54 protein-coding genes, 1 tRNA gene and 3 pseudogenes (2 of these 58 running past the window's edge) are annotated in these 57,671 nt (G+C 47.9%); 24 read left to right on the top strand and 34 right to left on the bottom strand.

Annotated elements, in window-relative coordinates:
• The 5 genes and pseudogenes from ING2E5A_RS03595 to ING2E5A_RS03580 all read right to left on the bottom strand — a co-directional run.
• Window positions 1-301, bottom strand: a pseudogene (locus tag ING2E5A_RS03595) (IS1595 family transposase); it reaches 652 nt to the left of the window's first position.
• Between the two features lie 309 nt (window positions 302-610).
• On the bottom strand, window positions 611-2,224 hold the full coding sequence (locus ING2E5A_RS03590) for a LamG domain-containing protein (protein ID WP_083373170.1): 1,614 nt from the start codon (window positions 2,222-2,224) through the stop codon (window positions 611-613).
• 21 nt (window positions 2,225-2,245) lie between these two features.
• Window positions 2,246-2,386: a hypothetical protein gene (locus ING2E5A_RS15230; RefSeq protein WP_154670019.1), complete on the bottom strand. Its 141-nt coding sequence runs from the start codon at window positions 2,384-2,386 to the stop codon at window positions 2,246-2,248.
• Window positions 2,387-2,842: 456 nt separating this feature from the next.
• Window positions 2,843-2,916: transfer RNA gene (locus tag ING2E5A_RS03585), tRNA-Arg, on the bottom strand.
• 103 nt (window positions 2,917-3,019) lie between these two features.
• Window positions 3,020-3,487, bottom strand: a complete 468-nt coding sequence (locus ING2E5A_RS03580; protein WP_071136226.1) for an IS30 family transposase — start codon at window positions 3,485-3,487, stop codon at window positions 3,020-3,022.
• A gap of 541 nt (window positions 3,488-4,028) precedes the next feature.
• Between ING2E5A_RS03580 and rplM the strand changes: the two genes are divergently transcribed.
• From rplM to tsf, 4 genes are all read left to right on the top strand, one after another.
• Complete coding sequence (gene rplM / locus ING2E5A_RS03575) at window positions 4,029-4,484, top strand: 50S ribosomal protein L13 (protein ID WP_071136225.1); 456 nt, start codon at window positions 4,029-4,031, stop codon at window positions 4,482-4,484.
• A gap of 4 nt (window positions 4,485-4,488) precedes the next feature.
• Window positions 4,489-4,875, top strand: coding sequence for a 30S ribosomal protein S9 (rpsI, locus tag ING2E5A_RS03570; RefSeq protein ID WP_071136224.1), 387 nt, complete (start codon window positions 4,489-4,491; stop codon window positions 4,873-4,875).
• A 185-nt stretch (window positions 4,876-5,060) separates the two neighbouring features.
• Window positions 5,061-5,921 carry a 30S ribosomal protein S2 gene (gene rpsB / locus ING2E5A_RS03565; RefSeq protein ID WP_071136223.1) on the top strand — a complete coding sequence of 287 codons (861 nt, stop codon included), beginning with the start codon at window positions 5,061-5,063 and terminating at the stop codon, window positions 5,919-5,921.
• A gap of 50 nt (window positions 5,922-5,971) precedes the next feature.
• A complete protein-coding gene (gene tsf, locus ING2E5A_RS03560; RefSeq protein ID WP_071136222.1) occupies window positions 5,972-6,793 on the top strand; it encodes a translation elongation factor Ts in 822 nt (273 codons plus the stop codon).
• A 94-nt stretch (window positions 6,794-6,887) separates the two neighbouring features.
• Here tsf and ING2E5A_RS03555 read toward each other — a convergent pair whose 3' ends face one another.
• The 5 genes from ING2E5A_RS03555 to ING2E5A_RS03535 form a co-directional block, all read right to left on the bottom strand.
• Complete coding sequence (locus tag ING2E5A_RS03555) at window positions 6,888-8,012, bottom strand: family 20 glycosylhydrolase (RefSeq protein ID WP_071136221.1); 1,125 nt, start codon at window positions 8,010-8,012, stop codon at window positions 6,888-6,890.
• 81 nt (window positions 8,013-8,093) lie between these two features.
• Window positions 8,094-8,735 carry a DUF5683 domain-containing protein gene (locus ING2E5A_RS03550; RefSeq protein ID WP_071136220.1) on the bottom strand — a complete coding sequence of 214 codons (642 nt, stop codon included), beginning with the start codon at window positions 8,733-8,735 and terminating at the stop codon, window positions 8,094-8,096.
• 5 nt (window positions 8,736-8,740) lie between these two features.
• Entirely contained in the window at window positions 8,741-9,643 is a 903-nt protein-coding gene (locus ING2E5A_RS03545) for a ParB/RepB/Spo0J family partition protein (protein ID WP_071136219.1), read from the bottom strand.
• 38 nt (window positions 9,644-9,681) lie between these two features.
• On the bottom strand, window positions 9,682-10,446 hold the full coding sequence (locus tag ING2E5A_RS03540) for a ParA family protein (RefSeq protein WP_071136218.1): 765 nt from the start codon (window positions 10,444-10,446) through the stop codon (window positions 9,682-9,684).
• Window positions 10,447-10,726: 280 nt separating this feature from the next.
• A complete protein-coding gene (locus ING2E5A_RS03535; RefSeq protein ID WP_071136217.1) occupies window positions 10,727-12,052 on the bottom strand; it encodes a KamA family radical SAM protein in 1,326 nt (441 codons plus the stop codon).
• Between the two features lie 413 nt (window positions 12,053-12,465).
• Between ING2E5A_RS03535 and ING2E5A_RS03530 the strand changes: the two genes are divergently transcribed.
• From ING2E5A_RS03530 to ING2E5A_RS03480, 11 genes and pseudogenes are all read left to right on the top strand, one after another.
• Window positions 12,466-13,080, top strand: coding sequence for a GNAT family N-acetyltransferase (locus tag ING2E5A_RS03530; protein ID WP_071136216.1), 615 nt, complete (start codon window positions 12,466-12,468; stop codon window positions 13,078-13,080).
• A 19-nt stretch (window positions 13,081-13,099) separates the two neighbouring features.
• Window positions 13,100-14,284, top strand: coding sequence for an argininosuccinate synthase (gene argG / locus ING2E5A_RS03525; RefSeq protein ID WP_071136215.1), 1,185 nt, complete (start codon window positions 13,100-13,102; stop codon window positions 14,282-14,284).
• A 20-nt stretch (window positions 14,285-14,304) separates the two neighbouring features.
• The gene (gene argC / locus ING2E5A_RS03520; RefSeq protein WP_071136214.1) at window positions 14,305-15,279 is read left to right on the top strand and encodes an N-acetyl-gamma-glutamyl-phosphate reductase; all 975 of its coding nucleotides are present in this window, start codon (window positions 14,305-14,307) and stop codon (window positions 15,277-15,279) included.
• 35 nt (window positions 15,280-15,314) lie between these two features.
• Window positions 15,315-16,445: an aspartate aminotransferase family protein gene (locus ING2E5A_RS03515; RefSeq protein WP_071136213.1), complete on the top strand. Its 1,131-nt coding sequence runs from the start codon at window positions 15,315-15,317 to the stop codon at window positions 16,443-16,445.
• 16 nt (window positions 16,446-16,461) lie between these two features.
• Complete coding sequence (locus tag ING2E5A_RS03510; protein WP_071136212.1) at window positions 16,462-17,418, top strand: N-acetylornithine carbamoyltransferase; 957 nt, start codon at window positions 16,462-16,464, stop codon at window positions 17,416-17,418.
• 17 nt (window positions 17,419-17,435) lie between these two features.
• Window positions 17,436-18,227, top strand: a complete 792-nt coding sequence (gene argB, locus ING2E5A_RS03505) for an acetylglutamate kinase (protein WP_071136211.1) — start codon at window positions 17,436-17,438, stop codon at window positions 18,225-18,227.
• Window positions 18,228-18,237: 10 nt separating this feature from the next.
• Window positions 18,238-19,311 (top strand): M20/M25/M40 family metallo-hydrolase, encoded by a 1,074-nt coding sequence (locus tag ING2E5A_RS03500; protein WP_071136210.1) that lies wholly within the window; start codon window positions 18,238-18,240, stop codon window positions 19,309-19,311.
• Window positions 19,312-19,314: 3 nt separating this feature from the next.
• Entirely contained in the window at window positions 19,315-20,610 is a 1,296-nt protein-coding gene (gene argH / locus ING2E5A_RS03495; protein ID WP_071136209.1) for an argininosuccinate lyase, read from the top strand.
• A gap of 91 nt (window positions 20,611-20,701) precedes the next feature.
• Window positions 20,702-21,769: pseudogene (gene pta, locus ING2E5A_RS03490) on the top strand (phosphate acetyltransferase); the annotation flags it as partial.
• Window positions 21,770-21,791: 22 nt separating this feature from the next.
• On the top strand, window positions 21,792-22,766 hold the full coding sequence (locus tag ING2E5A_RS03485; RefSeq protein ID WP_071136207.1) for a 3-hydroxyacyl-CoA dehydrogenase family protein: 975 nt from the start codon (window positions 21,792-21,794) through the stop codon (window positions 22,764-22,766).
• Between the two features lie 28 nt (window positions 22,767-22,794).
• Window positions 22,795-23,994, top strand: coding sequence for an acetate kinase (locus tag ING2E5A_RS03480; RefSeq protein ID WP_071136206.1), 1,200 nt, complete (start codon window positions 22,795-22,797; stop codon window positions 23,992-23,994).
• A 182-nt stretch (window positions 23,995-24,176) separates the two neighbouring features.
• On the opposite strand, the gene ING2E5A_RS03475 is transcribed toward ING2E5A_RS03480, so the two are convergent.
• The 3 genes from ING2E5A_RS03475 to ING2E5A_RS03465 form a co-directional block, all read right to left on the bottom strand.
• Window positions 24,177-24,548, bottom strand: coding sequence for a helix-turn-helix domain-containing protein (locus ING2E5A_RS03475; RefSeq protein WP_083373169.1), 372 nt, complete (start codon window positions 24,546-24,548; stop codon window positions 24,177-24,179).
• A gap of 548 nt (window positions 24,549-25,096) precedes the next feature.
• Window positions 25,097-25,300 (bottom strand): hypothetical protein, encoded by a 204-nt coding sequence (locus ING2E5A_RS03470; protein ID WP_071136204.1) that lies wholly within the window; start codon window positions 25,298-25,300, stop codon window positions 25,097-25,099.
• Window position 25,301: 1 nt separating this feature from the next.
• Window positions 25,302-25,742 carry a S8 family peptidase gene (locus ING2E5A_RS03465; protein WP_197678517.1) on the bottom strand — a complete coding sequence of 147 codons (441 nt, stop codon included), beginning with the start codon at window positions 25,740-25,742 and terminating at the stop codon, window positions 25,302-25,304.
• A gap of 104 nt (window positions 25,743-25,846) precedes the next feature.
• Here ING2E5A_RS03465 and istA point away from each other — a divergent pair, with 104 nt between their 5' ends.
• Both istA and istB read left to right on the top strand, forming a co-directional pair.
• Window positions 25,847-27,427, top strand: coding sequence for an IS21 family transposase (istA, locus tag ING2E5A_RS03460; RefSeq protein WP_161941936.1), 1,581 nt, complete (start codon window positions 25,847-25,849; stop codon window positions 27,425-27,427).
• A complete protein-coding gene (istB, locus tag ING2E5A_RS03455; RefSeq protein ID WP_071138159.1) occupies window positions 27,390-28,145 on the top strand; it encodes an IS21-like element helper ATPase IstB in 756 nt (251 codons plus the stop codon). Before istA ends, istB begins: the two co-directional genes overlap by 38 nt.
• Before the next feature lie 77 nt (window positions 28,146-28,222).
• On the opposite strand, the gene ING2E5A_RS03450 is transcribed toward istB, so the two are convergent.
• The 4 genes from ING2E5A_RS03450 to ING2E5A_RS03435 are packed head-to-tail and all read right to left on the bottom strand — an operon-like array spanning window position 28,223 to window position 31,259.
• The gene (locus tag ING2E5A_RS03450) at window positions 28,223-29,107 is read right to left on the bottom strand and encodes a S8 family peptidase (protein WP_071136202.1); all 885 of its coding nucleotides are present in this window, start codon (window positions 29,105-29,107) and stop codon (window positions 28,223-28,225) included.
• A 9-nt stretch (window positions 29,108-29,116) separates the two neighbouring features.
• Window positions 29,117-29,701 (bottom strand): hypothetical protein, encoded by a 585-nt coding sequence (locus ING2E5A_RS03445; RefSeq protein ID WP_071136201.1) that lies wholly within the window; start codon window positions 29,699-29,701, stop codon window positions 29,117-29,119.
• On the bottom strand, window positions 29,702-30,400 hold the full coding sequence (locus ING2E5A_RS03440) for a hypothetical protein (RefSeq protein WP_071136200.1): 699 nt from the start codon (window positions 30,398-30,400) through the stop codon (window positions 29,702-29,704).
• A 4-nt stretch (window positions 30,401-30,404) separates the two neighbouring features.
• The gene (locus ING2E5A_RS03435) at window positions 30,405-31,259 is read right to left on the bottom strand and encodes a DUF2589 domain-containing protein (protein ID WP_197678516.1); all 855 of its coding nucleotides are present in this window, start codon (window positions 31,257-31,259) and stop codon (window positions 30,405-30,407) included.
• A 143-nt stretch (window positions 31,260-31,402) separates the two neighbouring features.
• Here ING2E5A_RS03435 and ING2E5A_RS03430 point away from each other — a divergent pair, with 143 nt between their 5' ends.
• Together ING2E5A_RS03430 and ING2E5A_RS03425 are read left to right on the top strand one after the other, a co-directional pair.
• Window positions 31,403-32,356 carry an IS1595 family transposase gene (locus tag ING2E5A_RS03430; RefSeq protein ID WP_071136199.1) on the top strand — a complete coding sequence of 318 codons (954 nt, stop codon included), beginning with the start codon at window positions 31,403-31,405 and terminating at the stop codon, window positions 32,354-32,356.
• 194 nt (window positions 32,357-32,550) lie between these two features.
• Window positions 32,551-33,900, top strand: a complete 1,350-nt coding sequence (locus ING2E5A_RS03425) for an IS5 family transposase (protein WP_071136198.1) — start codon at window positions 32,551-32,553, stop codon at window positions 33,898-33,900.
• A gap of 167 nt (window positions 33,901-34,067) precedes the next feature.
• Here ING2E5A_RS03425 and ING2E5A_RS03420 read toward each other — a convergent pair whose 3' ends face one another.
• The 5 genes from ING2E5A_RS03420 to rpsF all read right to left on the bottom strand — a co-directional run bounded on the left by ING2E5A_RS03420 (window position 34,068) and on the right by rpsF (window position 40,078).
• Window positions 34,068-36,944: an ATP-binding protein gene (locus ING2E5A_RS03420; protein WP_083373168.1), complete on the bottom strand. Its 2,877-nt coding sequence runs from the start codon at window positions 36,942-36,944 to the stop codon at window positions 34,068-34,070.
• 153 nt (window positions 36,945-37,097) lie between these two features.
• Window positions 37,098-38,492, bottom strand: coding sequence for a group II intron reverse transcriptase/maturase (gene ltrA, locus ING2E5A_RS03415; RefSeq protein ID WP_154669989.1), 1,395 nt, complete (start codon window positions 38,490-38,492; stop codon window positions 37,098-37,100).
• A gap of 455 nt (window positions 38,493-38,947) precedes the next feature.
• Entirely contained in the window at window positions 38,948-39,391 is a 444-nt protein-coding gene (gene rplI / locus ING2E5A_RS03410) for a 50S ribosomal protein L9 (RefSeq protein ID WP_071136197.1), read from the bottom strand.
• Between the two features lie 18 nt (window positions 39,392-39,409).
• Window positions 39,410-39,676 (bottom strand): 30S ribosomal protein S18, encoded by a 267-nt coding sequence (gene rpsR / locus ING2E5A_RS03405; RefSeq protein WP_071136196.1) that lies wholly within the window; start codon window positions 39,674-39,676, stop codon window positions 39,410-39,412.
• 3 nt (window positions 39,677-39,679) lie between these two features.
• Entirely contained in the window at window positions 39,680-40,078 is a 399-nt protein-coding gene (gene rpsF, locus ING2E5A_RS03400) for a 30S ribosomal protein S6 (RefSeq protein ID WP_071136195.1), read from the bottom strand.
• Between the two features lie 156 nt (window positions 40,079-40,234).
• Between rpsF and ING2E5A_RS03395 the strand changes: the two genes are divergently transcribed.
• On the top strand, window positions 40,235-41,545 hold the full coding sequence (locus tag ING2E5A_RS03395; RefSeq protein ID WP_071136194.1) for a peptidase U32 family protein: 1,311 nt from the start codon (window positions 40,235-40,237) through the stop codon (window positions 41,543-41,545).
• Window positions 41,546-41,555: 10 nt separating this feature from the next.
• On the opposite strand, the pseudogene ING2E5A_RS15670 reads toward ING2E5A_RS03395, so the two are convergent.
• The 11 genes and pseudogenes from ING2E5A_RS15670 to ING2E5A_RS03345 all read right to left on the bottom strand — a co-directional run.
• A pseudogene (locus ING2E5A_RS15670) lies at window positions 41,556-41,771 on the bottom strand (hypothetical protein); the annotation flags it as partial.
• A gap of 41 nt (window positions 41,772-41,812) precedes the next feature.
• Entirely contained in the window at window positions 41,813-42,352 is a 540-nt protein-coding gene (locus ING2E5A_RS03390) for an RNA methyltransferase (RefSeq protein ID WP_071138173.1), read from the bottom strand.
• A gap of 31 nt (window positions 42,353-42,383) precedes the next feature.
• A complete protein-coding gene (locus tag ING2E5A_RS03385) occupies window positions 42,384-43,121 on the bottom strand; it encodes a glycosyltransferase family 2 protein (RefSeq protein ID WP_071136193.1) in 738 nt (245 codons plus the stop codon).
• Window positions 43,118-43,843, bottom strand: coding sequence for a class I SAM-dependent methyltransferase (locus ING2E5A_RS03380; protein WP_071136192.1), 726 nt, complete (start codon window positions 43,841-43,843; stop codon window positions 43,118-43,120). The genes ING2E5A_RS03385 and ING2E5A_RS03380 overlap by 4 nt, the downstream gene beginning before the upstream one ends.
• Window positions 43,833-45,056, bottom strand: coding sequence for a glycosyltransferase family 4 protein (locus tag ING2E5A_RS03375; protein ID WP_071136191.1), 1,224 nt, complete (start codon window positions 45,054-45,056; stop codon window positions 43,833-43,835). Before ING2E5A_RS03375 ends, ING2E5A_RS03380 begins: the two co-directional genes overlap by 11 nt.
• Complete coding sequence (wecB, locus tag ING2E5A_RS03370) at window positions 45,053-46,213, bottom strand: non-hydrolyzing UDP-N-acetylglucosamine 2-epimerase (RefSeq protein WP_071136190.1); 1,161 nt, start codon at window positions 46,211-46,213, stop codon at window positions 45,053-45,055. The genes ING2E5A_RS03375 and wecB overlap by 4 nt, the downstream gene beginning before the upstream one ends.
• A 4-nt stretch (window positions 46,214-46,217) precedes the next feature.
• Window positions 46,218-47,423 (bottom strand): UDP-N-acetyl-D-mannosamine dehydrogenase, encoded by a 1,206-nt coding sequence (wecC, locus tag ING2E5A_RS03365; protein WP_071136189.1) that lies wholly within the window; start codon window positions 47,421-47,423, stop codon window positions 46,218-46,220.
• A gap of 43 nt (window positions 47,424-47,466) precedes the next feature.
• Window positions 47,467-48,684, bottom strand: a complete 1,218-nt coding sequence (locus tag ING2E5A_RS03360; RefSeq protein WP_071136188.1) for a glycosyltransferase — start codon at window positions 48,682-48,684, stop codon at window positions 47,467-47,469.
• Between the two features lie 12 nt (window positions 48,685-48,696).
• Window positions 48,697-49,524 (bottom strand): MBL fold metallo-hydrolase, encoded by an 828-nt coding sequence (locus ING2E5A_RS03355; RefSeq protein WP_071136187.1) that lies wholly within the window; start codon window positions 49,522-49,524, stop codon window positions 48,697-48,699.
• Between the two features lie 33 nt (window positions 49,525-49,557).
• Window positions 49,558-51,699 (bottom strand): S9 family peptidase, encoded by a 2,142-nt coding sequence (locus ING2E5A_RS03350; RefSeq protein WP_071136186.1) that lies wholly within the window; start codon window positions 51,697-51,699, stop codon window positions 49,558-49,560.
• Window positions 51,696-52,643, bottom strand: coding sequence for an NAD(P)H-dependent flavin oxidoreductase (locus ING2E5A_RS03345; RefSeq protein ID WP_071136185.1), 948 nt, complete (start codon window positions 52,641-52,643; stop codon window positions 51,696-51,698). Before ING2E5A_RS03345 ends, ING2E5A_RS03350 begins: the two co-directional genes overlap by 4 nt.
• A 132-nt stretch (window positions 52,644-52,775) precedes the next feature.
• On the opposite strand from ING2E5A_RS03345, the gene purD reads away from it, so the two are divergent.
• The 3 genes from purD to ING2E5A_RS03330 are packed head-to-tail and all read left to right on the top strand — an operon-like array spanning window position 52,776 to window position 55,650.
• The gene (purD, locus tag ING2E5A_RS03340; RefSeq protein ID WP_071136184.1) at window positions 52,776-54,044 is read left to right on the top strand and encodes a phosphoribosylamine--glycine ligase; all 1,269 of its coding nucleotides are present in this window, start codon (window positions 52,776-52,778) and stop codon (window positions 54,042-54,044) included.
• A complete protein-coding gene (locus tag ING2E5A_RS03335; RefSeq protein WP_071136183.1) occupies window positions 54,041-55,075 on the top strand; it encodes a hypothetical protein in 1,035 nt (344 codons plus the stop codon). Before purD ends, ING2E5A_RS03335 begins: the two co-directional genes overlap by 4 nt.
• Window positions 55,076-55,113: 38 nt before the next feature.
• On the top strand, window positions 55,114-55,650 hold the full coding sequence (locus ING2E5A_RS03330; RefSeq protein ID WP_143102521.1) for a DUF4251 domain-containing protein: 537 nt from the start codon (window positions 55,114-55,116) through the stop codon (window positions 55,648-55,650).
• On the opposite strand, the gene ING2E5A_RS03325 is transcribed toward ING2E5A_RS03330, so the two are convergent.
• Complete coding sequence (locus tag ING2E5A_RS03325; protein ID WP_071136182.1) at window positions 55,625-57,262, bottom strand: alkaline phosphatase; 1,638 nt, start codon at window positions 57,260-57,262, stop codon at window positions 55,625-55,627. The genes ING2E5A_RS03330 and ING2E5A_RS03325 overlap by 26 nt on opposite strands.
• A 145-nt stretch (window positions 57,263-57,407) precedes the next feature.
• Here ING2E5A_RS03325 and surE point away from each other — a divergent pair, with 145 nt between their 5' ends.
• On the top strand, window positions 57,408-57,671 hold the 5' end (the start) of the coding sequence (surE, locus tag ING2E5A_RS03320; RefSeq protein WP_394332592.1) for a 5'/3'-nucleotidase SurE. It continues 513 nt past the right edge of the window; 264 of the gene's 777 nt are visible here — the first part of the coding sequence; it begins with the start codon at window positions 57,408-57,410; its stop codon lies off the right edge, out of view.

The following is a 57,671-nucleotide window of genomic DNA, read 5'->3' as shown; positions in this document are numbered from 1 at the left end:
TGTGCCCCAGCTGTCGCTGTATCTCGGCGGCGGAAAAGGAGCCCTTGGTAGCCGTGAGCAGGTGCATGGCCACGAACCAGTAACGGTATGGCAGGTTGGAATGCTGCATGACCGTGCCCGAACGCAGCGTCTGGCGCGCTTGGCAACGCTTGCATTCGTAAGCCTGCTTGTTTTCCAGCCAATAATGCTCCTTACAATTACAACGACGGCAGGTAACTCCCATTTGGTCTCTTTGTTGTTTGAATTTTTCCCGACAGGTTTCCTCATCGGGGTAATTTATAGCAAAATCCAGGATATTCATAGCTTGAAATATTACATGTGTTCAGAATGTAAATATAATGAATATCTGTGATTTGTGTAAGCATTTGCGAACTTATTTATAACTATTTTTCCGCTAAATTCTTTAGGAATAACTGCGGATATACATTTTATATTTTAATGATTCTTGTTGTCTAAGATTCGGGGGTAATTATAGCCTTGCTCTTGCGTTTCGTTCTGATTGTTTCAAAACGAAAAATAAAGCTTTTCTCTGAGTATTAAAACTTAAAAATGTATCGTTTCTATTGATATGTTACAAATGATCTTTATCCTGGATTTGGTTATGACTTTATCAGTTTGACCAATCCTTGTAGTAGAGTCCTTTCGCCTCGGAAGGAGACAATGCACGGTCATACATCCTCACCTCGTCGATTGCCCCTTTAAAGTAACGCTGTTTATCATAGAGTGATCCGAAATAAATTGGATGCTGGGGAGTGGTGTTCACGAGTTGCGTTGAACTGGTATAGAGTGGTGAGAGGTAGGTTCCGTTTACATAAAAGTAGAGGGTGTCAACTGTCTCTCCGGCTTCTCTGCCCTTGTAAACGATCGTATAGTGGTTCCACCGGTTGTTGATCACGAAGGAAGAGGGTTTGCTGATTTGTGTACCTCCTTTGTCAAAAACCAGATTCCCCGTTTTCAGGCTTATCTCAAATCGCCTGCCATAAAAGAAACTGCCATCATCTTCCCCATATGCAACGAGAGCCTGCACACTGGTCGAAAGCGCATCGGCCTTTGCCCACAGTGATATGGTACGTGCTGCGGATCCGGTGATGCCCGGCGTCACACAACGGATGTAATCACCCTTGCTTCCGTCCAGATGATAGGCACCGTCCACATCTCCTTTACGACCGGTTGTCAATGTAACATTCCCATACAGGGTGCCATGATTCGACCCTACAGCATCTTCGACATTACCGTCGAAGGGCCAGTAGGCGACAAGGTTGTTCTCCGTGGGTGTTTTTATATTGGAGAAAATGCTTCCGTCCCAGACCATCTTGAGCCGGTAATACTTACCTGCCAGGAGTGTTCTGGCGGAAACAGTATTAACAAAATAGGAACCTGTATAGCAGCTAAAGTCTATTTTTTTCGATGTATCGGAGGAATCAATTGCGTCACCCGGTACCACCCAGCGATAGAGCCTTCTAGTCGTGTAGGGAGCAATGGAGAGGCTGGAAGAGGAAAAGAGCAAATCACTACCCACATTGGGAGCAATAAATTGATTGTCTGCCAGATTAAACAAGGCCTGGCCGGAACTGTTTTTCAACCATTGGAAACCATGATTCTCACTTGAAACTTTGATCTGATTCACATTTAGAGGCGATGTGGTATTGTTATAAATCCAGACGGAAAAGATAGAGCCTATGTGACTGAAGGAGACCTGTGGACTGGAGGTCTCCGTGAGGTTCTCTGCTGCAAACCGCATCACACTGACAGCTTCGGTATCATTCAGTGCAGTTCCTGAAGAGGATCCAGCTGGAGCGGGCAAAACAACAATGCTGCTGTTTGCCTCCGAGAAGGGAGCACCATAGATGCCATAGAGATGAAAGGTACCAGTGATTGCCTCCGGGATGATTATTTCAAAGTCTGCATATTTCCCGTTTTCCGAGATATTGGCCACGGGTACATCCGGAACCGTTCGCACAACAGTGCCATCTTCGCTGACAAAGCAGAGGTTGATCTTGTCTCCCGTTTTCCATTGAACCGTGATGGTTCCCTCTTCGGTCTCCGTGAAAGTGAGACGGGTGGATAACGTACCACTTTTTGTCCCCTCACCCGGCATGGAAGCTTTCAATTTGAGGAGACGAGCCGGTGTCGCTTCCGGTTCCTTGTCAACAACCTCCTGATTGCTGCAGGCAGTTAACCACAGCATCAGCAATAGAGTCATAGTGAAACTGATTATTCTCATGGCCGATCTGTTTTGTATAAATTAAAAGTCTCCTCCATCTCCAAAATCATCAGTGTTTGAACCTGTACTCAGTAAGTTCTGTTCGAATATAATTTCCACCACCTCAAAATCGGGAGTGGCATAATATTCTTCGTTGGTCCGGGTTGTCTCTTTTTCATCCATCTTTATTTTACAGTTGAAGGTTACACATTCGCTTCAAAGGTAGGATTAACTTCATAAAAGAGACTGTTAAAATGTAAAGAATAATTCCCAAATCGTAAAAAACACATCATTTTTTAGACATTTTTTCATTAGGGGGCACTTTAAATTAAAAAACGATCTTTGAAATTATTGTATATCGCATAGTTAGGCATCCTTTTGGGGCGTGACGATTTGAATTGAAAACTTGTTTTTAGCTTCGCCCAAAAGCAAGAAACAATGAATCAAGGGAATTATATCTTCGCTCAACTTACAGATTGATTAATTTGCTGATGGTGATTATTACTTTTCCGCTTCAGGAAAGGATTACGAAAAGTAGGATGGATACTTCTGTCGTGCAAATGCCGTGTAAACAAGAAAAAATAAAAAACTATCTTTCTGTATCACAGTCCAATAGCTTTAATGATGTGTCTTAATAAGTGACCCCGACAGGATTCAAACCTGTAACCTTCTGATCCGTAGTCAGATGCTCTATTCAGTTAAGCTACGGGGCCGTTCTCTCTTTCTAATTTCGGCTGCAAAGTTAAATCAATTTTTAAAACTACACAAATGTTTTTTATCTTTTATCTTTGGGCAGAGTCAAGCAGCAAGTGCAATTTACATTAATTGTTTGTAAAACTCAACTTTGGGTGTGTTAAAGTCCAATTTTTTCCTCGGTCTTTCATTCAGCCTGTGCTGTATCCGCTTCAATCTGTCGGGTGGATAGTCCTTGAAGGACGCCCCCTTGGGGATGTATTGCCGGATGAGCTTGTTCGCGTTTTCGATCGATCCTTTTTGCCATGCCGAATAGGGGTCGGTGAAGTACACCGGGGCTTCCAGCATCTCCGTGATCCGTTCCGGGGTGGACCGGTTGCCGGGCAGGCGTTCCCTTCTCTCCATCGCCATCTCGTGGGCCAGTCGCCACGAGTAGCCCCCGCGCTTGTCCTTGTTGCGCTGCAACTCCCTGGACACCGCTGAAGGACTGACACCTATCAAGCTCGCGATCGTCCGCTGGGTGTCACCGTTTTCTAAACCTAAATAAATCGCGTACCTTTGTTCTGAAGTTAACTGTTTGTATTTTTTCATAAGCAACATAATAGTTAATTTTAGGGAGACTTCGGTCTCCTTTTTCTTTTATGTTGCTGTCCGACTCTCTTCGGGGGCTTGCGCGCCCCCGGCCGTTAGGCAAACCCCCGCGGTGTTTTTCACGATTGTTGTGAAGAATCATTTCAAAAAACAACACGTGGATGTTGCACTTCTAAGTTGAACTTAGGTTGCAGTAAATTCGATTTTTGCAAAAAACCTCTTCAACCGCTCTTTTATGGCAGGGAGTATCGGCATAAGCAACTGCGGCAACCGTGGGAAAGGGTTCTGGCCATATGAGCAATAAACAGGATGGCGAGATCGGAATTAAACCGAAAAATTTTTAACATGGCGAAGCTGATTTTCACCCGAAAACACTTTGTTAATTACCTGAATTATTGTAACTTTGCAGTCCGATTATTAAAATTTATTACTTAAAAGTTTGATTTATAGCTTTTTATTTGCCATTTAGTCCCTTAGCCAGACAAAACGGGAGCGAAAATCAAAACTTGATTTTATTAAACGATTTAAAAAACAAAAAGAGGTGAATACGTTAAGTTATAAAACCATTTCCGTTAACAAAGAAACGGCTCAGAAAGAATGGGTTGTGGTCGATGCGAGCGGCCAGTCGTTAGGACGAATCAGTTCTAAGGTGGCAAAATTGCTGAGAGGCAAGTACAAACCGAGCTTCACACCGCATGTAGATTGTGGAGACAATGTGATCATCGTGAATGCGGACAAAGTTGAACTCACAGGTAATAAATGGACAGACCGGATCTACCTGCGTTATTCAGGCTACCCCGGCGGTCAGAAGGAATCTACTCCTGCCGACCTGATGAAGAAAAGTCCCGACAAGCTTTTCCGTAAAGTGATTAAAGGAATGTTGCCAAAGAATAAACTTGGCGCTGCAATCCTGAACAACCTGTACGTGTATGCCGGAAGCGAACATCCGCATCAAGCTCAGAAACCGAAACAAATAGATATTAATACACTCAAATAATAAGATGGACGTAATAAATTCAATTGGAAGACGCAAAGCCGCTGTAGCTCGTGTATTCATGAGTGAAGGTTCGGGTAAGATCACGATCAACAAACGCGAACTTGAGAACTATTTCCCCTCATCCATTCTGCAGTTCATCGTTAAACAACCGTTGAACAAACTCAACGTGACTGAGAAATACGATATCAAGATCAACCTGAAAGGTGGTGGATACAAAGGGCAATCGGAAGCAGCCAGACTGGCTATTGCACGCGCACTGGTGAAGCTGAACCCCGAGGACAAGCCGGCATTGAGAGCCGAAGGCTTCATGACCCGCGATCCCCGTGTTGTTGAACGTAAAAAACCAGGGCGTCCCGGAGCAAGGAAGAGATTCCAGTTCTCGAAACGTTAATTTTGGGGTATATTCGCCGGATTATTTGGCCGGAAGATATATACGGACCGCTGCTTGATAGCCGGTTCACTTAATGACGTTTAGTATCTAAATCGTAAGGACGTTCCCGCGGATGATCGTCCCGGTAATTTACCTTACGGTTCGACTAAGAAAAAGAATGTAAACGAATAAAATCAAACAAACCAATGGCAAAATTAGAATTTGACCAACTACTCGAGGCCGGAGCGCACTTCGGTCACCTGAAAAGGAAATGGAATCCGGCAATGTCGCCCTACATCTTCATGGAGCGCAACGGTATCCACATCATTGACCTCTACAAAACAATTGCAAAAACCGAAGAAGCTGCTGCGGCTTTAAAACAGATTGCCAAATCCGGCAAAAAAATTCTCTTCGTTGCTACCAAGAAACAGGCTAAACCGGTTGTCGAGGAGAAAGCTCAGAGTGTCAACATGCCATACGTCATCGAACGTTGGCCCGGCGGTATGCTTACCAACTTCCCTACCATTCGCAAGGCGGTGAAGAAGATGAGCAATATCGACAAGATGATCAAGGACGGAACATTCGACACTTTGTCAAAACGCGAAAAACTTCAGATCACCCGTCAACGCGCCAAGCTCGAAAAGATGCTCGGATCGATCCAGGACCTCACCCGCCTGCCTTCCGCCTTGTTCGTTGTTGACGTAATGAAGGAGCAGATTGCGGTAAAAGAGGCCAACAAACTGGGTATCCCCGTTTTCGGCATTGTGGACACCAACTCCGATCCGAACGATATCGATTTTGTAATCCCCGCCAACGATGATGCAGCAAAAGCTGTAGATCTGATTCTCGGATACATCTGCGAAGCTATCAAGGAAGGTCTGGACGAACGCAAGATCGAAAAAGCGGATGCCAGTGCAGCTGAAGAACAGGATGAGGAAGGTGCAGCTCCTCGCAGGGAAAGAAAATCTAAGGTTGCCAAGAAAGAGCGCGTCAAGAAAGAGGATAAGGATGCCATCAATGCATCTGTCGTGAGCAAGTATGCTAAAGACGCAGACGTTGAAGAGTAATAGGGGCAACAGATATCCAGAAACAAAAACAACTTAAAAAACATAGAAATATGGCAGTTACAATGGCAGAAATCCAGCATTTACGCAAAATGACAGGTGCGGGAATGATGGATTGCAAAAATGCACTTAACGAGGCAAATGGCGACTTTGACAAAGCCGTAGAGATCATTCGCAAAAAAGGACAGGCAGTAGCTTCCAAACGTGAAGATCGCGAGGCAAGCGAAGGATGCGTGCTTGCAAAGGCTGAAGGAAACTATGCTGCAGTAGTAGCGTTGAAATGCGAAACCGACTTCGTTGCCAAAAACGAAGAGTTCATCGCACTGACTCAACAGATACTGGATGCCGCTATCGAATATAAACCCGAAACCTTGGAAGAGCTGTTGAACGTGCAGCTTGACAAAGGAACAGTAGCCCAACTGATCACAGACAAGATCGGTGCTACCGGCGAAAAGATGGAGCTGGGTTATTTCGAACACATTACTGCTCCGTCGGTGGTTGCTTACATCCATATGGGTAACAAACTGGCTACCATTGTTGGTTTCAACAAGGAGAACGTGGCTGAAAACGTTGCAAAGGATGTGGCCATGCAGGTTGCGGCAATGAACCCCATTTCGGTTACCCCCGACGCCATTCCCGCAGAAGTAAAAGAGAAGGAGTTGGAGATTGCACGTGAAAAAGCACGTGAAGCCGGTAAACCGGAAAACCTGTTGGATAGAATTGCCGAGGGTGCTCTTCAGAAATTCTACAAAGAGTCTACCCTGCTGCAACAGGAGTTTGTCAAGGACAACAAACTGACCATCGAGCAGTATCTCAAACAAAGCGACAAGGAACTGACTGTAACCCTATTTAAACGGGTATCGTTGAACGTATAACGAAAGGGGTTAGATCGTTATCATAATTTTAAGAGAGGTTGTCCGTTAAAGGCAACCTCTCTTTTTTTGCTGCTTGAAAAGCTGAGACTCCCGGTCAGCGGTTATTGATGGTCTTGTAGGCCACCAGAAGAGATTTGAGTGTACGCGCGTCGCTCTTCTTGTCGCTTTGGTCACCATCATATGTAGCCGGGTCGTAATAGCTCTTCAGGAAGTGATCCACCCCTGTCCACACGGTTGCGATAACTCCCCTGAAACGCTCGCCCAACACCGGATTCGATTGCTGCCTCAGGTTGATCATCATATCGAGCTGTTGTGCCGCCACCTCCGCTACATTCCAGGGACAGGCTGCCACATCGAATCCTTTCGTTGCAAAGTTGACGGGAGTAGGTTCAGCCCTGTCGTAATGCCAATCGCAGATAAAGACGCTCTTGGGAATCATGTCGATCGCCCGGTAGGTGTTGTTATAGCTTCCTTCCCAAAGGCCCACTCCTGTGGTCTTGCCATCGATAAGTCGGTCGCCCCAGATCATCAGACGCCTCTTTTTCGATGCAAGGTGGTTGGATATCCTGGTCACCTCTCCGGCAAAGAGTTCAGCCTTGTCTCTTCCACTGCATCGCGGACAGTTGTCATCACCGATATAGAAGACCTCATCCATCCCTGCATGAAACCAGTCGGCGTCACAAGCCTCCATCAGTTCATCTATCAACGCAAAGACAACCTTGTGGACATCGGGATGCAGGGGACAATAGCTCTTGCAATAGAGACCCTTGTCGTTGGGCCACCCGGTATAATCGGTCTCGGTGTTGACATGCGGCGTTTCGTCGAACTCCGGATATACCCGCAACAGGTTGTGGGTAGTCTTGGCCCAGGATTGATGTCCCAGCAGGTTGATCTGAGGTACCAACCTGATCCCGTTCCGCCTGCAGGCATCTACGATCTTTCCGAGATCGTCGCGGCTAAGCGGGTTGTGATCTCTCAGCTCGGGATGACTCTCATAGGCATAATTCCAGTCGATCCTCAAAACAAGCAGGTTGATATGAGCGGGAGCAAGCTCCTCATCGATAAACTTGACAAAAAGGTTTACCCCTTCACGGGAGGGAGCTGCAATTGCCAAACCCCTTACAGGGAGGAGTTGATCGATCGCTTTCGTGCCGGATGTTTGCGCGCCGGCCGGCAAAACCAAAGTAAAGAGCAGGAGCGCGAATAGAAACTGTTTCATGCTATTTTGAATTAATCGTCAATTTCATTTGTCAACACCGGGCAATGGCTCAGGAAAGAGATGGCAGGCTCCGTGAAGAGGTCAAAAACTTATGCTGCACTTAAAGCCGAAGGAGTCTGCCAGGTAATTGGTCTCCACTCTATTCATGAGCACCGGTTCCACACGCATGGAGAGGTCGGGACTTACATCAAACTCGAAGAGTTGAGCATCCACATAGGCATCCACAATACCAAGGCCATAGAGCGCCACAGTGATGATTATGCTGAGATCCCGATAATACCTGAAGTAGTTTTTCCTGTCCTTCACCACATCTGAAAACCAGTTCCTGTCCGCCGTTTCAGGATCCATACCGTATGGCAGCATCTTTTTCCAGATATCATCGTTATCGGGGTTGTCATCCAGCAATGCCCTTTGGGCATCAAAATAGTCCTGATAATGGCTGTTGTTCCAGGTAATTGCATAGGAGAGGCCTACAAATCCGCCGTACAGTATCGGTAATTTCCAATACTTACGGTTGTAGATCTGTCCCAATCCGGGAAATATTGCAGAATAGATGACCGCTTTCTTCGGATCGGGCTTGAATCCGGTCTCCACGACAAGGGTGTCGGGAAGTGCGATGACCTTTACGGAATCGGGGGGCTGAGGAACCGTGTTCTGCTGCGCCTCAACATGAAAGACGACACTGATGAACAGTAAGCAAACAATGGTACGGTATTTCAGCATAAACGTCACTTCTTCATTGTGTCGAGCATCGCGATGATCCGTTCCAGCTCTTCAGCAGACGAAAAGGGGATCGTAATTTTTCCTTTTCCGTTTTTGTTGCAGTTGAATTGAACATCGGTCTTGAAATAGTTGGAAAGGTGTTGCCGCAACGCATCAAAGTCGTCTGACCTGGATCCGGCCGAACGTTTGCCGCTGCTTTTCCCGGCACCTTTCTCCGGTTTACCGCTTACCGGCTTCCCTTCAGTATACTCACGGACAATGGTCTCCACGCTGCGGACCGACAATCCCTCCTCCAGAATGCGGTTGTATAGGGCAAGTTGTGCTACGGGGTCGTTGATGGTGACCAGTGCACGGGCATGCCCCATGTCGATCTTCTTGTCCTTCACGCCCATCTGCACCTCGGCAGGAAGTTTCAACAGCCTCAAGTAGTTGGTGATGGTGGCCCTCTTCTTCCCTACCCGTTCACTCAACTGCTCCTGGGTAAGTGAAAGCGAATCGATGAGGTTTTGATAGGCCAGGGCGATTTCAATGGAGTTCAGGTCTTCACGTTGAATGTTCTCAACGAGAGCCATCTCCATCAGTTCATTGTCGTCAGCTGCCTTGATATATGCCGGAATTGAGGTCAGCCCGGCCATTATAGATGCCCTGTAGCGTCGTTCACCTGCAATGATCTGGTACGTATCCTCACCCTCCCGGCGCAATGTTACCGGCTGGATAAGCCCGATCTTCCGGATAGATATAGCCAGTTCCTCGAGCGACTCTTCGTCAAAAACGCGCCGGGGCTGGTCGGGATTAGGGAATATCTTCGACAGTTCTACCTCGCTGATCGACGTAGACCCTTGCGACTCAACCTCGTTTATGGTAATCAGCGCATCTAAACCTCTTCCTAATACGTTTTTTTTAGCCATATGCCTTGATTTCACGCTATCGTGAGTGTTATCAAAAGTTAACTGTTTTTATCGATCAGCTCCTGTGCCAATTGCATGTGATTGATTGCACCTCGCGATCCGGCATCATACATCAGTGCCGGCTTTGCATGACTCTGCGATTCACTGAGAGTGATGTTACGCTGGATAACCGTATCGAACACCAGCTCCTTGAAGTGACCCTTCACCTCTTCGTATATCTGGTTGTGCAAACGGAGACGGGTATCATACATGGTAAGCACAAAACCCTCGATCTCGAGGCCCGTATTCAGTTTCGATTTGATTATCTTGATGGTGTTCAACAGCTTGCTTAATCCTTCCAGAGCAAAATATTCGCATTGTACCGGGATAATGACAGAATTCGAAGCGGTAAGCGCGTTCACCGTAATGATACCTAACGACGGTGAGCAATCGATAAGGATATAATCGTACGTTGCCCGTAGCGGGTTCAGCAGATCGTGCAACCTTCTTTCCCGATTGTCCATTTGAACCATCTCCAGCTCAGCTCCAACCAGGTTGATGTGAGACGGAATGATATCGATGTTCTCGAAAGGAGTTCTCATCACTGCTTCGGCAGGTTTGCATTTACCGATAAGTCCCTCGTAGATTGTATGTTTCAACGCCCGGATATCGATACCCAATCCCGACGAAGCATTCGCTTGCGGATCGGCATCAACTACAAGTACGCTCTTCTCCAAGGCAGCCAACGAAGCTGCCAGGTTAATGGTGGTAGTGGTTTTCCCAACACCACCTTTCTGATTTGCCATTGCAATAATTTTGCCCATGTAATAATCTCCAAGTTACTGCCTCATTGAACCAAAAACCATTTCTTCGAGCCCCTCGTCTCCACCCTTGAAAACAGGCTACACTTCAAGACAACAAAGAATGCTTCGGACCTAACAGGCCACGTTTATTTATATAACATCCGACATTTACGGGATACTTTTCAGCCTCCCGATTGAGGGGGCAAAATAAGCAATAATTCCCATAATTCTATGTTAATTATAGTAAACGTTCTCTTTTTTGTTGATAAAAAAGTGCTCACGCACTGGAAGTCGAAATTGGCTATTCCCATAAGAAGTAGTCGTCCTGCTCCATCTTTCCGGGGAAGTTCTCTCTTTCAAAGAAAAATTTTGTTTCACCGAAAGCAGGCTTGAGATCGTCGAACCAGGTGGCCGAAGGGCTGTACTTGGCAAAAAAGGGAATATCAACCAGTTGAGGATCCCGACATTGCAAAAAACGAAGGACAAATACCTTCTCACCGTTCACCTCCGTAACGCCCAGCAAATGCACCTTCCCGGGACTACAACTCATGCTGGGTCCCCTTACCGTTCGGGCAATGCCGCTTACGCTGGAGTAAGCTTTCCGAAAAATGTTCCAAGCCTTGGCCAGGGGTACTTCAAAAAATGCCTTTGAACCGGTGTCTCTGGCTATAAACATATAATAGGGGATAAGACCCAGCCTTACCTGCTCCTTCCACATCTTTGTCCAAGTCTCGGGATTGTCGTTGATATTCCGCAACAATGGCGATTGAGTCCTGATCTGTACGCCCGTATTGCGTATCCTTCCGATGGCCTTCTTCACCGCATCGGTCATCAGTTCATCGGGGTGATTGAAATGTGCTTGGAATGCGAGGTGCTTGCCTGCTTTGATCACTTTTTCGAAGAGTAAAAGGAGATCGTCGGCATCTTTATCGGTCAGGAAACGGTATGGCCAGTAAGCAAGCGATTTTGATCCGATACGTATATTCTGTATGTGGCTGAACTCTTTCGACAGGATCGGTTCGATATAGGCCGAAAGAATCTTCGCATTTGCCGTAAGCGGATCACCGCCGGTAAGCAGGAGATCTGTAACCTTGGAGTGCTTCAGCAGATATTTGTGCAGCAGGGCAGCCTCTTTCATGGCGAACTTCAGCTCGCTCATTCCCGAAAATTGAGGCCAACGGAAACAGAAGGTGCAATAGGCGTGGCAGGTCTGGCCCTGACTGGGGAAAAAAAGCACCGTTTCCCGGTATTTATGCTGAATTCCGTGCAGTTTGGTCCCTTCAAACAATGGGATGTTATGTACCTGTCCTGCCGGATTGGGATTTAACTTCAGCCGGATTTTATTCACCTCATCCTTGATCAGCTTCGGATCTGCTCCCGAACGCAACAACCCGGCCACCTTCTCATAATGCGGCTTAGCCAACATCTCTCTTCTGGGAAAAGTGAGTGTGAAAATTGGATCATCGGGGATATTGTTCCAATCGATCAGCTGTTCGGTAACGTAATTATTTGATTTGAAGGGTAGTACACTTCCTACTACCCGGATAGCCTCGACCTGTTCGGATGATAATCGGGATAGTTGTGGTAACTCTGTAAAATTGTGTAGGGAATAACTCTTGTAATTCATCGTAACTTTCTATTTTCTAACGCGTAACTCTCTATAAATAACAGAAAAAGCGCTCTCGCTTTGTTACAAATATAAGAAAATCAGGGAAAAATCCACGATTCATAAACACTCTTTACACTTTTTTTAAATAATTTGGCAAAGAGCTTTCATACTGCATTTTTACTTGAAATTTTCTCTCCTTTTTTCGTTTTTGTTAAATATAAGTATTACTTTTGCAGACCCGATGAAAATATTACAGACACATATTGCCCACTGGCACATCGTTATGGATCTGTTCCGACGATGCTTCTGATTTTTCCGGTTTTTTACGGGTTTTTAGGTTATACCGTAAAATCACCATACTACATCATACCGGACTAGGAAACCCTTTTTATTCATCATATTAATTCATCATTTTATTTACATTACACGAAATGGATGTGGAAATTCATATAGCTACTTCCGCTTATGCAAAATACGCACAGGAAGTGTGTGATCTAATCTATGAGTCGGCTCAGGCCCGCGGCACAGGTATTGCCAAACGGAGTCCCGAGTACGTTGCAGAGAAGATCAATGCAGGTAAGGCAGTTATTGCGCTCGACGGAGAGAAACTTGTAGGTTTTGCCTACATCGAGACGTTCAGTCACCAGCGTTTTGTCGCCAACTCGGGACTCATTGTTCATCCCGACTACCGGAATATGGGGTTGGCCAAGAAAATTAAACGCAAGATTTTTGACCTTTCCCGAAAACTGTTCCCGAATGCAAAGATCTTCAGCATCACCACCGGACTGGCGGTAATGAAAATGAACACCGAACTGGGTTTCAAGCCGGTTACCTTCTCCGAGCTTACCGACGATGAAGAGTTCTGGAAGGGATGTCAGGGTTGTCGCAACTTCGACATCCTTCAACGCAACAACTACAAGATGTGCCTCTGTACCGGACTCTTATACGATCCGGCCCAGAAAGAGGTTGCAGCCAGTTCGTTCGCTAAAAAGGTCGTCAAGCCGATCGTCAAGAAAAAAGCGCCTAACAAATTGTACAAGAAATAAACTAAAAGCCTGAAATATTATGAAACAAAAAGTAGTTTTAGCATTCAGCGGTGGACTCGACACCTCATTTTGTGTACCGTACCTTATCCATAAGCGCAACTTGGAGGTACATACGGTCATAGTCAATACCGGCGGTTTCTCCGAAGATGAGCTCAACGGGATCGAAGAGCGTGCCAAAACGTTAGGAGCAGCATCACACACGACCATTGATGCGGTTAACGACTATTACAACAAAGGAATAAAGTACCTGATCTTCGGGAATGTTCTTAAGAACAACACCTATCCCCTTTCGGTCAGTTCCGAACGTTTCTTCCAGGCTTTAGCTGTACTGGAGCATGTAAAAAAGATCGGCGCCGACTATGTTGCCCACGGAAGTACAGGTGCCGGGAACGACCAGGTGCGGTTCGACCTTGTTTTTGAAGTATTGGCACCGGAGATAAAAATCATTGCTCCGATCAGGGAGCTGGGACTCTCTCGTCAGGAGGAGATTGATTACCTGAAATCGAAAGGATTCAATTTCTCGTGGGAGAAGTCGAAATACTCCATCAACCAGGGGTTGTGGGGAACCAGTGTAGGTGGCGTTGAAACGCTCAAATCATCCGGAATCCTTCCCGAAGAGGCTTACCCTTCACAGGTGACCGATCAGGGCGTGGAACGGATAAAGATCGGATTTGAGAAAGGGGAACCGGTATCGTTAAACGGCGAGAAGATGACGCCCGTCCAGCTCATCCGTGCGCTGCACAAACAGGCATCCAGATTTGGCATCGGCCGTGACATTCATGTTGGCGACACCATCATCGGTACAAAAGGAAGGGTTGCCTTTGAGGCTCCCGCTCCCCTGATCCTGATTAAAGCCCACCATCTGCTGGAAAAACATGTACTCACCAAACAGCAACTATACTGGAAAGAGCAGTTGTCGAACTGGTATGGACAGTTGATGCATGAAGCCCAATACCTGGAACCGGTAATGCGCAATATCGAGACCTTCCTCGACGACACCCAGCAGTTTGTAACGGGTGAAGTGGATGTGGAGCTTCGCCCCTACCACTTCTCTATTTTGGCCTGCTCTACCGAATATGACCTGATGAATCCGGTCTTCGGAGAATATGGCGAAGTGAACAAGTCGTTCACGGGACAGGATGTGGTTGGCTTTACCAAGGTAATTTCCAATCCGTTGAAAATTTACTACAAGATTCACGAATAGTTCATCAAGCAGTAATAACGATGATAAAAGTATCCATTGCCGGTGGAACCGGCTACACCGCCGGCGAACTGCTCCGGATTCTACTGAATCATCCCGGAGTAACAATTGAGTCGGTAATCAGTTCGAGTTCTGCCGGAGTGCCGGTCTCCTCGATACACCGCGATCTGTTTGGAGAGACCGACATTACCTTTTCCGGCAAGGTGGGGCAGCCCGACCTCATCTTCCTTTGCCTCGGTCACGGACTATCGCGCACCTTCCTTGCCGAGAACAACATTCCGGCGACATGCAAGGTGATCGACTTGGGAAACGATTTCCGCAACGACCCGAAGTTCGGCGGGCGAGAGTTCATCTTCGGGCTGTGCGAACTCAACCGGGAGCAGATCAGGAGAGCCAACAGCATTGCCAATCCGGGCTGTTTTGCCACCTCCATCATGCTGGGGCTGTTGCCGTTGGCAGCATCCAACGCGCTGACCGACGAGATTCACGTACACGCCATCACCGGATCAACCGGAGCCGGCAAGAAACCGGTGGATACAACGCATTTCAGCTATCGCGACAACAATATCTCGGTTTATAAACCATTCACCCATCAACATCTGTCGGAAATCGAACGGACCTTGAAAGTTGTCGGGAACGGAGAAGTTCCACCGATTCAATGGGTTCCCATGCGGGGTGATTTTACCCGTGGAATCTTCGCCAGCATCTATACCCGATGGAACGGTCAGATGTCCGAAACGGAGACGATCAGCTACTTCAAGGAGTATTATAACGACTCTCCATTTGTCTTCGTCTCTGATGAACCGATCAGCCTGAAGGAGGTGGTCAACACCAACAAATGCCTGCTTCATATCGGATTTCACAATGGGTATATCCATATCACCTCCATTATCGACAACCTCTTAAAGGGGGCCTCGGGACAGGCGGTACAAAGCATGAACCTGATGTTCGGCCTGGATGAAACCACAGGATTGAAGCTGAAAGGGAGTGCATTTTAAGCGTCTATTCACACCTTAGAACTTGTAATGAGAAAATGAATCTATTTGACGTATATAATTTGTGGGACATTGAGCCGGTCAGGGCAGAAGGTTGCCATGTCTGGGACAGGGAGGGAGTGGAATACCTCGATTTCTACGGTGGACATGCCGTCATATCCATCGGACACAGCCACCCTCTCTATGTAAAAGCGATCCAGGAGCAGGTTGCCAGAATCGGCTTCTACTCCAACTCCGTCATCAACAGCCTGCAAACAGAGCTTGCAGAGAAACTTGGGGAACAGAGCGGCTATCCCGACTACGCACTCTTTCTTTGCAACAGCGGCGCTGAAGCCAATGAGAACGCATTGAAGCTGGCCTCTTTCCACACGGGAAGAAAGCGGATAATCGCTTGCAGCGGATCATTCCACGGCCGCACCTCCGGAGCGGTTGCCGTTACCGACAACCCGTCGATCCAATCGCTCTTCAACTCCGGACATGAAGTGACCTTTCTCCCCCTCAACGATGTGGAGGGAGCCATAAGCGAACTGGCAAAGGGTGATGTTGCGGCTGTGATGGTGGAAGGTATTCAGGGTGTCGCCGGCATCTTCGTTCCCGAAGACAATTTCCTGCAGCAGCTCGAAGTTGCCTGTCGCAAGCATGGAACGGTGCTTGTTCTCGATGAGATTCAATCGGGTTACGGCCGTACCGGACGTTTCTTTGCCCATCAGTATGCTGGCATTAAGCCAGACATGATAACGGTGGCAAAGGGAATGGGAAATGGCTTTCCGATCGGTGGGGTATTGATCTCGCCCGAAATCAAGGCAAAAAAAGGGATGTTGGGAACGACCTTTGGCGGAAACCACTTGGCCTGTGCAGCAGCCATTGCCGTCCTGGATGTACTGAAGGAGGAGTCGCTAATTGAGAATGCATTCCAAATAGGCAACTACCTGCTGAAAGAGTTGTCAACCCTAAACGGAATCGCAGAGATCCGTGGCCGGGGATTGATGTTGGGCGTCGAACTGAAACCCAGCTATTCGGAAGTACGTAACCGACTGCTGTTCAACAGCCACATCTTTACAGGCGGGGCAAAGAACAACGTGATGCGTCTGCTTCCTCCGCTCTCGGTATCGAAACAGGAAGCCGACACCTTCCTGAACGAACTGAAACAGATTATCGAAACCTATTAGTCAAAAAGTTCAAAATATGAGACACTTTACCTGCGTTCAAGACATTGGCGACATTCGAAGCGCCCTGGAGAAAGCGAAATATGTGAAAGAGAACCCATATGCCGACCAGCACCTCGGCAAAAACAAGACCTTGATGCTCATCTTCTTCAACTCGAGCCTGCGCACAAGGTTGAGCACACAGAAAGCCGGGATGAACCTGGGCATGAACGTTATCGTACTTGATATCAACCAGGGAGCGTGGAAACTCGAAACTGAACGTGGCGTGGTGATGGATGGTGACAAGCCTGAACATATCCTTGAGGCGATCCCGGTGATGGGATCATACTGCGATATTATCGGCGTACGCTCGTTTGCCCAGTTCGAAAACAAGGAATACGACTACAACGAAGTAATCCTCAATCAGTTCATCCAGTATTCAGGAAAACCTGTATTCAGCATGGAGGCTGCAACCCGCCACCCGTTGCAGAGCTTTGCCGACCTGATCACCATCGAGGAGTATAAAAAGAAGGAGCGCCCCAAGGTCGTACTCACCTGGGCTCCTCATCCGAGGGCACTGCCCCAGGCAGTTCCCAACTCATTTGCCGAGTGGATGAATGCTACCGATTATGAATTTGTAATCACACACCCTGAAGGGTATGAACTGGATGCACAGTTTACAGGAAAGGCCACAGTGGAATATGACCAAAAGAAGGCTTTCAAGGATGCCGACTTCATCTATGCGAAAAACTGGGCGGCCTACCAGGATCCCAACTACGGGAAGATACTGAACAGCGACAGGTCGTGGACGGTAGACACCCAAAAGATGGCACTGACCAACAATGCCTATTTCATGCACTGTCTTCCTGTCCGCCGTAACATGATCGTTACCGACGAGGTGATAGAAAGCCCGCAATCAATCGTTATACCCGAAGCAGCCAATCGTGTGGTTTCGGCACAAACGGTATTGAAGGAAATTTTACTGGAACTGCAATAAATATAAAGTATAAAGGTATGGCTACTCACTCCAATCTCCCGCTCTCCGTCGTAAAAATTGGTGGAAACGTTGTCGACAAACCTGAAGCGCTGACCAGTTTCTTGCATGATTTCCACCAGTTGAAAGGGAGGAAACTGCTTGTTCACGGCGGAGGCGTACTGGCTTCGAAGATGGCGGAACGACTCGGTATCACCACCAAGATGGTCAACGGCCGCCGCGTGACCGATGCCGAAACACTGCAACTGGTAACGATGGTCTATGCCGGATGGATCAACAAGAGCATCGTTGCCCAACTGCAACAGATCGGATGTAATGCCATCGGCCTCTCGGGCGTTGACGGCAACGCCATTCCTTCGGCACGCCGGAATCCGGAGCCTATCGATTTTGGATTCGTGGGTGACCCGATTACGCGAAAAATGGACGGGGAACTGATCACCACACTCCTCGAAAAGGAGATTGTCCCAGTCTTCTGCGCCATAACACACGATGGCAACGGCTCACTACTCAATACCAACGCCGACACGGTGGCCTCATCGCTTGCAATATCGCTTTCGAAACAGTATCGCACTACATTGTATTACTGTTTCGAAAAGGAGGGAGTGTTGCGCGACGTCAACGACAGTGAAAGCCTGATCCCGCTAATCAACCGGGAAACATTTGCCCAGCTCAGGGAGCAGGGAGTGATTGCAGACGGCATGATTCCTAAACTCGACAACTCGTTCAGCGCCATACAGGAGGGGGTATCGGAGGTGATGATCCTCCACGCCCGGAATCTGTTGCAGAAGAGAGGAACTATGTTGATCGGATAAAAACATCAATATGCACCTAAACAACGAATATCTCCGCAATACGACACAGCTGCTCAGAGAGTTGGTTTCCATGAAATCTTTCTCGGGGGAGGAAAAGATGCGGAGCGATTTTTTATGCAATTACCTTTCAGAAAGGGGGGTAAGAACGGAACGGTTGAAGGAGAACATCATTGCCCGTCAGCCACACCACAGCGCTGCAAAGCAAACGTTGATGATCAATTCACATATCGACACCGTCAGGCCTGCAGCTAGCTACACCTTCGATCCGTTCAATCCCCCTTTGTCTGACACCCACGTTTTCGGTCTGGGCAGCAACGATGCCGGAGCAAGCGTTGTCTGCCTGCTGCAGACATTCCTCCATTTCTACAATTCTGAACTACCTTTCAACCTCATGCTGGTCTTATCCTGCGAGGAGGAGAACTCCGGACCCGACGGGATGACGCGTCTTGCAAAAGAGATTCCGGGAATCGATTTTGCCATTATCGGTGAACCGACCGGGATGCAGGCTGCCATTGCCGAGCGGGGGCTGCTGGTGATCGACGGGGAGGCCACCGGGGTGAGTGGTCATGCGGCAAGGAACGAGGGGGTAAATGCGCTCTATATTGCCCTGGAGGATATCCAGGCGATCCGTTCGGTCAGGTTCGACAGGCTCTCTCCTACAATGGGCGATGTGAAACTTACCGTCACGCAGATATCTGCCGGTACCCAACACAATGTGGTTCCCGACAGATGTACCTTCGTAGTGGATATCCGCCCGACCGACCAATACTCCAACCCTGAAATAGTGCAGCTTCTCCAGTCGAAGGTAAAGAGCAGGCTCACTGCCCGAAACCTCACAAACAGGAGTTCGGCCACGCCGTCGGATCACCTGCTGATGAGAACGGTAGAGAGGATGGGAGTAAAAACCTACGTCTCCCCTACTACATCCGACTGGATGCGTATATCATGCCCGGCCATCAAAATGGGACCGGGTGAATCGGCCCGCTCCCATCAGGCCGATGAGTTTGTGCTGGTCAGCGAGCTGGCAGATGGGATAGCCGGTTATATCCGGTTTATTGAAGAAGCAACAAAACTTATCAAATAGATCATGGCAAAAATCTGGAACAAAGGCTTCGATGCCGACAAGTCGGTAGAGAAATTCACGGTGGGAAGAGATCGGGAATTTGATTTGCGGCTGGCAAAATATGATATCATCGGTTCGATGGCCCACATCAAGATGCTGGTAAAAATAGGATTGCTGGAAGAGGCCGAAGAAAAGAAGCTGCGTAGCGAGCTGCAGAGAATCCTCTCGGATGTTGAGGAGGGGAATTTCACTCTCAGCGACGACGCTGAAGATATCCATTCGCAGATCGAGGCAATGCTTACCGAAACCCTCGGCGAATCGGGCAAGAAGATCCACTCTGGCCGTTCACGGAACGATCAGGTGCTGGTGGACCTGAAACTCTTCTTCAAGGATGAGATCAGGAAGATCAAAACTGAAGCACTGGAACTTTTCGACCTGTTGCAAACCCTCAGCGAACAATACCGGTCGGTCCTCCTGCCCGGTTACACGCACGGACAGATCGCGATGCCCTCCTCCTTCGGACTTTGGTTCGGGGCATATGCCGAAACGCTCGTGGACGATATGCATACGCTGGTTGCCGCCTGGCGGGTAGCCAACCAGAATCCGCTCGGCTCTGCAGCCGGGTATGGCAGTTCATTTCCGCTCGACCGGGAGATGACCACGCAGGAACTCGATTTCGAAACCCTTAGCTACAACTCGGTTGCCGCTCAGATGGGGAGGGGGAAGAGCGAGCGTATCCTCGCTTTCAGCATAGCATCGTTTGCCGCCACGCTGAACAAACTGGCAGCCGACAACTGCATGTACCTCTCGGGCAATTATGGATTTATCTCCTATCCCGACAAGCTGACTACCGGATCGAGCATCATGCCGCACAAGAAGAACCCCGACGTATGGGAGTTGATCCGTGCGCACAGCAACCGTCTACAGGGACTTCCCAACGAGATCGCGCTGATGACCACCAACCTGCCACACGGTTATCACCGCGACTTCCAGCTGTTGAAGGAGAATCTCTTCCCGGCCCTCGAGACGTTGCATACCCTCTTCGAGATGACCCATTTCATGCTGTCACACATCTCTGTGAACAACAACATCCTGGAAGATGAAAAATATCGATATCTCTTTACGGTGGAGAAAGTAAACGAACTTGTCTTGCGGGGCGTTCCGTTCCGCGAAGCGTATCAGCAGGTAGGACGGGAAGTACAGGAGGGCACCTTCTCATTTGAACCCGTATTGAACCACACGCACGCCGGTAGCATCGGAAACCTGTGTACCGATGCGATCCGGACAAAAATGGTAAAGGCGGCAGGGGGAATTGGCTGATTTTCCCCTCCCCGTTTAGAAGCCCCCTATCGCTTTTTTTACTACTTTTGTAAAAAGATTAATTACAGATTGAAAAGGGCAGGTAGACTGTAACCGATTTACCTCCCGATTTTCCTGTTCCAACAAAAACCGTCATATAAAATCTATGAACTTAATTAATGAAATTATCGGGCGTGCAAAAGCCGATAAACAACGGATCGTTCTTCCCGAAGGAACGGAACCCCGCACGCTCCAGGCTGCAGATCAGCTTGTCCACGACGGGGTAGCAGAGATAATTCTCCTGGGGAATCCCCAAGAAATAGATGCATTGGCAAACAAACTCGAGCTGAAGAATATCGGCAACGCCTGTGTGATCGATCCCAAAAACCACGACAAAAAACAGACCTATATCGACCTGCTGGTGGAACTGAGAAAATCGAAAGGGATGACGCCCGAGAAAGCTGCCGTACTGGTAGAGGATCCACTCTATCTGGCCTGTCTGATGATCAAGAACGGCGATGCAGATGGCGAGATTGCAGGTGCGCAGAACACCACTGGCGACGTGCTCCGTCCTGCCTTGCAGATCATCAAGACATCACCTGATGTCAGCGTGGTGTCCGGGGCTTTTATCATGTTTACAAAAACGTCGCAATATGGAAAAGAGGGCGTCCTTCTCTTTGCCGATTGTGCCGTAATGCCCAACCCCAATGCCCAGGAACTGGCATCGATTGCCATAGCATCGGCACAGACTGCACGCGGCATTGTGGGAATGGAGCCTCGCGTAGCGATGTTGAGTTTTTCGACCAAAGGAAGTGCACAACACGAAATGGTAGACAAGGTGGCCGAGGCTACCCGTATTGCCAAGGAGCTGGCTCCCGATCTGCTGATCGACGGTGAGCTGCAAGCCGATGCCGCTCTGGTACCCTCGGTGGGAGCGAGCAAGGCACCGGGAAGTGCAGTTGCAGGACAGGCCAATGTGTTGGTCTTCCCGACACTGGAGGCCGGAAATATCGGCTACAAGTTAGTACAACGGCTGGGGAATGCCGAGGCGATAGGTCCCATATTGCAAGGAATGGCAGCCCCTGTAAATGATCTTTCCAGAGGCTGTTCGGTCAACGACATCTATAACATGGTGGCCATGACAGCCAATCAGGCCATTGCGTTAAAATCGACAAGGTGAATACAAAAAAAAACAGAATATAATGAGTGAATTAATCATTGAACCTATCGAAAAGTATGGCCTCAACATCAGCCACGAGAAGAAAGCGCTCTTCTCCAGAATCGGCATTGTAGGAGCCGGAAAAGAGGGGCGTACCATCATCAGCCTGACAGCATCGGCAGGAATGGATGTGGTTTTCATGGATGAATCGCAGGAACGTATCGACGTCGTTCTTGAGGAACTGAACCGGGTCATGGACCAGAAAATCAGCAAGTGGGGTCTGACCCAATCGGAGAAGAAAGTAATCATGAACCGGATCACTCCGACATTGAACTACGAAGATTTCGTCGGTTGCGACATGGTCATCGAGTGTACCCGTTACTCTGAAACCGGTCGCCGCAGCACCCCGCTCCGGAAAAACATCTTCAAGATACTGGATGAAATCCTCGAACCCGATGCCATCATTGCCACGAACGGTCCAACGGTCATTATCAGCGAATTGGCTGCCGACCTGGTGCACAAGGAGCGCTGCGTAAGCCTCTATTTTCCTGTCTCCCACCCCGACGCCCGTATCCTCGAGATCGTAAAGGGGATGTATACATCGGAGGAGGTCTACAAGAAAATGGAGATCTTCGCTCAACTGATCAACTACCGGCCTCACCGGATTAACGAAAGTAACGGTAATGTGAGCATACGACTGCTGACGACAATGCTCAACGAGTCGTGCCAGATGCTGCTGGAGAGAGTAAGCAGCATGGAAAGCATCGAAGAGACATTCACCATCATCTACGGACAGCGCTACGGCGTTTTCAGACTGGCAGACATCATTGGTATTGAACGTATCGTAACCATCATGGAGGCCATGTTCAACGATTTCGGACAGACACATTACAAGCCCAATCCGTTATTGTGGAAGCTTTACCGCTCCAATCAGCTTGGTGTTCGAACCGGTAAGGGATTCTACATCTACGATAAGAACGGGAACGTGATCTCCGAAAACAAATCGTTGTTTAATTGAGAAAAGTCAGAAATCAGAATTTGTCGAAATGAAGATATTAGTTTTAAATTGCGGAAGTTCCTCCATCAAGTACAAGCTTTTCAATATGGAAAGCAACGAGGTTGTTGCTCAGGGAGGCGTGGAAAAGATCGGAATGAAAGGTTCGTTCCTGAAACTCACTCTCCCCAACGGGCAGAAAGTGCAACTCGAGGGAGAGATCCTGGAACACCGCGCAGGAATCGAATACATTTTCGGGGTTCTGCTGAGCGAGAAATACGGCTGTATCAAGTCGCTCGACGAGATTGACGCCGTCGGGCACCGGGTGGTACACGGTGGAGAGCGGTTCAACAAGAGCGTACTGATTACCGATGAGGTGATCGAGATGCTGGAAGAGTGCATCGAGCTTGCTCCCCTGCACAATCCACCCAACCTGAAGGGGATTTTCGCTATCAAGGAACTGCTGCCCGACACGCCGCAGGTGAGTGTCTTCGACACTGCTTTCCACCAGACCATGCCCGACTACGCCTACGTTTACGGATTACCCTACTCGCTTTACGAGAAATATGGCATTCGGCGGTATGGATTTCACGGCACAAGCCACAGGTATGTCTCCAAGAGGGCTTGTGAGTTCCTGAATGTTCCTTACGAATCGCAACGCATCATCACCGCGCATATCGGCAATGGCGTCTCCATTACCGCCATCAAGAACGGAAAATCGATCGACACAAGCATGGGGATGACCCCGGTGGAGGGTCTGATGATGGGAACCCGTTCGGGGGATCTGGATCCCGGGGTAATCTCCTACATCATGGAAAAGGAGCGGATGAGCGCATTGGGTGTCTCCACCCTGTTGAACAAGTTTTCGGGTGTTTTGGGTATATCGGGGATCTCGTCAGATATGCGCGAGATCGAAGCCGGTATAAAGGAGAACAACCCGAGGGCAATTCTTGCGATGAATACCTACAACTACCGCATCAAGAAATATGTGGGCGCTTACAGTGCAGTTCTGGGTGGCGTTGACATCCTGGTCTTTACTGGAGGTGTGGGCGAGAATCAGTGGGTTACGCGCAGCACGGTATGTGAAAACATGGAGTATATGGGCATTGAACTCGACGAAGAGCTGAATCGGTCGGTCCGTGCCAAGGAGGTAGTGATCAGCAAGCCTACGTCGAAAGTGAAGGTGCTTATCATTCCCACCGACGAGGAGCTGACCATTGCAAAAGACACAATGGAAATATTGGGGAGATAACATCACCCAGTAGACACAAAAAAACGTCGCCAGAAGAGAGAATCTGCCTGGCGGCGTTTTTTACAAAGGAAATTTTAGTAGAATTATTCAAAAAAGCAAAGCATATCTTTTTTCCCCGATCAAGTTACCTAAAGCCTCACGCAGAGGAATAGGGAGAGCTCTCCCGGTACTTTGAAGCAAATTCAGGGCAGTAAAACAAAATTACGATAGTAAGACGGGGTAACTCCCGTATGTTTTTTAAACGTCCGTGAAAAATAGGCCAGATCGGCAAAACCACAAATTTTGGCTATCTCTCCAATATTCTTATCGCATTGAATCAGCTGTTTTTTTGCATGATTAAGCCTCAGTTGAATAATATAAGCATTAGTTGAATAACCCGATGCCGCATTGATTTTCCGATTCAGTTGAGAGACACTTATATTCAACTCTTTTGCTATCGAACCAGGAGATAGATCGGGATCGGATATCCTTTGATTGATCATATCAGTAACTTTCTGAAGAAAATACATATTCGCCCGTATCGATCTTGTTTCGTTTTTGAGAACTGTTTTCATGTTTTTATCATGTTTGTAGTACTATGTGAATGGGTATTACAGACAGGTGCTGATGATCAGCCGGAATTGAGAGTAACCACCTGGGGCTCCGTTCCAGTTAAACTTACGGACACCATTAGACTATAATATAGAAAGGGAATAAAAGGGCTTACCAGTGTCACAATAGAATACCACGCGCATGTTAAACAAAATTTGATATTTTTTAGAGAGTCACGGATAAAGCCCTTTTATTGGCTTTACACTTACACTTGTACAAAAATAGCGCTGCACGAATTGAAATGTTAGGATTCTTTGCACATTTTTTTGGACTCAGTGAACATTAACATTTCTTCACTTGTATTCCACGCACATCAATTTTAGAATAACCGACTGGTTTGCAAAAACATATGTGCATCATTTCAGAACAAAAGCAGAAAGAAAAAAATATCAAAAATCGATCTATATCTTAAAAATTAACTATTCGTAATTTACTAATTATTATGCAATTAAAAAAATCAACACCTCCCCTCTATGGTGTTGACGGTTGATTTTTTGTGAAAACCGTGCAGCTATTGAATGGCAAAATCATCTTTCTCCTCTTCCACCGTAATAAAAAAATCGAAATCGATCTGGGAGATGATCCTGTCTGTGACAAACTTGACAATCTTCAGCTTGGGATAGTAGGTATCGACACGTATACCTAGCCGGGTCAGCTTCGTTTCAACTTCCTTGAACGACCAACCGTTCTGTATGACTCCAAAGTAGGTTTTCATCTTACTCTTCACGAATAACCTGTACCAGCCCCTTCCCGACATCCCTATATTTGAGGTTTTCGATCGGTTTGGCATGCTCTTCAATCAACTCCCATATCTCCCTGGCGTTCAAATCGGGATACTGCTCCATATAAAGGGCTGCCAACCCCGAAACGTGGGGGGTAGCCATACTTGTACCGCTTAGTATCTGATAATTACCAGAATTTGCACTCTTCTTCGGATAGGAACTCAACACATTCACACCTGGAGCACAAACGTTGATATCACCCCCGGTGGAGGCATTGAGTCCTCCATTCGAAAAGCGGGCTATCTGCATCTGGCTATCAATCGCTGCAACGGCCATAATGGAGACAGCGTTAGCCGGAGCCGAAACCGGCATGGGTAATGCCGGTCTGTTGCTGTCGTTGCCTGCAGCTGCAATTATCAGGCAGTTGTTCTCCAATGCCCTGCTGTATATATTAGTGTAAAAGTACCCCACATTTCAATCGAAAAGTATACCACTTACAAACTTGAACGGAACAACTTCGTTCATAAAGAATGATAAGTATGTATACAAAACAGGAGATTATAATTAGCAGCTTCCGCGATGGAAAAAGTCAGCGTCAAATAGCCCGTGATTTGCAAATTAGTCGCAAAACAATCAGGAAGTACCTGCAGGAACACGAAAAGGCATTGCAATCGGCAGTCTGTAAAGAAACAGCGCAATCGTGTAATCTATCCAGTGAACCGGTCTATAAAATGGCTACACCTCGTCTGAGGCTCAAATTAACACGCGAGGTGGAAACTGTCATCGATGAATTACTTGAAGACAACGAGCGTAAGCGTGGGCAAGGCCTGCGCAAGCAGATGCTAAAGAAAAAGGACATCCTTGAGGAACTTCACCGGCGAGGGTTTGACATTGGCTATACCACGGTTTGTAATCATATTGCGCGCAGGGAGAACCGGGTAGTAACCAAAGAAGCATTTATTCGCCAGGTTTATCAGGCCGGGGAAACCTGTGAGTTTGACTGGGGTGAGATCAAACTCTGCATTGCAGGGAAACGCAGGTCATTGCAACTTGCTGTTTTTACCTCCGCCTTCAGCAATTACCGCTATGCTTTTATTTACGAGCGGCAGGATACCCTGGCTTTCATGGAATCTCACGTGCGTTTTTTTAAAACCATTGGTGGCGTCTACCGTGAGATGGTTTACGATAATATGCGTGTTGCGGTAGCCAGGTTTGTCGGGCCGCATGAAAAGGAGCCCACCCGGTCACTGCTCCAGCTTCGGGGGCACTATCAGTTCAGGCATCGCTTTTGCAACATATGCCGTGGAAACGAAAAAGGTCACGTGGAACGGAGCGTGGAGTATGTCCGCCGTAAAGCGTTCGCCCCCAAGGATGCCTTTGCGGACATCCTGGAGGCCCAACAGTGGCTTGATGCAACGCTTAAAAGGCTCAATGCGGGGAAGCAGCAGGGAACAGGCAAGAGCGCCGACGAACTGTTCTCTCAGGAGAAGAACCTTTTGGGCAAGCATCCGGCCATGGAGCTTGTCTGCAGTGAACAGGTGCAGTTGCGGGTGGATAAATATGCCACCATCAGCTATCGCACCAACCGCTACTCGGTTCCCGATCACCTGGTGGGAGAGTTTGTCGATGTGAGTGTCCGCAGCCGCGAGTTGCAGGTGTACGTGCAAAACAAACGGGTGGCCGTTCATGTACGTAGTTACGAAAAACACTCCTGGAATGTGGAGATAGAGCATTACCTGTCAACATTCAAGAAGAAACCGGGCGCCCTGGCTGGTAGCCTGGCACTTGCCGGCAGCCATTACCTTAAAGGGCTGTACATGGATTATTTCCAAAGCGAACCCCGTGAATTTATCGACCTGCTCACATACTGCCGCGGGCAAATGGTGAGCCGTGAGAGACTCGAGGAATCCCTTAAGCGATTACTGGACACCGGCTGCCAGGGAATCAGCGTGGAAAAGCTTCGGGCCCTGCTGGGAAATAAACCCCGTGTAAACCCAACCTGGGAGCCGGAAGATACGATAAGTATCAAGGCCAAAGAACAACTTGCCGGCATCGCCGGGCTAATGCAAAAAACAAACTATGATGGACACTATCAACAGGCAAATAACAGCATACAGTAAAGAGCTCCGACTGCCTGTTTTCAGGCGTGATTACAAGGAACTGGCAACAGAAGCGGCCCGACAGGGGCTTGATTATGAAGCGTACCTGGTAATGCTCATGGAACGTGAATATGAACTCAGGCTTGAGAACCGGAAGAAAGCGCAAATAAGGAATGCCCGGTTCCCGTCTAAAATGTATCTTTCCGACCTTGAGCGTGACCAGTTACCTCCGGGTGCCAGGGAGAAACTCCCTTTACTGGAAAGACTGGACTTCATCCCGGCGGCCCGGAACGTGATCCTCTCCGGCAACCCGGGTACGGGCAAAACACACATCGCCATAGGGTTGGGGCTTAAGGCTTGCATGCAGGGGTATAAAGTGTTGTTCACCACAGTACACCGCTTGTTGACACAGTTACGTGAATCCCACTCCGGGCGCACACTGAAACAGGTAGAAGCCCAGTTTGAAAAATATGACCTGGTCATATGCGATGAGTTTGGATATGTATCCTTTGACAAGCAAGGCTCTGAACTGTTGTTTAACCATCTCTCCTTAAGAACGGGCAGGAAATCGACCATCATTACCACGAACCTCGGCTTTGACCGGTGGGAAGAGATCTTTGGTGACCCCGTCCTGACAGCGGCACTGGTAGACAGGGTAACCCATAAGGCATATCTTGTAAATATGTCCGGAGACTCATACCGGCTGAAAGAAACAGAAAAAATGATGAATGGAAAATGAAAATAACAGTCAGAATAAGAACGCCCGTTTCCCTGTTGGGGGCGGTACCGCCCCCAACAGGGAAACGGACTTGGAGATTAAATTAAAATGGTATACTTTTGGATTGAAATACTGGTATACTTTTGGGGTGAAATAAACACCCTGCTGCCTACTGTTTCAAAAAGAGGGGAGGGTTTCTCATTCAGTTTTACTGGTGAAGCAAGTGAGAGGGAGATGACCCGGTACTTCTTGGTAATTGCCCAGTCTATGGCATCGATGATACTGCTGGTTGTCCCCTTTCCATTGTTGCCGAGCACCTTGCCTATCTTCAGGTTACTATCTTTGGCAATCCCGTAGCGCTTACCGGTATCACCCCGTACATATCCGCAGGCGATACCGGCACAATGCGTTCCGTGTCCGTTGAGATCCTTGTCCCACTCTTCACCCTCAACAAATGACTTTCCCTCAATAAACCTCTCCGCAAAATCGGGATGCGAAACATCGAAACCGGTATCAAGAATGCAGATATCCACCCCTTTACCCGTAAACCGGGCCTCGTCGACACCAATAGCCTTTAATCCCCACTCCAGATCAGTTACAGCAGGTTTGGGCATTGACCTGCTCCGGATAAAGTTCTCCAGTTCTGTAATCTTGCTGTTTAATTGATCAACTGTCGCCTTCAAATCATCAATCAGGGTAAACTCATCTGCTGGAAAAAACTCCCTCTCCTTCTCAAAATAGACAACCGGACTCCTACTGTCGCTTATCGAGGCGGTCAATAGCTGCTCATCCACATCGTCCACCACCATGACGCCCAGATTCTTGTATAGGACGGCATGGTTATTGTCGATAATGTGAAATGAGCGGTTCTCCTTCGACAGGAACTCGGATGAGGTTACGCTTACGGAGAACCCTTTCTCCACGCTCTTGATCGATTTCTCATTCTGGCTATCCAGCAAAACAATGTATCTCTCTTTTGCCATAATCTTCAGTTATTGTATGGTGATGTTGGAAACAATTTTTTCGATAAGCAGAAAGATGTCTTCCGGAATCAAATTTGCGAGCAACTTCTTATTTATTATGGATATAGTCCCATTCTGTGTCAGAAGAAAGTTCCAGAATGCTTCAATTTCTGCTATCGAATTCAGCTCTTTCAGCTTCTCATTCGATAATACCCCTTGCTGGCAAAGGCTCAGGATCAGGTTTGAGAGAATCTCCTCACCCTCTTCCAGCTTTGAGATCTCTTTCTTGTAGATATCCTGCAACAACAGGTCAAGACTCTCAATCCCCTTGTAGGAAAATCCCCACAACAATTCACCCCTCCATGAGGTAATCTTCTCCATTCTGGAAGGATCGAAACCTCTTTTTACCGTTTGAAGCATGCTTCTTATCCTGAGAACCTCCGACGCTTTGGCATTGTCACCTCTCATTTCAAAGTAATCGGAGAGTTTGGCCAGAAAAGCGTTAAAGCGATGCTCAAAATCGAACGATTTTTCCACAAACAACTTCTGCACATGATTGAATTCGGCGAGAAGTTCGTCAATTACCCTGATCTTGTTGTGGATAAACTCTTTCATCTATTCAAAAATGATTTCTTCGACCGGTTGCCCGTTCTTATCGGTAATCGACTTGATCCGCAAACCCTCCTCCTCCATCTCGATATGGAGGTTGATGAATAGCTTGTCCTTATCCTCCGCACCGGTCGTATTCGGATCGATATAGATATCATTCAACTTGGTAGAGACGAGCGAATAGCTATTGGCAATAGTCTCCGTCAGAATCCTCTTCATTTCTGCACGCTCTGCCTCTACCTTACTGTCCTGGGGGGTGAAAACCCTTTTATTCAGCAGCGTGATTTGCGGAGAGATGTCTATCTTCTTTATCTCATCGTTGATGTTCTTAACCAGTTTCTGGTCTTTTTTCTCGAGAGTCTTGAAGAGTTCTGTAAATTCAGTCGACTGGATCTCCTCTTTTGTAACCGGGGAGATGTTCAGTTGCTTCTCTCTGTTTACAGTTACAATCCGTTCATTCAATTCGTTCAGGAACTTCTCGTTATCAAGTTTGAAGTCGTATTTCGACTGGGCACTGATATTACTCACCTTCAACGGTATATCCATCTTTATCGATGGAAAGGTGAAACGAGGTGCCTTGAAAAACTTCAAGTACTCGTGATTGGCATACTCTTTGGCCACTTGAACCGACTTCTCATCCGCCTTCTTACGAGCCTGGATTATCTCGCTGTAGAGATAATCCAGGTAATCCGAGAGTTTGATCATGGTTTTAATTTGTTGAACCCAGTAATCCCAACACTTTTTCGAGTCCGGCAGGCATTTCGTCGTTTGTTGCCCTTACCTTGACTCCCAGCGAGTACTCTTTCTCCACTTTGATACCGGTACTTGATGATCTTTTGTACGAGACGTCCACCTTGAACTTTACAGGTCCCCAACCGCCCGATGCACCTGCATTGATGCCAAACTCATCGCTTACATTCTTGGTATAGGTGGAGTTGAGCTTCACATTAAAGTCAACTTCGCACGATTCGATCCGGAAACTGGGGACATTGAGGAGAGCAATGAATGGTACGATTATCTCCGCATCCTGCTGAATAGTTGGAGTAGCACTACCGGGATTTTCAGGATCGTATGCAGGGTTGGGGACACTCCTCTTGTACTTGAACTCAGCCATCCTGAGTTTTTTTGTACCAGAAGAGTCTGTTTCAAATCCCACCTCATTGATAAAGCTTACCGTACTTATCGATGCATTCGATTGCGCCCTCACGCAGGCATCCAACGGCCCCCCGATAATCGTGGCAAAGTCGATACTTCCCAGTTCAGCCGCAAAATCGGCACTGGACGCATCTGAGGTCCTGAAGATATTATCGTCCTCGGCCATCCTGCCAAAAAGCAACTTGGCAACATCCGATGTAGCCTTGGCCGCCAAGTTTTCCCATTTCGGGTCGTAACTGGCTTTGAAGCTATCGATAATATCGATGATTTCCTTTCTCGTAAGGCCTTGCAGCTCCGAAGGTGCAATTCCACTGATCTGTTCATAAACCGAAGGAGTTAAAGTATTCTCCAGCCCAGAAAGCAGATCGATCAGTTCACTTTTTGTTTTTTTACTGTAGTCTTGTCCCAAGACATCTTTTAAAGTTTTATGATTATCCGCAGTTATTCCTAAAGAATTTAGCGGGAAAAAGTTATAAATAAGTTTCAAAAATACTTGCACAATTCACTGATATTCATTATATTTACATCGCTAGCGATATAAAGATTCAAACTATGAATATCCTGGATTTTGCTATAAATTACCCCGATGAGGAATCCTGTCGGAAAAAATTCAAAGAACAAAGAGACCAAATGGGAGTAACCTGTCGTCATTGTAATTGTAAAGAACATTATTGGCTGGAAAACAAGCAGGCCTATGAATGCAAGCGTTGTCGCGCACGCCAAACCTTGCGTTCAGGCACCGTCATGCAGCACTCCAACCTGCCCTACCGTTACTGGTTCGTGGCCATGCACCTGCTCACGGCGACCAAGGGCTCCTTTTCCGCTGCGGAGCTGCAGCGCCAGCTGGGGCACAAGCGTTACCAGCCCATATGGGAAATGGTCAATAAACTGCGTGACGTGATGGGCAAACGCGATGATGAGTACACCCTTGAGGGAGCCATCGAGTTGGATGACGCCTTCTTTTCCACCGAAATATCCCTTGAAGAGAGGGACAAACCGTTGAAGCGCGGCCGCGGGAGCCAAAAAAAGACCAAAGTGCTGGTAATGGCTGAAAGCAAAACCATTGAAAACCCCAAGCCGGGTAAGAAACCCAAGAAGGTTAGATACCTGAAAATGAAAGTGATCAGTGACTTGAAGTCCGGTACAATTACAAGGAATGTCAAAGAGCACGTTGAAAGCACGGCGGATCTGACCACCGATGACTCAACATCTTACACTAAATTGAAAGAGCATGTTCATTCACATACGGCATCTGTTATTCCACACCAGGATCTTTCCAAGGTGCTGCCCTGGGTGCATACCGCGATCAGCAATGCCAAACGACAGCTCCTGGGCGTGTATTACAAGATAAAACCAGAATACTTGCAATATTACCTCAACCAGTTCTGTTATAAATTCAACAGGCGTTACTTCGGGGAAAACCAGTTTGAAAGACTGTTGATAGCCGCTGTAACGTATGCTCCTGATTTCAAGTCAAGAATTTACAATAGGAACTATTGCGGATAATCATATAAAGTTTTCATCTCAATCATTTTTTAATAGATTAATAAAATTAAGCCCGAGACCCATGGCTTACAATATGTAAATAGTCAGCCCTTAAAAAGTATTCAATCGTCTATGATACAGTAAAATAATAGATATTTTCCTTGGTTATATCTGCAAGTTTTCGTAAATTTGAGATATAAATCTTGCAGAAAATCATGCTGGCAAAACAACAAGACCGTTCACAACACTCATTGTTCTTTTCACTGGAAAGCACATTGAATCATAAGCACCCGCTATTCATTCTGGCCAATAAAATTGATTGGGAGATGTTTGAAAGAGAGTTCTCACCCCTGTATTGTCCCGATCACGGACGTCCGGCGAAGCCCATTCGCCTGATGGTGGGATTATTGATCCTGAAACACATCCGAGATCTCTCGGATGAAAGCGTGGTGGAACAATGGAGTGAAAACAATTACTACCAGTATTTTTGTGGTGAACAGGAATTCCAACCTCGTGTTCCTTGTGAAGCGTCAGAGTTGGTTCATTTCCGTCACCGCATCGGCAAAGAGGGTATTGAGCTGATCTTAAGGGAGAGCATCCGTATCAATGGTAAAGACTCGAACGACAAGGACGTTTACATCGACACCACTGTCCAGGAGAAAAATATCACCTTCCCCACGGATGACAAACTGGCAAAGAAGATTATCAAGAGGTGCTGGAAGATAGCAGACAGGAACAGTTTGGATTTGCGCCAGAGTTACAGGCGAATCCTGAAAGATCTTTCCTACGATCAGCGCTTCCGAAATCACCCACGAAACAAGGGTAAAGCCAGGAAAGCGGATAAGAAAGTGAGAACCATAGCCGGACGGCTGGTACGCGATGTGGAAAGGAAGCTGGGTACCATGGTTGATGGTTACCGGAATGAACTGGACCTGTACAAGCGGGTACTGGCCCAGAAGAAGAAAGACAAGAACAAGGTTTATTCACTGCACGAGGTGGATGTGCAATGCATCAGCAAGGGGAAAGAGCATAAACTGTACGAGTTTGGAAACAAGGTATCCATCACACGAACCGGTAGCGGTGTAATTGTTGGAGCACTGAGTTTTAGAAATGAATTTGACGGGCACACGCTAGACAAGGCTATCGAGCAAGTGGAGAAGTTGACGGAAAGAAAACCCCGAAACGGTATCTGCGACAGGGGGTACCGGGGAAGAAGTAAAGTCAGGGATACACTCATCCACATCCCCAAATCCTTTTCAAAGGCTCTAAGCACCTATAGGAAGAATAAAGAGAGAAAGTACTTCCGCAAGCGGGCAGGTATTGAGCCGGTAATCGGACACCTGAAAGAAGATCACCGTCTCTCCCGCAATTACTACAAGGGAATCACCGGGGATGAGATCAATGTTATGCTCGCAGCTGCCGGATTCAACTTCAAAAGGATGATGAACAAGTGGAAGTCATCTTTTTGGCTCTTCCTTGAAAAGATAATTGTGTTCCTGAACAGGCAACTTCACCCCATCAGGGGAGGTGAAATTTTACAAACCAGAGAAAAATGGGCTTTTTAAGGCTCGACTAAATATATCGGAGCATGCGATGATATTTTATAACAAATAGAACAATTATTTGTATAATTTGAACATTAACTTTTTCAAATTTGTACTACACGAGCATTATACAAAATGTAAGATATTGTATAAAAGGAGTTTAACCGATAAAAAATAGTCAAATGTTATCAGGCCTGGTTTCGGTAGGCTGTTGGGGTAACACCGGTAACTTTTTTAAATGTACGGGAGAAGTAGGCCATATCAAAAAAACCGCAAGCCTCGGCAACCTCCCCAACATTTTTATTGGGTTGTAGAAGTAATCGCTTGGAATAGTCGATCCTCACCTGAAGGATATATGATGAGGAGGAGAATCCAGTAATCGCGTTAATTTTCCGGTTCAGCTGGGATGTACTTACGTTCAGTGCGTCAGCAATCAGTTGTGGATTCAAGTCGGGATTGGATATCTTTTCAAGAATCAGATCAGTTACATTCTGGAGAAAAACCATATTGGCATCCTGAGGCTCCTTTGAATCTTCATCCAGTACCGCGTTCATATATTTTACCTTCATCACCTTGATAAAATCAAGAAGGTTGGAGATCCTGATCAGCAACTCCTCGGGCTGGAAAGGTTTACGGATATATACATCTGCCCCGCATTTTAAACCGGCAAGCATATCGTCGGAATCGGTCTTTGCAGTGATCATGATGATTGGAATATGGTTCAGAATCGTCGACGACTTCACCTCCCGGCACAAGGTTAAACCATCTTTCCTGGGCATCATCGCATCCGTTATGATGATGTCGGGTACCAGGGCGAACGCTTTCTTCAGGCCATCCACGCCATCAACAGCCGTGACAACATTGTAGCCATCCCTTAAGAGCGTGTAGACAAAAGCGAGGACATCAGGATTGTCTTCCACCAAAAGGATTGTGGGCTTTCCTTCAATACCGGGAGACTCCTCTTCAGCCAAGATGTCGGGAGGTGGCCCGAGCTCCTGTTTGCGGTAGACTGAAAAATTGGTATTGTATGGTGAGTCGCTGCCCGGCTCCCATTTCTCAATATTCTCACTCCCAAATGAACGCAACGGAAGGGTAACGGTGAATTCAGACCCTTTGTAAAGCTGGCTCTTCACCTCGATGGTTCCGTTCATCTGTTCCACCAGCTGCTTGGTGAAGGCCAGTCCTATTCCACTTCCATGCTGGTTACCCGACGAATCGGATACACGGTAAAAGAGATCGAATATTTTTCCGAGATCCTCCTCGCTGATTCCCACCCCGTTATCTGCCACCTTAATTTTCACGTTCTCCTCGTCTGAGGTGACCAGAATACTTACCAGACCGCTATCGGAAGTGTACTTGATGGCATTCGAAAGCAAATTCTGTAATATATCGGTAATGTAATTGGGAACAAAATCCATTTCAATAATCGAACTTTGAGGATGGAAAGAGATGATGATATTCTTGTCGTTTGCAAACAACCGATACCGATCGATCAGCATTCCAATGAAAGTAACGATATTTCCCCTTTTCCAGACCGGCTTGTCCAATCCTGAACTTATCTTGGAGATGTCGAGCAACTGGTTTACCAGGCGCAGCATCTGTTCACCCTGCTTTTCAATGGCTGCCAGGTAGTACTTCTCCTCTTCATACGGTACTCTTTTGTTCTGCAACTGCCTGCTGTGACCAAGGATGATGGTCAGGGGAGTCCGGAACTCATGGGTGATATTGGTAAAAAAATGCGATTTTACCTTGTCGATCTCACGCAACATCCTGTTTTTCTTCGTACGTTGCAAAAAAGCATACCATAACGCAATGGAGAGTGATATCAGAAACAACAACGCAATGGCAGAACCTGCAAGAATAATCCGGGTTTCACGGGCCTGTACTTTTTTCTCCCGGTTCAACTGATCGATAAACTTCAGGTTCTTTTCCTGCTCATAATTGATCCGGGTATCTATCACCTGGTTATTCTTCTGAACACTGATGATACTGTCCTTATACGCCACACTTAACTTGTTGCTCTCGAGCGCATCTTTATAGTTGCCATTCCGGCTATAGTACATCTCATACAAGGCATATACCTCCGACAGATGTTCGGGCGATTCGATCTCCAGTGCTGTTGCCTTTGCCTTCTCTAGATAACCAAGAGCCTCGTTGAAATTCCCCAATTTGAGGTTTATCCGGGAAACAGCCAAGCAGGCGACAAGCCAATGCCACTTGTCGTCGATCCTGCCCATCACCTCATAAGCTTTCCGGAACTCGTTCTCCGCCTTGGAGTACTCATACTGCTCTTCAAAAATTTCCCCGAAGTGCGTATAACAAAGTCCTATCCCCAACTCTGATCCCACAAGCTGGTTCTTTATCATTGAAAGATTGTAGTAGTACATTGCCGAATCGTACTCTCTCCGCATTTGGAAAATTGCTCCCAGATTGGCATAGTTTATGGCCTCTCCCAACAGGCTCTCGAGGATGGCCTCACCCTTGAGCGCCTCCTTGAAACTGCGCTCGGCCTCCTTGTAATCATTGATTGAAAGGGCAACATTCCCGATTCCATTCAGGGCCATTACCCTGTTTCTCAGATTTGCCTTCTCGTCGACATCATGATAGTTTTCAGTAATCTGAAGAGCCCGATAATGGTAATCCGAAGCTTCAGGAAGAGCACCGATCCTTCTCATGTCGGTTCCAATATTGTTATATGCCTGAGCAATATAGATCGTGTCTTTCAGAATGAGGGCGGCGTTTAATGATTGTTGGTGAAAGTTGATTGCCCTGGAGAAATCGGAGAGTCCCCGGTATCTGTCGCCCAGTTCGGAACTGGTAACGTAAATGCCGACTTGATTTCTCGATACGCTATAGCTGTTGAACAGACTGAGTATGGAATCGGTAGAGATGTTGCCGTAATGGATCCGCTTCTCCAGGCTATCTCTGAACTGGACGCTCTCGGTAGTGGAACTACCCGATCTTGTACATGAAGCATGCACCTGCATCAATACAAGGAATATCACTACAGTCCGCGAGGCAAACCGTTTGTGCAAAACATGAAGATATTCTACAAAAAAATTCATTGTTTTATATCTATCTGCTTGTTGACAAAAGTTTTGGCGTCGCCACAAATGTAATAATCGAGTAGGATGCAAAGATAGGTAATTACTCCTAACTCTGCTATCCTCTCACACCACCCAACGTACGTCTCTCGTATTAGGCGGTTTCTTCAATGTTTAACCGTAATTGGCCGTTAAACTGTAAAGTCCCGTTTTCTTGAACCATTCAAGGTTCATTCCCTCGTGTGCAGCGTGGGTCATTGACAGTCTAAACCATCCCTTAGAACTTCCCGCCGTTGTCCAGCTCCGGTTCCAAGGAACGCCCAACTTGGTCAAGAACCTGGCTATGCCCAACGCCCGTTTGCATTGTTTTAAACGATAGCATCTTAATCTACGACGAAGCCAAGCTTCAAGGTTGCGAAGACGACTTTTCATCTTTGCGTGCTTGAAGTAGTTTAGCCAGCCTCGTAGAACGGGATTTAGCTCGCTTATTAACTGATCGAAGCTAATGCCCCTGTTGCGTTTGGTAAGCGATTTTAGTTTCGCCTTGAAGCGTTGTTCGCTCTTTCGGCTTAATCCTAAACTCCCGCCTTTTAAGATAGTATGACCGAGATAATTGAGTTGATGAGGACGGACGATATGGCTCTTTTCCTTGTTTATTCTTAATCGCATCCGATTTTCGATAAACTTGGAGAGGCTTTGCATCGATCGCTCCGCGGCTGGTTCGCTTCCGACCATTATGATAATATCATCGGCGTAGCGTACAAAGCAGTGTCCTCTCCGCTCTAACTCCTTGTCCAGTTCGTCTAAGACGATATTCGACAACAGGGGTGATAGTGGGCTGCCTTGCGGTGTCCCTTTCACCCGTTGATTGGCCATCCCCCCGATTAGCATTCCTGCTCGAAGAAATTTACCTATCAACTTAAGTACGCGCTTGTCACCAACGCGAGTACTTAACTGCCAAAGCAATCGGTCGTGATTCACCTCGTCAAAGAATTTTGCCAAGTCTATGTCGATAACCCAATCCTTTCCTTCGGCCACGTATTCGCCCGCTTTACGTAATGCTTGATGAGCGTTACGCCGTGGACGAAAACCGTAGCTGTATTCGGAGAATATAGGGTCATAACGTTTCGACAGTACTTGGCTTATCGCTTGTTGTACCAAGCGATCTTTGACCGTGGGAATACCCAGTTGGCGTTTCCCGCCATCAGGCTTCGGGATTAATACCTCTTTAACTGCCGTAACTTGGTATGTGCCTGTCATTAACTGGCGTTGAAGTTCTCGGTGGTGGCTGTTAAGCCAATCTCTAAGTTCGTCAACGGTCATCCCGTCAATGCCCGCACTTCCCCTGTTACTGATTACTTGCCGCAATGCGGCATCAAGATTCTTTAAGTCCGTTATATCACTCATTAAATCTTGGGTTAAGGCTCGTTCCTCTTTGCAACCTGACAACCACTCGTCCCGTACCAAACCGCTTCCTGAACTGAATACGTCAGTCCCCTTCACCTTTTGGCCACGCTCCCATTCGTCAAAAAGACTCATCTGTAAGTTCCCGTGTTTACCTGGGTTCATAATGGTCGTTACAATTTACAAAATAACTGCTCCTTAATTGAAAATTCAGCCCTTCCCTGTATTGACGTTACTCAATATTTATAGCGGTACTATGGCCTCTGCTGACTTCTCTGCCCCTTTCGGGTTAGAGACCTCCTACGTTAAGTGCATTATCTTCCTGTTAATACTACTGCATTTACTACCCCGGGTTACGGACGGCTTTAGGGCGTCTGTGTTTATTGCCACATTACCCCCCGGGTAAGCCTTAGTATGCAGTTTCTGTTCGTTAGTACCAACTTTTGTTTTAGGCTTCTTTCAGGTTATACCTCGCGGTAACACCCTTGCCATCAACTAACGGTTCTCGCCAAAATAAGCCCGCTCGGGACTTTAACCCTATAGATAATGAACATGCATAGCAAACAAAAAAGCTGATAATTTTAAAATTATCAGCTTTATATAAAAATTTTGGAATATTATTACTCAGCTACCACCTCAAACGGTATATCCACGGATACCTCCTTGTGCAGTTTGGCGACGGCTACGTAGTTTCCAACCTCCTTTACCGCTTCTTTAATCACGATATTTTTCCTGTCCACTTCAAAACCCTTTTCTTTCAGTGCGTCGGCAATCTGAATACTGGTAACCGAACCGAAAATTGTTCCGGTAGAACTGGTCTTTGCACCGATGGTAAGTGACACACTCTGCAGCTTTTCTGCAAGTTCCTGGGCGGCTGCCTTGATCTGCTCCAGCTTGTGGGCCCGTTGCTTCAGGTTTTCAGCCAGCACTTTCTTCGAAGACTCGGTCGCAATGATGGCTTTTCCCTGAGGAATAAGATAGTTACGGGCATACCCTTTCTTAACGTTTACAATATCGTCTTTGTAGCCTAAATTCACTACATCTTCCTTCAAAATTACTTCCATAACTTTTCCTCCTTCTTTTTATTTCATTAAATCGGTTACGTACGGAAGCAGGGCGATATGACGTGCCCTCTTGACTGCTTGCGCGATACGACGTTGAAACTTAAGCGATGTGCCTGTAATTCTGCGTGGAAGAATCTTTCCCTGCTCGTTCAGGAACTTTTTCAAAAATTCGGGATCCTTGTAATCGATGTACTTGATTCCGTTCTTTTTGAAACGACAATACTTTTTCTTTTTAACATCAACCGATACGGGAGTCAAATATCTGATTTCTGATTGTTTAGCCATCTTTTAATCCTCCTTTTCCTCTAATTCAACTTTCTTACCAGCCTTGGGAGCCTCTTTGGTCTCCTGCTTTTTGCCTCCCTTGTTGTTACGCCGTTTTTCAGCGTATTCGGCTGCAAAATGATCCTGCTTGATCGTCAAGAAACGAATCACACGCTCATCACGACGGAAGTTCACCTCCAACTTGTCGATTACTGACGGCTGGGCCTTGAATTCCAAAAACGTATAAAAGCCGGTTGTTTTTTTGTCGATGGGGTAAGCCAGCTTACGTAAACCCCAATTTTCTTCGTTTACAATTTCAGCCCCTTGGTCCGTGAGAAGGTTCTTGAATTTTTCAACCGCTTCCTTCATCTGTGCATCAGACAAAACGGGAGTCAAAATGAAAACGGTTTCGTAATTGTTCATACTAAAATGAATTAATAATTAATGATTTAAACCGAAAGATATTTTTCGGACGGCAAAGATACGACAAAATATGCTATGAACAAAGCGTTTGGGCCAATAAATATGTATGCCCTTTGGGTAAAATGTCGTATTTTTGCACTTTGAAAAATCACAGAAATGAGAAATATCCACGACTACGAGATAATGGCACCCGCAGGCTCCTACGAATCTTTGATGGCAGCCATTCAAGGCGGTGCCGATTCCATCTACTTCGGTATCGAAGGATTGAACATGCGCGCCAAGTCTTCCAACAACTTCACCGTGGAAGACCTGCACAAGATTGCCGGAATATGCAGGGATAACGGGATAAAAAGCTACCTTACCGTCAACACCATCATCTATGACAACGATATGGAGCTGATGCGGCGAGTGGTGGATGCTGCCCGGGAGGCCAACCTGTCGGCAATCATCGCCGCCGATGTGGCTGTGATGATGTATGCCCGAAGCGTCGGAGTGGAGGTACATCTATCCACTCAACTCAACATCACCAACACTGAAGCATTGCGTTTTTATGCCCAGTTTGCCGATGTGGTGGTGCTGGCGCGCGAACTCAATCTGGAACAGGTAGCATCAATCCACAAAGATATCGTTGAACAGCAGATCAAAGGACCCTCCGGCGAGCTGATCCGCATAGAGATGTTTGCACACGGGGCACTCTGCATGGCTGTATCGGGCAAATGCTATTTAAGCCTGCACGAAAAGAATCTGTCGGCAAACCGGGGGGCATGCAACCAGATCTGCCGCCGTGGATATGTCGTCAGGGACAAGGAGAGTGAGATCGAGCTGGAAATCGACAACGAATATATCATGTCGCCCAAAGATCTCAAAACCATCCACTTCATGAACAAGATGATGGATGCTGGCGTTACGGTTTTCAAGATCGAGGGGCGGGCCCGCGGACCGGAGTATGTGAGGACGGTAACCGCCTGCTACAAGGAGGCGGTAGAAGCTTACTGCAACAACAGCTTCTCGCAGGATAAGATAGAGCTGTGGAATGAAAAACTGGCAACCGTTTTCAATCGGGGTTTCTGGGACGGGTACTACCTAGGCCAGCGGCTGGGAGAGTGGACACACCGCTACGGTTCCGGAGCTACCAAACGGAAAGTGTATGTCGGCAAGGCGATCAAGCATTTTGGAAATATCGGCGTTGCCGAATTCCTGGTGGAGGCACAATCGGTGAAAGAGGGAGAGGAGTTGTTGATTACCGGTCCTACCACCGGTGCGGTCTTCCTGGCGGCAGAGGAGATACGCGTAAATCTGAAACGGGTTCCGGAAGCCGTAAAGGGCGACCATTTCTCGATCAAGACTCCGGGCAAGATCCGGCCGAACGACCAGCTTTACAAGATGGTGTCGACCGTACGCAGTGCAACGGAACAATATGCCGGTTCACCGCCAGTTGCCGATAGAGACAAGTACCCAACCGGGTGACTTTCAATATCCAGAGGAACGGAGCAAGCAGCCAGAAGAGCGGAAGCCGAAGCAGCGTCCGGTAGAGGGAATCGTATCCATACTTCCAAACCCCTTTGTGAACCGAGGCCAGTTGTTCCTCGGCCAGTGCCAGGTTCAACCCTGCCGCCGTACCGGTATGCTCCTCGTTCCGCAACTCTTTGCATGAAACCAGGTGAAACCAGTCCAGCCTGCACACCCAGCGCATAAACCGGATGCAATTTCCGCACCAGTTGTCGTAGTAAAGCGTCATGGCGACAACTGCTTGAAAAAGTCCCAAATCACAATTCCAGCCGTAACGGAAACGTTGAGCGAATGCTTGGTTCCATACTGGGGAATCTCCACGCAGCCATCCGAGGCATCAACAACCTCCTGCTCTACTCCATGCACTTCGTGCCCCAAGATGACGGCATACCTCCCATGGCGGTCCAGCCTCAACTTTTCCAGCGAATGGCTGTTCTCCGTCTGTTCAATCGAGAACACTGTATAGCCACGCGATTTCAAATCGTTGACAGCCGAGAGCGTAGATGCGAAATAACGCCACGACATTGAATCCTCAGCCCCCAAGGCCGTTTTATGAATCTCGGCATCAGGCGGAGTAGAGGAGATGCCGCAAAGGATTATCTCTTCCACGCGAAATGCATCGCCCGTACGGAAAACCGAACCGATGTTGTGTCGGCTGCGGACATTATCCAGCACCACCACCAGAGGAATCTTTGGCACCTGCCGAAACTCCTCGATGCTTATCCTGTTCAGCTCCTCAACATTTAATTTTCTTCTCTCTCTCATCTCCATTTTTCCATTCTCCGGTGAAAGACATCTATTTTTCGGGTTTTATAACCGCTCTTACTATAAACCAGATATGGTGCAGAAAAGTTGAGATCTCTCCGTAATGCTTTACCATGATCCGGTAACGCTCCCTGAGTGAAGCCTTCCGGTTAGCCGTGGTCATCCCTTCATTCAGGTAATTGATCAGCGTCAGGTGGGTATTGTGGATGTAACGGGACTTTTTCATCATGCGGATACACCAGTCCACATCGGCAGAGTAACGATAGTTCAGGTCATAGGGTTCAAAGATCGATCTCTTGACCATAAAAGCCTGGTGACAAACCAACATTCCCTGCTTGAAGCTTCTCCAGGTCAGCACTTCGGGAGCGCTGAGCCGGCGCATGTAGAGGAAATCTCCGCTCCGGTCCACAATAGCCGTCTCTCCATACAGAATATCCGGGTCGAGGGCAGCATCGAAAGAGTTCATCATTTTCTCCACCGTCACGGGCAGATAAAAGGTATCCCCTGCATTCAAAAAGCAAAGATAGTCGCCCGTAGCCATTGCCGCTCCCTTGTTCATTGCATCATACAATCCCTTGTCCGGCTCGCTCACCCATTTCAAGCAAGGGTTTTCCTGCTGCCGTATCAACGCCAAGGTACCATCCTGCGATTTCCCATCCACAACAATATGCTCAATGTGGGGATAGGTCTGCTCCCGGACACTTTTCAGCGTCCGCTCCAGCACCTCTTCGGCATTGTAGGTAACGGTTATGACGGTAAGCGATCTCATTTGCGGGCGTAGATTACAACAAACGGCGAGAGGAATCTACCCTTCACCGGAAAGAGTTTTACGGCATAACTCAACAGTTTCACCCATTTGCGAAGGCGTCTGTTGGCTGGTTTCGGCTCCAGCCAGAGCATCGGTTTTCCCAGATAATCCACCTCCACATCCCTCAATCCGAACGTTTGCATGATCTCTCTCAACCTCGGTATCTCCATCGATGACAGGTTATGTGCATCGAGATTCTCCTTGTCGAACCACCGTTGCAACTTCCCGTTCAACCCGAGGAAATTGGGAATCAACACAAGCAGATGACCATTTTCGGAGAGCAGCTCCACATGCCGTGCAATTACCCCCCACGTATCCTGAAAATGTTCGATAAAACCGGATGAAAAGACCACATCATATTTTCTATCGGAAGTGTATGAGAAGAAGTCTCTCCCGATACAGTTGATCGTATGCTCCGGCAGACCGTGGAACGCTTCAAACCGCCGGACTACGGCAGTATCCATGAAGTGATCGAGAATCGTGATATCAGGAATGCCCTGTTTGAAGAAGTAGGCTGCCGTGACCCCCGGGAAACCGCCGATATCGATAAAGCTCCTGCTCCCGCGAAGCCTGGAGACAAATGGCTCAAAAACCATCTTCCGGGGAATCTTCTCGAATTGGTAATTTGCCCAGTAGCTCTCCCAGTGAGCCAAATTGGTAATCTTGTCGTTACTATTCTGCATAGACTCTCAGGTAACGGTTAACAACTTTCTCTTCGGCATACTCCGACAAGACCTTCTCCCGGGCATTTTCCGAAAGGAGCTGCTGGTCGGCTTCAAAAAGTGTCCAGTGCAGTCCGTTTGCCAGATCGCCTGCATCCTTGTATTTTGCCACATAACCGCTTCTATGGTGATCGATCATTTCGGGGATTCCCCCGGTATTGAAACCAACACAGGGCGTGCCGCAGGCCATTGCCTCCATCAGGGTGTTGGGGAGGTTCTCCTGCAGCGAGGGTGTCACAAAAACATCGGCTGCATTGTAGTATTCAGGCATCCTGTCGGGCGAGATGAATCCGGCATCCAGGCATACTCCCGGCAGCTGTTCTGCAATCTCGCCGCCATTACTTCCAGCGATCAGAAACAACACCCCCTTATCCTTGAGCAGCCTGGCCGCCTCAATCAGATAGTCCACCCCCTTCCGTTTGTCGGATGCCTTTACGGCTGCAAACAATACTATCTTCTTATCTGTTGGCAACCCAAGATTTCGTTTAGCTACCATCTTGTCCCCGGGAGAGTATTGATCCGTATCGATAGGGTTGGGAATGGAGACCAGGTTATGATCTGTCGTAAGACTGCTTCTCTTTGCCTGCTCTTCGAGCCATCTGCTGCAGGCCACGAAACTGATCCTGTCGAGGGAATATGCCGCCCGCTTCTCCTTATAAATCTTGCGGGAAAGATCATTTTTCGACGGACGTTTCAGGTAGGGACAATCTCCGCAAGAGTGATGAAACCGGGTACAGGTTCCGGCATGGTGACAGATTCCGGTAACGGGCCACATATCGTGCATCGTCCACACCACTTTTTTCCCGGAAGCGATGATCTTCCCTATCTCGCAGGTCGACAACATCGCCTGGTTGATCCAATGCAGGTGAATGATATCGGCTTGCGTGAATTGGGGTAGAGTGACAACCGAAACACCTGTAGAGGCGATGGATATATCAAAGAGATAGTTACGCGACAGACAGTTATGTAAAAAGATCTCTCCCCGCTCCCGATAAAAACGGAAATCGTTCATCAGTTTGCACCCACTCCTTGTCACCAGCTCACTATCGGAGCGCTTGTCGCGAACCAGCATCTTCACTCCCACTCCCCTGGCATGGAGTGCCTTCATCAACCGGAAGGCGGCAATCGCAGCCCCTCCGTTGACATCTGATGTGCTGATAATAAGTACGTTCATACGATCCCAAACATACTGTCAACAATTCGTTTACATGCCAGACCATCTCCGTAGGGATTGGAGCGGTTTGACATGGAGTAGTAATAGCTCTCGTCCGACAGCAGACGGGAAGCTTCCGAGAGAATCAAATCGTAATCGGTTCCAACCAGCTTCACTGTCCCGGCTTCCACCGCTTCAGGTCGCTCCGTGGTATTGCGCATGACCAGCACCGGCTTGCCCAGACCCGGCGCCTCCTCCTGTATCCCCCCACTGTCGGTCAGGATCAGGCGGCTCTTTTCCATCAGGCAAACAAACGGCAGATAGTCGAGGGGTTCAATAAAATGGAGATTATCCCTCGTCTCATCGTTGAAGACCTCTCGAATGGGCCCACGCACATTCGGATTGAGGTGCATCGGGTAGACAAAATGGATCTCTGGAAATCTCTTCGACAATGTATCTATTGCCCGGCAGATCTGGATGAATCCTTCACCAAAATTCTCCCTCCTGTGACCGGTAATCAATACCAGGCCGGGGGCAACGCCTTTCACCACTTTCTCAGGCAATCCGTTCCGGATCAGTGTTTCGTGTATCTCCTCGCGGAGTTCTCCATCGGTTTTGATCCGCTGGGTAACCCAGTGCAAAGCGTCGATAACCGTATTCCCGGTCACGACGATACGCTCTTCGGATACTCCCTCGTTCAGGAGGTTCTGCTTGCTTAAAGGGGTGGGTGCAAAATGGCATGATGCGATACGGCTTGTGATCTGCCTGTTCATCTCTTCCGGCCAGGGGCTGTAGATATTGTTGGTCCTTAAGCCCGCTTCGACATGTGCTACCGGAATTCTCTGATAGAAGGCGGCCAGGGCAGCCACCACGGAAGTGGTAGTATCACCATGTACCATCACCCAGTCGGGCTGCGACTGTTGCAAAACATCGCGCATTCCGACCAGGATGCTGGTGGTTATGTCATACAGGTCCTGATTGCTTTTCATCACCTTCAGGTCAAAATCGGGAATGATCTCGAAGAGCCGGAGCACCTGATCCAGCATCTCCCGATGTTGCCCGGTTACACAAACCTGCACCTGGAATCTGTCGGGATGCCGCCGTAACTCTCTGATCAACGGAGCCATTTTAATGGCTTCAGGGCGGGTTCCAAAAACAAGCATGATCTTTTTACGCATAACTTTATCTTTTGAAGATACCGCAGAAATCGAGAATCATCTTGTCATCCCGGTATTCCAGCCTCTTGAACTGGTCGTGTGCTACCAGAAAAGCAACAATATCCGCCTTTTCGTACGCCTCCCTGTAATCGGTAAGCTTAAACACCTTATGCGTTTCGATATTGGGTTCTACAATCAGGAAATCGGCGTTGTTCTGTCCCTGCATCACCTTCGCTACAATATATTTGGCAGGCGACTCCCTCAGGTCTTCGATATTCGGCTTGAAGGCGAGCCCCATCAGCGCAACAACCGGTTCCCGGCCTTCGCGCAAGCTGAAATCCTTCATGGTTAAGAGAATCTTCTCCGAGCACCAGAAGGCCTTGTAATTGTTTATCTCCCTGGCTTTCCCGATCAGTTGCGACTCAATCGGAAAATCGGAAGTGATAAAGTATGGATCCACGGCAATGCAGTGCCCTCCCACTCCGCTACCTGGCTGGAGGATATTCACCCGGGGATGTTTGTTGGCCAGTTCGATCAGCTCCCAGACATTGATATGGGCCTTCTCACAGATAATGGAGAGTTCATTGGCAAATGCAATCTGCACATCGCGCGAAGCATTCTCAGTCAGCTTGCACATTTCGGCAGTACGTGCGTTTGTCTTGTAGAGCGATCCCTTCACAAAACGGCTATAAAAGTCGACAGCTCTCTCCGATGCCATCTCGTCGATTCCTCCAATCACCCTATCATTGTGAATCAGCTCGTAAACGGTATTTCCCGGCAAAACCCTTTCCGGACAATAACTCAGATAGATCTTGCCTTTCAGTTCAGGTCTTTCGGAAAAGATCACTCCCGCCATCTTTTCTGTTGTACCCACTGGGCAGGTCGATTCAATGATGCAGAGATCTCCCTCTTTCAAGTAGGGAAGGATGGTAGAAACGGCCGATTCCACGAATGAGATATCCGGTTCATGATTTCCCTTGAAGGGAGTGGGGACCACAATAACATAAACATCACTCGTCCGGGGTTCGGTAAAAGCTTTAAGGGTTCCGCCGGAGACTACCCTTTTGCAGATCTCCTCCAATCCCGGTTCCGAGAAATGGATCTTTCCCGAATTCACACTATTCACCACCTCAGGGTTGATATCCACACCGGTGACGTCCATACCGTTGTCCGCCGCAATAATGGCTGTCGGCAACCCGATATAACCCAGTCCGATAAAACAAGCTTTCATTTAAGACCTAATAATTAATTTACTACAGAAAAACGGAAATTCCCTAACCGGTGCAGAGCGACAGTATCGACTTGAATGCAGCTATGTATCTGTCGCTTACACTATCCAGATTAACCTTGTCACGGATGATCTCGAAAGAGCGCTCTCCCATTCTTGCCCTCAAGAGGGGATCGTTGAACAGTGCAATGATCTTTTCAGACAGATCCGCCGTGTCGTTCTCACGAAAGAGAAATCCGTTGACCCCGTCACCAACCAGGTCGTGCTCGGTGCCGTCGCAAACCGAACAGATCACCGGCAGGGAAAAAGTCATGGCATCGTTGATGGACAAACCGCCCATGCCAGCCAGCACATAGACCGATGATGCCAGAAGATACCTTCCGATCGTGGCATTATCATATACACCTCCTGTAAAAACGACCCTCTCTTCAATCTTCAAGTCGCGGGCCTGTTTCTTCAGGTTTTCCAGTTCGGGACCATCACCCACGACAAGCAGCTCTGCATCGGGGAACCGCCTCACTACTCTTGAAAAGGCATCAATCAGCAGATCAACCCTTTTCCACTTCACCAATCTCCCTATGTGAATTACACGCCTGCTATTCCGGGGCAGGCAGGGTTCCTCACCGGCAAGCTCTTCTCTTATCCGGAGCAGCTCATCAGAATCGTTTGCGTTGTAGGTGACAAAAACCATCTCCTCTGGTATGTTGTAGGTAGGCAGGATATCCTTGCCTATCGAGGAGTAGACCAGTACGCCATCGGCATGGGAATAGCAATACTTTCTGATCTTGGCGACAAACCACTGCCTTATGCAGAAAAGGAGTCCGTCGCTCAACAGGTTCATATCCTCGTCGAATACCGGATGTTCACGATAGTAGGAGCCCAGTTTTCCATAGGGAGGAACCTGAAAAGGAATTTCGCGCATCACAAACTTTGTGTTGTTCTCCTTGAGCACCTTTCTCAATCGGGGTTGAAAGAAATATTGCAGAAAGAAGGGCCAGCCTGCCACGAGAATATCGGGCTTCTCATCACGAAGAATGGAGACGAGATGTTTGAACCCCGCCTTGTTGAGCACCCCCTTTTTCTCTTCATCCGTTATTACCCGGTAGTTTGCCTCCTCACGGTCGATCACCTTTACCCCTTTCCCGATCATGGCACTTTTTTCCGGAGGAATCACCACAACAATCTCTACACCCTTGTCGACCAGCTTGTTCAACAAAGCATTGGCATAAGGCGGAATTCCACCGAAAACGTACAATACCTTCATTTATAACCCAATTTACAATTCAAATTTCGGAGACAACAGGTTTCGCCTGAAAACGTCAAGGCGAACATTCTCTCCTACCGCAATTCCTTTACGGGCAAGTTCCTCCTTCACCGTTTCATATGCCAGTTCGGGGCTATTGTTGTCGCCACTCAAATGACACAACCAGATATTCCGGAGATGAGATGTACAGGTGTTTGCCAGAAATTCGGCAGCCTGACGGTTGCTCAAGTGGCCCGTGCCGTTGCTGATGCGCTGCTTGAGATAATAAGGATAGCTGCCGCTCCGGAGCATCTCCTCGTCGTAATTACTCTCAATCACCAGGTGGTTCGCCTTGGCGGCGTAATGGCTCAACTCTTCTGTTATTGCCCCTATATCGGTAGCCAATGTCAACTTGTGATTCCCGAATTCGAAAAAAAAACCGGTATTTTCACTACTATCATGCGGAATATCGAATGCAGTGATCCTGAAATCCTCAATCTGGAACGGTTCACCCTTCTCGATGATTCGCCGGCTTGTACCGTTTATGCTGTTTTTCACAAGGGGACAATTCCGGATGCCCCGGTGCACTTTTTCGGTGGCATATACCGGAATATTGAGCCTTTCACCCAAATACCCCGCAGATTTTATATGGTCGTAATGATCGTGTGTCACCAGAAGGGCATAGATCGACGAAAAATCGATACCATGCTCGCCCAATCTTTTTCTGATTACCCGTGGTCCCAGTCCGGCATCAATCAGCATTCCGTAGTGACTGTTGCCCAAATAGTAGCTATTACCGCAACTACCGCTGCCCAAGCTGAAAAAGGAAAATTTATCGCAAGAAAACAAGTTATACTGCATATTTTAATGGACAAAGGTAGCAAAAATTTAGACCTACCGGCAAAAATCGTCGAAGTAGCGCGTGATGTGCTCGTGCAGATGCACCCGGTCCCGTCCTATCATATTATGCTCATGTCCAGGATATATGAAGAAGTCGGGATGCCTACCACTAGCGATTGACGATTTCAGGAACTGCAAGCTATGCTGCATCACCACTACCGGATCCTCATCGCCGTGAATGATCAGCAGTCTCGACTTCAACCTGTCGGCCTTTCTCAGCAGACTCGTCTCTGCGTAACCCTCGGGATTCTCCTGAGGTGTATCCATATAACGCTCACCATACATCACCTCGTAGTAGCTCCAGTCGGTGACCGGCCCGCCGGCGACACCTGCACGGAAGAGATCGGGATAACGCAACAACATATTGATTGTCATAAATCCACCGAAACTCCAGCCGTGAATTCCCATCCGGTCAGGATCCACATAGGGCAGCGATTTCAGATATTCCACACCGCACATCTGGTCTTTTGCCTCCTCCACTCCCAGTTGGCGGTGGGTGACATCTTCAAAGTCACGTCCGCGGAACGATGTTCCCCGGTTATCCATGACAAAAACGATGTAGCCTTTCTGTGCCATATAGGTTTCCCATCCACCCGAACCATATCGCCAGCGATTCTGGACCAATTGTGAGTGGGGGCCTCCATAGACATAAACAACCACAGGATATTTCCGTGCGGGATCGAAGTTTGCCGGTTTAACCATGCGGTAATAGAGATCGGTCTTGCCATCGGCAGCCTTGAGTGTGCCAAGTTCAACAGCAGGCATGGAGATTCCTGCAAAGGGATTCCTTGCGGCAGCAAGCGTAACGGCTCCACCCTTTTTCGAATCGACAAGATCGACCTTGCCTGGATTATCGTGGGCCGTATAACGGGTGACCAGGTATCTTCCCGAATTGCTGACTGTAACGGTATGCATGCCGGGGACGGCTGTAAGCCGGTCGATCTTCCCGTTTTTCAGGTTCACGCGACAAGCATGCCGTTCAATCGGAGTTGCCAGGGTTGAAACAAAGAAGAGCTGCTCTCCTTTCCTGTCAAAACCGATGAGATCGGTCACCTCCCATTCTCCATGGGTTAGTTGCTTCAGCAATCTTCCCGAAATATGGTAAAGGTAGAGGTGATTGAATCCGTCCCGTTCACTTTGCCAGATAAATTGTTCAGGGTTGTTCCGCACAAACAGAACCGGATTTTCAGGCTCTACATATTTCGGATGGGTCTCTTCGAAGAGTGTTTTGTCGAAATCTCCCGTTGAGGCATCATACCGGTTCATTTTCAAGTGATTCTGCTCGCGGTTAAGTTCGGCCACATAGATATGCCTTGCATCTGGACTCCAGGCCACGTTTGTGAGGTACTTCTCCCTCGGCTCACCTGTTTTCAGGTAAATCGTCTGCCTGCTCTTCAGATCATAAACACCGATGGTCACCTCATGACTCTTTTCTCCCGCCATCGGATAGCGGACAGGCTTCTCAGTTGCAATCCGGGCAGAGATATCCACAATAGGATATTGGGCAACCATCGACTCGTCCATCCGGTAAAAAGCCAGCTTGCTCCCGTCGGGCGACCAGAAAATTCCACCATTGATGCCAAACTCGTTCCGATGAACCGACTGTCCAAATACTATTCCACTATTTTCCTCCGAAGAGATTGCAATCTCCTCTCCAGCCGCGTCGATCACATACAGGTTATTAGCTCTCGTATAGGCCATGTAGAGACCGTTTGGTGAGAACTCCCGGTTTTCACTATTTTCAGGAAGGCCGATAAACGATATCACCTGCTTACTCCCCAGGTCATACACTCCCGCCCCATCGGCAGTAAAGAATTTCAGCCGGCCGCTTCCCTCCCTGTCAAAACTTACAGTGGAGACAGTTCTGCCCTCTCTCCCCTCTTCCGGGATTTCACTGAACCGGAAGAGAAATCTCTTTTTCACCGGATCGGCCAGATCTACCCTGAAAACAGAATCACCCCTGAGCATCATCAGTTCATCGCCATGCCATTGATACTGCTCCGCTATCCGTGGAACATATCTTGCATAGTTTTTCCCACCGGGGATAAGTTCGTCCAACGTGAACTGCCGGTTTTGCTGTCCAAACGCAAGGCATGTGAAAACCAGCAACAAAAGGAAAGTGAAACCTCTTCTCATAGTAAAATATATAATTTTTTCACTGCACCATAAAACTCCTTCATCATCTGCTCTGTCACCTTTGCAGCCGGGATAACAGCGTCTATCAGCGACGAAACCTGCCCGATCTCCAATTCCCCATCTTCCAGATCTCCTTCAAAAATGCCCCGTTTGGAACGACCTCGCCCCAACAGTTCACGAAGCTCGTCGGCAGAGGCACCCCTCTCTTCCAACTCCTTTACCTGCTGATAAAACCCATTTTTCACCATCCGGGTGGGACTAACCTTTTTCAACGCAAGTATGGTATCTCCCTCATTCAACGAGATGCACCGCTGCTTGAACGCATCGCTGGCTGAACTCTCTTCGGTTAGCGCAAAACGGGTTCCTACCTGTACTCCTTCAGCACCGAGAGCGAAGACTGCCGCCATCGCTTCACCAGTAGCAATGCCGCCTGCCGCGATTAGTGGCAGATCGGTAACCCTCCGTACTTGGGGGATAAGCGTAAGCGTTGTGGTCTCTTCCCGTCCATTGTGTCCACCGGCTTCAAAGCCTTCCGCCACAATAGCGTCTACTCCGGCCTCGACACACTTCAGTGCAAATTTGGAACCCGACACCACGTGGGCAACTACAATGCCTTCGGCTTTCAGCCTTGCCGTCCAGGTTTTCGGGTTTCCGGCAGATGTAAATACGATAGGTACCTCCTCTGCTATCACGATCTGCATGATCTCTTCAATTTGCGGATACATCAAGGGGATGTTTACTCCGAAAGGCTTGTCGGTAGCCGCCTTGCACTTTCTTATGTGCTCACGTAACGTCTCGGGATGCATCGAGCCTGCGCCAATTAGTCCCAGAGCGCCGGAGTTGCTGACTGCCGACGCCAGCCGCCAGCCGCTGCACCATACCATACCGCCCTGAACAATGGGATATTTTATCCCAAACAATTGGGTAATCCTGTTTTTATCCATAGTACCTGCAAAGGTAGATTTTTTTTCAAAACGTTATCAAGAAAAGCTTTTAGAAGTTTATTGTTTGATTTAATTTTAGTAGTTTTGTAAGCTCAAGAGATGTAACTGTCATAAAACTTCTTCCTGTTGACTATGAACGTATTAATTCTTGGATCCGGTGGACGCGAACATGCTTTTGCCTGGCGTATGCGTAGCAGCAAGTACTTGAACAACCTCTACATCGCGCCCGGAAATGCAGGTACCGCCTCGTTGGGAACTAACGTCCCCATCTCGCCGACAGACTTTCTGGCATTAAAATCATTCGCGTTGGAGAACGATGTGGATATGATTGTAGTGGGACCGGAAGACCCTCTTGTTCAGGGGATTTACGACTATATCCGGAATGACGAGGATATTTGTCACGTTGCCGTGATCGGACCATCCAAAAAGGGTGCTCAGCTGGAAGGGAGCAAAGACTTTGCCAAGGCGTTCATGGGGCGTCACAATATCCCCACTGCACGTCACAAGACGATAACGCTGGAAAATCTTGAGGAGGGAAACCATTTCCTGGAATCGCTGCAACCCCCTTATGTGCTGAAAGCTGACGGCCTGGCTGCCGGCAAGGGAGTATTGATAGTAGAGGATGAAAATGAGGCCAAACGCCTGCTTCGGGAAATGCTCAACGGAATGTTCGGTACAGCCGGAAACAGAGTGGTCATCGAGGAGTTTCTGAAGGGGATTGAATGTTCAGTCTTCGTGCTGACCGACGGCAAATCGTACAAGATCCTGCCTGTGGCGAAAGATTACAAGCGTATTGGCGAGGGTGATTCCGGACTCAACACCGGTGGCATGGGCGCCGTATCGCCCGTCCCTTTTGCTGATGCAACATTTATGGAAAAGGTCGAACAGCGGATAATTATCCCTACCATCAACGGTATCAGGCAAGAGAGGATAGATTACAAGGGCTTTATCTTCTTCGGACTGATCAATGTGGATGGCGAGCCTAAAGTGATCGAGTACAACGTGCGGATGGGTGATCCCGAGACGGAGGTGGTACTGCCGTTAGTCAAATCTGATCTCCTGGAACTTTTTGTTGGTGTAGCCACTGAAACACTCGGGGAGAAGAGAATTGAGATCGACAACCGGTTTGCCGTTACCGTGATGATGGTTTCGGGCGGTTATCCGGGAAATTACGAGAAGGGAAAAGTCATATCAGGAATCGGGGAGATCACAGACTCCATCGTGTTCCATGCCGGCACAACGCAACAGGGTGACGAGACTGTCACTTCCGGCGGCCGGGTATTGGCTGTAACCTCCTATGGAGATACAATCAACGAAGCACTTGACAACTCATACAGAAATATCGGAAAAATCTCTTTTGAAAACAGTTATTACCGAAAAGATATCGGTTTTGATTTATGAAGAAGATTGACTCGTTGCTGGTTAGACATTTCAGGTCTTTTTTCGTGGAATCACGATTTATCACGCTGGTGGTCTCCATCCTGGCCATCGTGCTGCGCTTCCTGATGTTCTTTAACAAGGGTATTCCCGACTATCCCATACTGAATAGCGGTTTTGCCTGGCCATACATCGAGTCGATCTTTCTGGAGAGCCCTCTCGTCTCTTTTCTGTCGAGCACACTCTGCATATTGATTATCTCCTATCTCCTGTCCGAATTGAATGTCCGTTACGGCGTGATCCGCATGCGTACGGTTATGCCCTTCTATATTCCGCTGATTTTTTTCAGTGTCCATCCCGTTTTTCTGAGAATGACCCCCGATCTCCCCGCTCTGATCTTCGTTCTCTGGTCGCTCTTTCCGTTACTGGCATCATACCAGTATCATAATTCACATCGGTTTGCCTATCAGTTTAGTGCATTAATTACCGTTGCCGGGATCTTCCAGATTCACGCGCTGCTCTTTCTCCCTTTGTGGTTAATAGGGCTGTCGGCCATGGGCAGGATCAACTTCCGGTCGTTCAGCGCATCCCTGCTGGGGGTAATCCTGGTTTTCTGGATTGTTTTTGTCTTTTATGTCTTTGGCGACAATATTGCGGGCTTTATCGAACCGTTTAAAGGGTTCGCAAGGATCTATGATTTCACTCAATATCCCGGATACTCCATTCCTCAATGGGGATTTATCGGGACATTGCTCCTCTTTGTGTTTCTTATCATCATGGCAGATAGCAGAGAGATTGTAAGGGAGCGGAGCTTTACCAAGAAAGTATTGATCTTCAGCTCATCGGTAATCCTCTTTTCCATTCTCCTTCAGGTGGTATACCTGAATCAGGCCTTCATCTGGATATATATTATCATCTCATTTCTCTCCATTATCATGTCACATTTCTATACCAATACCACATCGAGGATAGAGATTCTCTCCTACTTCCTTATCCTGGCATTGCTGATTTTCTATTACATACTGAATACCTTTACCGATTTATCGCCCTTTTAACAACAAAAGCGTTCCTTTTCTTGTTTTATCTGAAAAAGATGAACTTAAAAAGAGGAGGAACAATGAAACCGTCGCTATTACATTCACTTATTATTCTATTGTCGATTCTATTGGGAGTGACTGCCTGCGGCACGGCACAAACGGCAGCCGAAAAAGAGGCAATGGCTAGCGAGGTGAGGCAACGCGTGAGTGATGCTGATTTCACTTTTAAGGCTACATACGCCTACCCCACCGGATACAGACAGATCTACCTGTCACCCTTCTACGACGTAAAGGTATCACCCGATACCGTCAGGGTCTATCTTCCCTATTACGGCCGGGCATATGTCGCCCCTATCCATCCTGACGAGGGAGGAATCAAATTCATCAGCACCGATTTCGATTATCAGCTCTATCCCGGAAAGAAAAAGGGAAACTGGCGGGTAGCTGTCCGAACGAAAGATACCGGTCGGGAAATCACACTCAATTTCGATATATGGGAAAATGGAACGGTCCGGCTCCATGTATCGGACCCGAACCGTCAATCTATCTCGTTTAACGGGAAGCTAACTACAGCTTCCCAGCCAACGCCTTAGGCAAATAGAATGTATCGTTCTTGTCGATATAGACTGCTACGGATCCCATATCGAATGGTTTTCCGTTGAGTTTGGCAACTGACGAGAACGCCTTTACCTCCAGTCTATTCTTACCTTTCTTGACCGTCAACACCGGGAAATCGGGATCTTTCTTGTCTACCGTTACTTTAATCTTCTCTCCGGTAAAAACATCGGTATGTCTGGCAAAGATCTCATCGGAGAGCTGTTGCAGTGGCCGATCCAGTCCCAACAGCTTTTGCAGGTATGCGTTCACCTCCACGTTGCGGACATTGCCTCTCAGAATATCACCCTGCGGATGGTAGGATGCCAGAAGGGTCTCTTCACCGGTGTGACCACCCGTAGTGAAACCGAAGCAGGTACGTGAATTCATGATGTTCACGATGTTGTGCGCCATATTGTTGCTTGTGCCCACCTTAGTGTAGTCGCTCTCCTTATAATTCTTCGAGGAGAGCAGGGTCTGCAGCTCTTCATCGGTAATATCGATCCCGGTATACTTCTTGAACTCCGCCTTGATCTGGTCGGGTTTGCAGTTTACCAGGATAGCCTCCAGACCGTTTGCCGAGAGTTTGTAGTTGGATACCGTGCCGAACAGCTGCTCGATCGACAGCTTGTCGTATCCCGGGCAGGACCTCGAACCGATGGTGAGTCCACTGTTCCCATGGTCGGACATGATGACCACTGCGGTATTGCCATCCTTTTCGGCAAATTTCATCACCTCACCTACAGCTTCGTCGAAAGCCAGGTACTCGGTGATCATCGCCACGGCATCGTTGGCATGTGCGGCCCAGTCGACCTGACTACCTTCCACCATCAGGAAGAAACCCTCCTCTTTCCTGGAGAGCAGCTCCAATGCCTTGGCCGTCATCTCTGCAATCGAAGGAACCTGGTCGGGATTGCGGTCCATGGAATAGGGCAACGCCTTGTCACCGAAAAGGGCCCACACCTTTCCTTCACCGTCGTAGTCGAGCAGGGCCTTCCGGTCATTCTGGATGAGACGGGTTCCATTCTCCTTGAAGTGGTTTATGATATCGTCGGTCAGGATGCTGTTCCCGCCGCCAAATACCACATCCATATTCTGGTAGGCCATCTGCGGAGCGAGGAACTTGTAGGCACCGCGGTTATAGTGGTGTGCCGAGAAGTCGGCCGGGGTGGCATGAGGAAACTCACAGGTAAACACCAGTCCCACCGCCTTGTTCTTCAGCATTTTGGCTGCTTCCAGGACGGTCGCTGCCGGCTGATAGGTTCTGCTGGCATCCACCGGATAGATGTCGTTTCCCGGGTCGGCCTCGGGATGAATGGCTACATTGCCAGTCTTCTGCAATATTCCCGTGGCATAGGTAGAGCTGGTAGGAGCCGAGTCTCCGATGGGGGCATTTGAGGAGTGGGTGGTCACCGTTCCAGTGAAATAAGGATCGATAAAGAGCCTATCACCCATCTTGTTATAAAACTTATACCAGCGGGCGGCAGAATATACGCCCACAGAGGTACCATCCGGAATCATCACGATGACGTTCTTTACCGGACGAACTTCCTGTGCAACCAAGCAGGCCGCACTTATCAGAAGAATAAAAAGTAGACTGATTTTTCTCATATACTGAATAAATTGGTATTTTTTCGAGGCCGTAAAGTTAGTAAAATGTTGAGTTTTTCATGACTTTCGACATTTATTTAACGATTTTGTAACATTTCCGGTGTGTGAAAAGTCAGCTAATTTGATTAAGTTTGTCCCTGAAAATATGAAGAGAGTAATAAATAACAGGAAACCTCTTATCCTTGTCACCAACGACGATGGATATCAGGCAAAAGGAATTGTTTCGCTTATTGAAGCGATGAGAGAATTGGGCGATGTAGTTGTATTCGCCCCGGAACTTCACCAGTCGGGCATGTCGTCCGCCATCTCCACCTCACAGCCGTTAAGGAGCAGAATCTACAGACAGGAAGAGGGACTCACCGCATATATGTGCACCGGAACCCCTGTAGATTGTGTAAAACTGGCATTG

Source organism: Petrimonas mucosa (assembly GCF_900095795.1).
Classification (GTDB): Bacteria; Bacteroidota; Bacteroidia; order Bacteroidales; family Dysgonomonadaceae; genus Petrimonas; species Petrimonas mucosa.
Note: the sequence above shows the minus strand (reverse complement) of the source record. Positions and strands in the feature narration are given on the sequence as shown.

Bases quoted from the DNA above. Each gene is read 5' to 3' on its own strand.
- ING2E5A_RS03590 (WP_083373170.1), bottom strand. From the start codon at position 2,224: ATGAGAATAATCAGTTTCACTATGACTCTATTGCTGATGCTGTGGTTA.
- ING2E5A_RS15230 (WP_154670019.1), bottom strand. From the start codon at position 2,386: ATGGATGAAAAAGAGACAACCCGGACCAACGAAGAATATTATGCCACT.
- ING2E5A_RS03580 (WP_071136226.1), bottom strand. From the start codon at position 3,487: ATGAAAAAATACAAACAGTTAACTTCAGAACAAAGGTACGCGATTTAT.
- rpsI (WP_071136224.1), top strand. From the start codon at position 4,489: ATGGACGTAATAAATTCAATTGGAAGACGCAAAGCCGCTGTAGCTCGT.
- rpsB (WP_071136223.1), top strand. From the start codon at position 5,061: ATGGCAAAATTAGAATTTGACCAACTACTCGAGGCCGGAGCGCACTTC.
- tsf (WP_071136222.1), top strand. From the start codon at position 5,972: ATGGCAGTTACAATGGCAGAAATCCAGCATTTACGCAAAATGACAGGT.
- ING2E5A_RS03555 (WP_071136221.1), bottom strand. From the start codon at position 8,012: ATGAAACAGTTTCTATTCGCGCTCCTGCTCTTTACTTTGGTTTTGCCG.
- ING2E5A_RS03550 (WP_071136220.1), bottom strand. From the start codon at position 8,735: ATGCTGAAATACCGTACCATTGTTTGCTTACTGTTCATCAGTGTCGTC.
- ING2E5A_RS03545 (WP_071136219.1), bottom strand. From the start codon at position 9,643: ATGGCTAAAAAAAACGTATTAGGAAGAGGTTTAGATGCGCTGATTACC.
- ING2E5A_RS03540 (WP_071136218.1), bottom strand. From the start codon at position 10,446: ATGGGCAAAATTATTGCAATGGCAAATCAGAAAGGTGGTGTTGGGAAA.
- ING2E5A_RS03535 (WP_071136217.1), bottom strand. From the start codon at position 12,052: ATGAATTACAAGAGTTATTCCCTACACAATTTTACAGAGTTACCACAA.
- ING2E5A_RS03530 (WP_071136216.1), top strand. From the start codon at position 12,466: ATGGATGTGGAAATTCATATAGCTACTTCCGCTTATGCAAAATACGCA.
- argG (WP_071136215.1), top strand. From the start codon at position 13,100: ATGAAACAAAAAGTAGTTTTAGCATTCAGCGGTGGACTCGACACCTCA.
- argC (WP_071136214.1), top strand. From the start codon at position 14,305: ATGATAAAAGTATCCATTGCCGGTGGAACCGGCTACACCGCCGGCGAA.
- ING2E5A_RS03515 (WP_071136213.1), top strand. From the start codon at position 15,315: ATGAATCTATTTGACGTATATAATTTGTGGGACATTGAGCCGGTCAGG.
- ING2E5A_RS03510 (WP_071136212.1), top strand. From the start codon at position 16,462: ATGAGACACTTTACCTGCGTTCAAGACATTGGCGACATTCGAAGCGCC.
- argB (WP_071136211.1), top strand. From the start codon at position 17,436: ATGGCTACTCACTCCAATCTCCCGCTCTCCGTCGTAAAAATTGGTGGA.
- ING2E5A_RS03500 (WP_071136210.1), top strand. From the start codon at position 18,238: ATGCACCTAAACAACGAATATCTCCGCAATACGACACAGCTGCTCAGA.
- argH (WP_071136209.1), top strand. From the start codon at position 19,315: ATGGCAAAAATCTGGAACAAAGGCTTCGATGCCGACAAGTCGGTAGAG.
- ING2E5A_RS03485 (WP_071136207.1), top strand. From the start codon at position 21,792: ATGAGTGAATTAATCATTGAACCTATCGAAAAGTATGGCCTCAACATC.
- ING2E5A_RS03480 (WP_071136206.1), top strand. From the start codon at position 22,795: ATGAAGATATTAGTTTTAAATTGCGGAAGTTCCTCCATCAAGTACAAG.
- ING2E5A_RS03475 (WP_083373169.1), bottom strand. From the start codon at position 24,548: ATGAAAACAGTTCTCAAAAACGAAACAAGATCGATACGGGCGAATATG.
- ING2E5A_RS03470 (WP_071136204.1), bottom strand. From the start codon at position 25,300: ATGAAAACCTACTTTGGAGTCATACAGAACGGTTGGTCGTTCAAGGAA.
- istA (WP_161941936.1), top strand. From the start codon at position 25,847: ATGTATACAAAACAGGAGATTATAATTAGCAGCTTCCGCGATGGAAAA.
- istB (WP_071138159.1), top strand. From the start codon at position 27,390: ATGGACACTATCAACAGGCAAATAACAGCATACAGTAAAGAGCTCCGA.
- ING2E5A_RS03450 (WP_071136202.1), bottom strand. From the start codon at position 29,107: ATGGCAAAAGAGAGATACATTGTTTTGCTGGATAGCCAGAATGAGAAA.
- ING2E5A_RS03445 (WP_071136201.1), bottom strand. From the start codon at position 29,701: ATGAAAGAGTTTATCCACAACAAGATCAGGGTAATTGACGAACTTCTC.
- ING2E5A_RS03440 (WP_071136200.1), bottom strand. From the start codon at position 30,400: ATGATCAAACTCTCGGATTACCTGGATTATCTCTACAGCGAGATAATC.
- ING2E5A_RS03430 (WP_071136199.1), top strand. From the start codon at position 31,403: ATGAATATCCTGGATTTTGCTATAAATTACCCCGATGAGGAATCCTGT.
- ING2E5A_RS03425 (WP_071136198.1), top strand. From the start codon at position 32,551: ATGCTGGCAAAACAACAAGACCGTTCACAACACTCATTGTTCTTTTCA.
- ING2E5A_RS03420 (WP_083373168.1), bottom strand. From the start codon at position 36,944: ATGAATTTTTTTGTAGAATATCTTCATGTTTTGCACAAACGGTTTGCC.
- ltrA (WP_154669989.1), bottom strand. From the start codon at position 38,492: ATGAACCCAGGTAAACACGGGAACTTACAGATGAGTCTTTTTGACGAA.
- rplI (WP_071136197.1), bottom strand. From the start codon at position 39,391: ATGGAAGTAATTTTGAAGGAAGATGTAGTGAATTTAGGCTACAAAGAC.
- rpsR (WP_071136196.1), bottom strand. From the start codon at position 39,676: ATGGCTAAACAATCAGAAATCAGATATTTGACTCCCGTATCGGTTGAT.
- rpsF (WP_071136195.1), bottom strand. From the start codon at position 40,078: ATGAACAATTACGAAACCGTTTTCATTTTGACTCCCGTTTTGTCTGAT.
- ING2E5A_RS03395 (WP_071136194.1), top strand. From the start codon at position 40,235: ATGAGAAATATCCACGACTACGAGATAATGGCACCCGCAGGCTCCTAC.
- ING2E5A_RS03390 (WP_071138173.1), bottom strand. From the start codon at position 42,352: ATGAGAGAGAGAAGAAAATTAAATGTTGAGGAGCTGAACAGGATAAGC.
- ING2E5A_RS03385 (WP_071136193.1), bottom strand. From the start codon at position 43,121: ATGAGATCGCTTACCGTCATAACCGTTACCTACAATGCCGAAGAGGTG.
- ING2E5A_RS03380 (WP_071136192.1), bottom strand. From the start codon at position 43,843: ATGCAGAATAGTAACGACAAGATTACCAATTTGGCTCACTGGGAGAGC.
- ING2E5A_RS03375 (WP_071136191.1), bottom strand. From the start codon at position 45,056: ATGAACGTACTTATTATCAGCACATCAGATGTCAACGGAGGGGCTGCG.
- wecB (WP_071136190.1), bottom strand. From the start codon at position 46,213: ATGCGTAAAAAGATCATGCTTGTTTTTGGAACCCGCCCTGAAGCCATT.
- wecC (WP_071136189.1), bottom strand. From the start codon at position 47,423: ATGAAAGCTTGTTTTATCGGACTGGGTTATATCGGGTTGCCGACAGCC.
- ING2E5A_RS03360 (WP_071136188.1), bottom strand. From the start codon at position 48,684: ATGAAGGTATTGTACGTTTTCGGTGGAATTCCGCCTTATGCCAATGCT.
- ING2E5A_RS03355 (WP_071136187.1), bottom strand. From the start codon at position 49,524: ATGCAGTATAACTTGTTTTCTTGCGATAAATTTTCCTTTTTCAGCTTG.
- ING2E5A_RS03350 (WP_071136186.1), bottom strand. From the start codon at position 51,699: ATGAGAAGAGGTTTCACTTTCCTTTTGTTGCTGGTTTTCACATGCCTT.
- ING2E5A_RS03345 (WP_071136185.1), bottom strand. From the start codon at position 52,643: ATGGATAAAAACAGGATTACCCAATTGTTTGGGATAAAATATCCCATT.
- purD (WP_071136184.1), top strand. From the start codon at position 52,776: ATGAACGTATTAATTCTTGGATCCGGTGGACGCGAACATGCTTTTGCC.
- ING2E5A_RS03335 (WP_071136183.1), top strand. From the start codon at position 54,041: ATGAAGAAGATTGACTCGTTGCTGGTTAGACATTTCAGGTCTTTTTTC.
- ING2E5A_RS03330 (WP_143102521.1), top strand. From the start codon at position 55,114: ATGAACTTAAAAAGAGGAGGAACAATGAAACCGTCGCTATTACATTCA.
- ING2E5A_RS03325 (WP_071136182.1), bottom strand. From the start codon at position 57,262: ATGAGAAAAATCAGTCTACTTTTTATTCTTCTGATAAGTGCGGCCTGC.